Consider the following 57,051-nt stretch of genomic DNA (forward strand, 5'->3'; position numbering starts at 1 on the left):
TCGAAGGCCGCACCAAGGATCGCCATGTGTTGTGCGTCGAGACCAGCGATGCGGGCCTCGTCGGGCTCCTTGGGCCGTGTTCATGGGGTGGCGGTCGGAAGATGACCAAAGACCTCGTCCGGGCCGGCGTGCACCCTCTGGACATCATCATCGGCAGCGAGGCAGACGGCCGGTGGACCTTCAGAACGGCGATCGACTGGATGTTCTGGACCGCCGAAGATCAAGACGCTCTTGAGGACCCTCAAACGGCCTCTTAACGAGCTCCACACGGGCCCGCCGGCGGGGGGCGTTCAAACCGCCCATTAGACCGCTTCAAGCGCTGACATTTGATCCTTCGCGAAATGACATTCGATTTTGCGCGCTACACGTCAGCCCGCCGCCGAGCAGCAGCGCCAGCACCACCGCGCCCGGCAGGCCCGTTCCCTGCACCAGCCGACGCGGATGCCGGGAGTGGACGAGGAGCGTCTGCATCCATCCCTTGTACCAGCGTGTGCGCTGGCGCATCCACGCCGGCAGCCGGCGGGGAGCCTCCTCGTCCGTGGTCGAGGCGATGACGGCGGTCCGCCAGCCGGCGGCGGCGAGCCGCACCCCGAGATCGGCGTCCTCGGTGACGTTGAACGGGTCCCAGGCGCCGACCCCTTCCAGCGCCTCGCGGCGAAAGTGGTTGGAGGTGCCGCCCAGCGGCAGCGGCAGGCCATAGGCGCCGAGCATCGGCAGCATCACGTCGAAATAGGCGGCGTACTCGGCCGCGAACTGCCGGGTGATCCATCCGTCCGCCAGATTGTCGATGGCGAGGCGCGCCTGCACGCAGCCGATCCGCTCGCCGCCGTCGCGCTGGAACACCGCGCAGGCCTCGCGCAACTGCAGCGGCTCGGGCATGTCCTCGGCGTCGTAGATGCCGATGATCGTGCCGCGCGCGAAGGGCAGGGCGGCGTTCATCGCCTTCGGCTTGGTCCGCGGCCCCGCATCGGGCGCGACGATCACCTCGAAGCCCGGCCGGCCCGCATGCGGGGCGAGCGCCGCCGCCGTCGCCGCGTCGTCGGGCTCGATGACCAGCAGCACCTGCAGCTTCTCGCGCGGATAGTCGAGCGCCGCGAGTGCGTCGAGAAGCTGCGGCACGACCCGCGCCTCGCGATAGAGCGGCACGATCAGCGTGTAATAGGGCAGGGCGTGGTCCCGCCGCAGCGGCGCCGTGGGCGCCTGGGGCGCGAGCGTGCAGGCGGTGAGCTGGAGGATCGCGCCGCCGAGCAGCACCAGGCTGAACAGCACCGCCATGACCCATGTGCCGACGATGGACGTCGCGTTGACGATCAGGAACAGCGCGGCGAGCGCGAGGATGCCGAGCGCGAGGCCGCTGCGGGAGGCGCCGAGCGTGCCGGCCGAGAGATCGGGGCGGCGCTCGCGCAGGCGATAGGCCGCCCGCCAGCCGAGCTGCACCTCGAAGCGCCGGCGCACCAGCGCGGCCAGCCGTTCCGGGCTCGTCAGCGCCACCCGCTGCCGTAGCCGGGGATCCCGCGCGAGGTCCGTGGCGAACCGCCGGAGGGCAAGCCCACGCGCGGCGACGACGAGCCGCCCGTCGGCGCGGCGCATCAGCCCCGTGCGCAGCATCGCCGCCATGTCGTCGTCGTGCAGGCGGGAAGGGGAGGTGGCGGGCCCCGCCTCCAGCGGCTCGAAGCCGACGCCCAGCGTGCGGGCGGCGCCGCGGGCGAGTTCATCCGACGAGGCGACCCCGCTGGCGAGCAGCACCTCGTCGACGCCGACATCGAGGCGGCGCGCGCGCCGGCGCGTGTAATGGATATCGGCGGCCGACAGCCGGCCGGCCATTGCCGCCGCCTCCGCCGGCAGCGCGCGCGACGGATCGGCGGTCCGCGGCGCGGATTCCGCCCGGCTCGTCACTGGCGTCATGAGCGGCCCCCTCGCCTAGTCGACACCGAGACGGTAGAAGTTCGCTGCGGCGCGGCCGGAGCCGGACGACGAACGAGGCGAGTGTGCGGTATCTTACTACAGTAAGCAAATCTCCCGGTGCCGGGCGCATTGGCCTTGCCCTTGGCGTCGCGCTCGCCTGTCTGGTCGGGGGCGCGCTGGCCCGGCCTGCGGCCGCCCAGTCTCCGGTCGCCCAGTCGCCCGCCGCCCAGCCTGCAGCCGCCCCGCCGGCAGCGGCCCAGCCCGCTCCCGCGCTACCGGCGCCGCCGGCCGCCGGAACGCCTTCCGTCGTGGTGCCGAGCTTCTGGGATCCCAAGCGCCGGCCGGAGCGGCCGGACGTCACGCGCCTGCCGACGCAGATCCGCTTCGTGGCCACCGAGGACTATCCGCCCTTCAGCTTTCGCGGCGAGGATGGTCGCCCCACCGGCTTCAACGTCGATGTCGCCCGCGCCATCTGCACCGAGCTCGCCATTCGCTGCACGCTGGAGATCGTGCCGTTCGAGGCGCTGGTCGAGGCGCTGGAGAGCGGCAAGGCGGACGCCGCCATCGGCGGCATCGCCGTCACCCCGGCGAGCCGCGAGCAGATCGATTTCACCGACCGCTATTTCCGCTCGCCGGCCCGCTTCGTCGGCTCGCGTGGCGACGCGCTCGCCGAGGTGACGCCGGACGCGCTCGCCTCGAAGAAGGTCGGTGTCGTCGCCGGCACCGCGCATGAGGCCTATCTGCGCGATTTCTTCGGCGAGATCGCCATCCGGCCCTATCCCGACGCCGAGGCGGCGCGCGTAGCGTTGCAGAAGAACGAGGTCGACCTCGTCTTCGGCGATGGCGTCCAGCTCGCCCTCTGGCTCAACGGCACCGGCTCCGGCAATTGCTGCCGCTTCGTCGGAGGGCCCTTCACCGAGAGCCTCTATTTCGGCGAAGGCATGGGCATCGCGGTCAAGCGCGGCAACGATGCGCTGCGCCAGTCGCTGAACTACGCGCTCGCCCAGCTCTGGGAGGAAGGGGCCTATACCGACCTCTATCTGCGCTGGTTCCCCATCAGCGTTTATTGACGCGCATTTATTGACGCCGCCTGCCGCACTACCTAGAGCATGCGTCCGGGCGCCGGTAGGGCGCCCTTTGCCGCTATTTGTGTCGACAAAGCCCAGGAGGGCAGATCATGACGGCGACCGCTCAGGTCGAGGATGTTGCAGCCGAACTGCATGAGCTGGCGGAGAATGCCGGCGCGTGGCCGTTCGAGGAAGCCCGCAAGATCGTCGAGCGTCTGAAGCGGAAACCCAAAGCCGAGGTCCTGTTCGAGACAGGCTACGGCCCTTCGGGACTGCCGCATATCGGCACCTTTGGCGAGGTGGCGCGCACCACCATGGTGCGCCACGCGTTCCGCGTGCTCACGCAGGACAAGATCCCCACGCGGCTGCTCTGCTTCTCCGACGACATGGACGGCATGCGCAAGATCCCGGAGAACGTGCCGGATCCGGTCGCGCTGCGTCCCTATCTCCAGATGCCGCTTACCAAGGTGCCGAACCCGTTCGGCGGCGACTATCCGAGCTTCGGCCACCACAACAACGCCATGCTGCGGCGCTTCCTCGACACGTTCGGCTTCGACTACGAGTTCGCCAGCGCGACCGATTACTATTTTTCCGGCAAGCTCGACGCGGTGCTGCTGAAGGCGGCCGAGAAGTACGAAGCGATCATGGAGGTCATGCTGCCGACGCTCGGCGAGGAGCGGCAGGCGACCTATTCGCCCTTCCTGCCGATCTCGCCGACCTCCGGCCGCGTGCTCTACGTGCCGCTGAAGGAAGTCAACGCGAAGGCGGGCACCGTCACCTTCACCGACGAGGACGGGGTGGAGAAGACCGTTCCCGTCACCGGCGGCAATGTGAAGCTCCAGTGGAAGCCGGATTTCGGCGCCCGCTGGGCGGCGCTCGACGTCGATTTCGAGATGTTCGGCAAGGATCACCAGACCAACGCGCCGATCTACGACCGGATCTGCGAGATCCTCGGCGGCGTGGCGCCCGAGCACTTCGTCTACGAGCTGTTCCTCGACGAGAACGGCCAGAAGATCTCGAAGTCCAAGGGCAACGGCCTGACCATCGACGAGTGGCTGACCTATGCGAGCCCCGAAAGCCTGGCGCTCTACATGTTCCAGTCGCCGCGCTCGGCCAAGAAGCTGCACTTCGACGTCATCCCGAAGGCGGTGGACGAGTATTTCAGCTTCCTCGCGCGCTACCCCTCGCAGGACTGGAAGAACCGGCTCGGGAACCCGGTCTGGCACATCCACTCCGGCAACCCGCCGGTGGAGGAGCTGCCGCTCAGCTTCGGCCTGCTGCTCAAGCTCGCCTCGGCCTCCAATGCCGAGGACAAGGCGGTGCTGTGGCGCTTCATCGAGCGCTACGCGCCGGGCACCTCGCCCGAGACGCATCCGACCATCGACAAGCTGGCCGGCTACGCCGTGCGCTACTTCATCGACCGCGTGAAGCCGCGCCGCGTCTTCCGCGCGCCGGACGAGGTGGAGGCGCAGGCGCTGGCCCGTCTCGACGCGGCGCTGGCCCTGCTCGACGGTCAGGATACGCTCGATCGCCGCGACGCGATCCAGAGCGCCGTGCTCGATGTCGGCCGCGCCGAACCGCGCTATCAGGACCACAAGCGCAAGGGGCCCGAGGGCGGGCCGGGCGTGTCCTTCGCCTGGTTCAGCGCGCTCTACGAGCTGCTGCTCGGCGAGAAGGAAGGCCCGCGTTTCGGCGGCTTCGTCGCCGCCTACGGCATACCGGAGACGCGGGCGCTGATCGCCCGGGCGCTCTCCGGCGAGCTCGCCAAGGGCGCCGCCTGACCCGCAATCCTGAATGCCGGCCGCGCCGGTTCCCCCGACGGAGCCCGGTGCGGCCGGAGACAGCGACATGGCGAAGCGACGCAAGGGACAGATCGATCTCCGGGTGGACGATCCCCAGCAGCTTCTCGACATGCTCGATCCCTTCCCGTTCCGCGAACGCGGGCTCGACGGGGAGGTCGACGAATACATCTGCGAGCATGCCGGCGAGGTGCCGCCGAACACCCATCTGGCCATCGCGGTCCATCTGCCGGCGGCGCAGGCGGCCGGCGCCCTGGCGCAGAGCCTGCCGACCATCGTGCAGCAGCATTTCGCCCATCAGGCGGAGCGCCGCAGCGGGGAGCTGGCCAAGCTGTTCAGCGTCGGTCGCAAGGCGCTCTTTGTCGGGCTCGTCGTGCTGGCGCTCTGCCTTGTCGCCGGCCAGTCGCTGGTGAACCTCTTCCCCAATTCGCGCCTGGCCGAGGTGGTGATGGAAGGGCTCGTCATCCTCGGCTGGGTCGCCAACTGGCGGCCGATGGAGATCTTCCTGTTCGACTGGTGGCCGCTGGTGCAGGAGCGCCGGCTCTATCGCCGCCTCGCCCGTGCCGGCGTCACCGTCGTGCCCTACGAGGCGACCTGACTTTCCTGCTGGCGGCCGTCGTCCTAGGCTGGTCCAAAACCGGAGGACGCCATGGCCGACGACCACCCCCACCACGCTGACGATCACACCCATGACGAGCGCTGGAAGCATGACGGCGTGCGCGTCATCAAGGGCGACCGGCTCGATCCCAACACCGCGCAGACCCCCGGCATGTTCCGCCAGGCGGCGATCAACCATGCGCGCGTCGGCGCGCAGAAGATCTGGGCCGGAACGGTGACGATCGAGCCCAACGCCAAGACCGGCGTGCACCATCACGGGGCGCTGGAAAGCGTGATCTATGTCGTGCGCGGACGGGCCCGCATGCGCTGGGGCGAGCGGCTGGAATATGTCGCCGAGGCCGAGGCGGGCGATTTCATCTTCGTCCCGCCCTACGTCCCGCATCAGGAGATCAACGCCGATCCCGACCAGCCGCTCGACTGCGTGCTGGTGCGCTCCGACAACGAGGCGGTGGTGGTGAACATCACCGATGTCGAGCCGGTGGAGAAGCCCGAGGCGGTCTACTGGGTCGACCCGATCCACCGGCCGCCGGAATAGCGCCCTTTAGCCCGCCGGGCGCGCCGCCAGCGCCTTCTCGCGCAGCGCGCTGAGCGAGGTGGTGGGCGTGATCGCCTCCGGGTCGAGCTTCACATGCACGATGGCCGGCACGCCGGCCGCGAACGCCGCGTCGAGCGCCGGGACGAACTGCGCGTCCGTCTCCACCGTCGCGCCGAAGCCGCCAAAGGCGCGGGCATAGGCGGCGAAATCCGGGTTCCTCAGCGTGGTGCCGAAGACCCGCGCGGGATATTCGCGCTCCTGATGCATGCGGATGGTGCCGTACATGCCGTTGTCCACCACCACGGCGACGATCGCCGCGCCGTACTGGACGGCGGTGGCGAATTCCTGCCCGGTCATCAGGAAGTCGCCGTCGCCGCACACCGCCACGGCGGTCCGTGCCGGATCGGCGATCTTCGCCGCCACGGCGGCCGGCAGGCCGTAGCCCATCGAGCCGGAGGTCGGGGCGAGCTGCGTTCCATAGGCGCGGAAGCGGTGGAAGCGGTGCACCCAGATGGCGAAATTGCCGGCCCCGTTGCAGATCACGGTGTCCTTCGGCAGACCCCGGAGATAGCGCACCAGCGTCGCCATCTGCACCGGGCCGGCATTGGCCGGCGGCTCCTCGGTCCAGGCGAGATAGTCCGCCCGCGCCGCCTCCCGCCACGCGCGCCACGCCAGCTCCTGCGGCGGCTGCACGCCTTCCAGAGCGGCGGCGAAGGCGCCCGACGAGGCGTTGATGGCGAGCGTGGGCTGGTACACCCGGCCCAGCTCGTCCGGGTCGGCGTGCACATGCACGAAGGGCACGCCGGGGTCGGGAATGCCGAACAGGCTGTAGCCCTGCGAGGGCACCTCGCCGAGCCGCCCGCCGGCGAGGATCACCAGGTCGGCCTCCTTCAGCCGGGCGACGAGCTTCGGGTTGACCGAGAAGCCGATGTCGCCGGCGAAGCAGGCATGGTCGGCGGGGAACAGCATCTGCCGGCGGAACGAGACCGCCACCGGCAGGTCGAAGCGCTCGGCGAAGCGCGTCACCGCCGCCACCGCCTTCTCGTTCCAGCGGGTGCCGCCGAGGATCATCACCGGCCGCTTCGCCGCCCACAGCAGGCGCTGCAGGCGCATCATGTCCGCGAGCCCCGGCCAGGTTTCGGCCGGCTCCACCGCCGGCGCGTCCGGCACCGCGGCGATCTCGCTCAGCACGTCCTCCGGCAGGGCGATCACCACCGGCCCGGGCCGCCCCTGCAGGGCGACGCGGAAGGCGCGCGAAACGATCTCGGGGATGCGCGCCGCCTCGTCGATCTCCACCGCCCATTTGGCCAGCGGGCCGAACACGGCGCGGTAATCGACCTCCTGAAACGCCTCGCGCCCGCGCATCGAGCGCGAGATCTGGCCGACGAACAGGATCATCGGCGTCGAATCCTGCTGGGCGATGTGCACGCCCGCGCTCGCATTGGTCGAGCCCGGCCCGCGCGTGACGAAGCAGATGCCCGGCCGGCCGGTCAGCTTGCCCGAGGCTTCCGCCATCATCGCCGCGCCGCTCTCCTGCCGGCAGACGACGAACTCGACCTTCGTGTCGGCGAGCGCGTCGAGCACGTCGAGATAGCTCTCGCCCGGCACCCCGAAGGCGCGGGTCACGCCATTGGCGAGCAGCGTGTCGACGAGGATGCGGGCGCCGGTGCGGGGAGCGGGGGAGGTGGTGGCGTTCATGGCGATGGCACGGGATTCGCGGCGGGAAAGGCCGGCACTCTAGAGCATTTTCGAGCGAAGTGGACACCGGTTCGCATGAAGAAAATGCGTCAAATCAAGGAGCTGGAGCTGGACGCGGGCCAGGGCGAGGGGGCGTTTCGGAGCGGTTCCCGTTCAGGCGAAGCCGATCCATCGTCCCGCGACCAGCGTCGCCAGCCACAGCAGGCCGGACGCCGCCGCCGACAGCGCCACCCCGGCGCTGACCGGTGCGCCGTCGAGCGCCCGGCGATAGGCCGGGTTGGCGTGCTGCACGCCGATATTCGCCAGCGCTGCCGCGAGCAGGGCGAGCTTCGCCTGAAAGGCGGGGTTGGCGACATATTCGGCCGGCCGCACGCTGAACAGCCACAGCCCGGTGACGAGCGCCAGCGCGAGGCCGCTTCCCGCGACCCGTGACAGCAGCGGCCCGACCACCCCCAGCGGCACGCTCCGCAGCCCGCCAATCAGCCGCAGGTCCAGCGTGAGGATGCTGCCCAGCAGCAGCGCGATTCCGAGGATGTGGGCGGCGTTCACGAACAGATAGGCGGTGCCCGAGCCCTGCAGCCAGCGCGCGCCGGGCCATCCGCCGAGAGCCGCGAGAAGGTCCATGGGGGCGCTCAGTTGGTGATGCGCTCCGGGTACATGTCGTAGTTCCTGCCGGCGATGGTGATGCGCACCGCCTTCATGTGCGGCTTGGAGGCATCCCGGTTGCGGTTGCCGAGCACGGTGATGGCGTCGCCGGGCTTGGCGGTGTTGCCGGTGAAGCCGGAATCGGCGGTCTGGCGGGGATTGCCGAGGTCCACCTGCCACACCGTGCCGTCGCTCGCCGTCACTTGCAGCGAGGGGTGGGGCGGGGCCATGGAGATGGTCTTGATGGTGCCCCGGAGCGTCATCTGTTCCGCCTCGGCCCAGCTCCAGCCGTGATGGGCAAACGCGGGGACGGCGAGGGCCGAAAGGATGACAGCACCGCCGAGGCCGGCGGCGAAAAGGCGGGAGGTCGCGGTCATGGGAGCGTCTCCTGTCGCTGGGGAAGCTGCCCCAGACTAGGACGCACCCCCACGCCTGCGCGACCCGCCTCCGTCTCACATCTTCGGCAGCGGCGTCGGCCGCAACGGGAGCGTCGTCGTGCCCGGCCTTGAGCCGGGCATCCATGACGTTGATCGGACAGGCATTCCCTCAACCTCTCCCCGGGGAGAGGTCGCCGCGCAGCGGCGGGTGAGGGGGGCGCACGCTTGCGGAGCATCGACGCCCCTCACCCCAACCCTTTCCCCCCACGCGGAGAGGGAGTGCGCCGCAGACGACCTCGGCTCTTGCCGCAGGAGGGCGACGATCTTTCGGTCAGACGTCCACGCTCGCCCGCAGCGCGTTGTCCTGGATGAACTCGCGGCGGGGCTCCACCACGTCGCCCATCAGGCGGTTGAACAGGTCGTCGGCGTCGGCGACCTCCTTCACCTTCACCTGCAGCAGCGAGCGGGCGTTGACGTCGAGCGTCGTCTCCCACAGCTGCTCGGCGTTCATCTCGCCGAGGCCTTTGTAGCGCTGCAGCGCGATGCCCTTGCGGCCGGCGTCGGTCACCGCGTCGAACAGGTCCATCGGGCCGTAGACCACCGTGTCGGCGCCCTTGCGGCGCAGCGTGGCCGGCTCGGCGTGTACTTCCTGAAGTTCGGCGGCGAGCGTGTCGAGGCGGCGCGCCTCGGCCGAGCCGACGAAGGTGGCGTCGAGCACCGCCACTTCCTTCACGCCGCGCACCGTGCGGGTGAAGGTGAAGCCGGCGCCGTCCGCCGTGCCGGTCCAGCCGCGCTCGGTGTCATCGGCGATGGTGTCGAGCCGCCCGGCGATGACCGTGGCGGTCGCGGCGGCCCGCTCCTCGTCGAGCAGCAGGCCGGGGGCGAAGGCGCCGGCGATGGCGGCCTGCTCGACCACGGCGCGGTTGTAGCGCGGGTGCAGCACGTTCATCACGTGGCGGAAGGTACGGGCGGCCTCCAGCGCGTGGCGCAGGTCGCCGCCGGCGCGCACCTCGCCGGAGGTGAGCAGCAGCGAAGCGTCCTCGAGGCCCTGGTTGATCAGGTAGTCCTCGAGCGAGCGCTCGTCCTTCAGATACTGCTCGGACTTGCCGCGCGAGACCTTGTAGAGCGGCGGCTGGGCGATATAGACGTGCCCGCGATCCAGAAGTTCCGGCATCTGCCGGAAGAAGAAGGTCAGCAGAAGCGTGCGGATATGGGAGCCATCCACGTCCGCGTCCGTCATGATGATGATCTTGTGGTAGCGCAGCTTGTCGACGTTGAAGTCGTCGCGGCCGATGCCGGTGCCGAGCGCGGTGATCAGCGTGCCGATCATCTCGGAGGACAGCATCTTGTCGAAGCGCGCGCGCTCCACGTTCAGGATCTTGCCGCGCAGCGGCAGGATCGCCTGGAAGGCCCGGTTGCGGCCCATCTTGGCCGAGCCGCCGGCCGAGTCGCCCTCGACGATGAACAGCTCGGACTTGGCCGGGTCGCGTTCCTGGCAGTCGGCCAGCTTGCCGGGCAGGGAGGCGACGTCGAGCGGGTTCTTGCGGCGGGTGAGTTCACGCGCCTTGCGCGCGGCCTCGCGGGCGGCGGCGGCTTCCACCACCTTGGTCACCAGCGACTTGCCCTCGGCGGGGTGCTCTTCCAGCCAGGTGCCGAGCGCCTCGTTGACGAGCGCCTCGACCACCGGGCGCACCTCGGAGGAGACCAGCTTGTCCTTGGTCTGCGAGGAGAATTTCGGGTCCGGCACCTTCACCGAGAGCACGGCGGTCAGGCCCTCGCGGCAGTCCTCGCCGGTGGGCTCGACCTTCTCCTTCTTGGCGATGCCCGAGCGCTCGGAATAGCCGATCACCTGCCGCGTCAGTGCGGCGGCGAAGCCGGTGAAGTGGGTGCCGCGGTCGCGCTGCGGGATGTTGTTGGTGAAGCACAGCACGTTCTCGTGGTAGCTGTCGTTCCACGACATCGCGCATTCGACGCTGATGCCGTCCTTCTCGGCGCGGATCACGATCGGCTTGGGCAGCAGCGCCTGCTTGGAGCGGTCGAGATACTGCACGAAGGCCTCGACGCCGCCCTCATACATCATCTCCTCGCGCTTCACTTCGGCATGGCGCGCGTCGGTCAGCACGATGCGCACGCCCGAGTTCAGGAAGGCGAGTTCGCGCAGCCGGTGCTCCAGCGTGGCGTAGTCGAATTCGATATGGGTGAAGGTCGCGGGGCTCGGCACGAAGGTGACCATGGTGCCGCGCCGGCCCTCAGGCGCCGGGCCCTTCACCGCCAGCGGCGCCTCGGCGTCGCCGTGGCGGAAGCGGATGTGGTGCTCCAGCCCATTGCGCCAGATGGTCAGGTCGAGCGTGGTGGACAGCGCGTTCACCACCGAGACGCCGACGCCGTGCAGGCCGCCGGAGACCTTGTAGGAGTTCTGGTTGAACTTACCGCCGGCATGCAGCTGGGTCATGATGACCTCGGCCGCGGACACGCCCTCTTCCGGGTGGATGTCGGTCGGGATGCCGCGGCCGTTGTCGGTCACGGTGACCGAGCCTTCGGCGTTGAGCGTCACCGTCACCTCGTCGGCATAGCCCGCCAGCGCCTCGTCGATGGCGTTGTCGACCACCTCGTAGACCATGTGGTGCAGGCCGGAGCCGTCATCGGTGTCGCCGATATACATGCCCGGGCGCTTGCGCACGGCGTCGAGGCCGCGGAGCACCTGGATCGACTGCGCGCCATAATCCTCTCCGTTCGAGGACGGGGCGGCGGCGTTGTCGGGTTCGGCCATGGATATCAGCTCTACGAATCGTTTGAATTGACAGAGATTTATAGCGCAATCGCGCGGTTATTTCGTGGCCACCAGAACCGCCGCGCCCGCCATGGCGGTGCCGCAGGCCCGGTTCACCAGCCGCACGCCGCGCGCGCTGCCGACGAAGTGCCGGGCCCGGTGCGCCAGCGCCACATAGGTGCTGAACACCAGCGCCAGCACCACGGCGATGATGCCCGAAAGCTCGGCGAAGCCGAGCACGGTCAGGCGGTTGAGGTCGACGATGGTCGGCAGCAAAGCGAGATAGAAGGCCATCGCCTTGGGGTTGCCGAGCGTCATGCCGAGCCCGGTGAGGAACAGGCCGAAGCGGGAATCCGTCTCGCGGATCTGCACGGCCTCGCCGATCTGCGCCTGTGCCGTCCAGAGCTTCCAGGCGAGGTGGACGAGATAGCCGGCCGCCGCCAGACGCACGAGGAAGAACAGCGAGCCCAGCGCCGCCGCCAGCGCCGCCAGGCCCAGTGCCGCGGCCGCCAGCCACACCATGTCGCCCAGCACGATGCCGGCGACCAGCGGCGCCGCGCCCTCGCGCCCGCGCACCAGCGTCCGGGCGATGATCGCGATCACGCTCGGTCCGGGGGAGGCGGCGGCCAGCGCCAGCGCGGCGGCGAAGATGAGGAGGTCGATGACGGCCATGATGCCCTAACGTGCGTGCGCACTTGCGTGCACGACTGTTCACACGCGTACGTACGCGCGCGAGGCCCTTCAGATACGCCTTCGGGGCGCCGAATTCAAGATTCCGCGCCGCATGCAGGGCACGCCGCGCGGCCTATCGCGCGTCCGGCGGCATCGCCTCGACACGCCCCGGCGTCACCGCGAAGCGTTCGGCCCGCGCGTCCAGCGCGGCGAAGGCGGAAGGGTCGGCGCCGGTCATCCACACCTGCCCGCCCAGCGCGTCGAGCGCCTCGAACAGCGCGGCCCGGCGGGCGGGATCGAGATAGGCGACGACGTCGTCGAGCAGCATCACCGGCGCCATGCCGGCCATCTCGCCGACGAGGCGCGCATGGGCGAGGGCGAGGCCGATCAGCAGCGCCTTCTGCTCGCCCGTCGAGCCCTGCGCGGCGGAGATCGCCTTGGGGCCGTGGCCGACGATCAGGTCGGTGAGGTGCGGGCCGTCCAGCGTGCGGCCGGCGGCGCGGTCGCGCGGCCGGCCGGCGCGCAGCGTGGCGCGGTACTGGTCCTCGACCACGGTCGCCGGCTCGCGCCCCAGCGCCCGCTCCACCTCGCCCTCCAGCGCCACCGTCGCCCAGGGAAAGGGGGAGGCGCTGTCGGGGGCGGCCTCGCGCCCCTTCGCGATGCCGGCGGCGAGGCGCCGCACGGTTTCCAGCCGCGCCGCCGCCACCGCCACGGCCAGCGCCGCCAGTTCCTGCTCGACGGCGTCGAGATAGCGCGGATCGGTGGAGGGCTCTTCCAGCAGCCGGTTGCGCGCCCGCAGCGCCCGCTCCAGCGCGTTCACTCGCGCGCCGTGCTCGGCGTCCACCGCCAGCACCAGCCGGTCGAGAAAGCGGCGGCGGTCGGAAGGCGGGCCGAGGAACAGCCCGTCCATGTCCGGCGTCAGCCACGTCACCCGCACATGGTCGGCGAAGGCGGCGGCTGAGCCCACCGGCTCGCCGTCGACGCGGCAGCGGCGCGTGCGGGCCTCGCCGTCGGGCTCGACGCCGGTGCCGAGCGTGACCTCGCCATAGGCGCCCTCGACCACCGCCGAGACCGCCCATCCGGCAGCCTGCGTCCCGTCCGGCCCGCGCGCGGCGAACTGGTCGAGCGAGGCGCGCCGCAGGCCGCGCCCCGGCGCGAGCAGCGAGATGGCTTCGAGGAGGTTGGTCTTGCCGGCGCCGTTGGGGCCGATCAGCACCACCGGCCCGGCACCGGCCCGCAGCTCCGCGACATGGTAGCTGCGGAAATCCGTCAGTCGCAGGCGGGTGATGCGGGCGGGCGGGGTCGTGCGGGGGCTCACACGCGCATCGGCATCAGCACGTAGAGCGCGCCGCGCTTGTCCGGGTCCTGCACCAGGGTGGGGGAGCCCGGATCGGCGAGCTTCAGCTCGGCCGTGCCGCCTTCGATCTGCGAGGTGATGTCGAGCAAATAGCGGCTGTTGAAGCCGATATCGATCGGCTCGGCGGCATACTCGACCTCGATCTCCTCGGTCGCGCTGCCCGAATCCGGGTTGGTGACGGAGAGGGTCAGCTTGCCGTCGGCGATGGAGAGCTTCACCGCCCGGCCGCGCTCGCTCGCCACGGTCGACACGCGGTCGACGGCCGAGGCGAAGTCGGCCTTGTCCACCACCAGCGTCTTGTCGTTGCCGAGCGGGATCACGCGGCCATAATCCGGGAAGGTGCCGTCGATCAGCTTGGAGGTCAGCACCACGCGGTCGAGCGAAATGCGGATCTTGGAGCTGGAAAGCTCCACCGTCACCTCGGCGTCGGCGTCCTCGGCGAGGCGCTGGATCTCGGCGACCGCCTTGCGCGGCACGATCACGCCGGGCATGCCGGTGGCTCCGGCGGGCGCCGTCGTCTGCGCCTGCGCCAGGCGGTGGCCGTCGGTCGCCACCGCGCGCAGCACCGGGCCGCCGGCGTCGGCGACGTGCAGGTAGATGCCGTTCAGATAATAGCGGGTCTCTTCGGTCGAGATGGCGAACTGCGTCTTGTCGACGAGCCGCTTCAGCTCGCCGGCCGGCAGGGTGAAACTGTGCGTCATCTCGCCGGCGGCGAGGTCCGGGAACTCGGTCTCGGGCAGGGTCTGCAGCGCGAAGCGCGAGCGGCCGGCGCGCACGGTCAGCGTGCCGCGGTCGCCGGAGGTCTCGATCTGCACCTGCGAGCCCTCGGGGAGCTTGCGGACGATGTCGTAGATGGTGTGCGCCGGCACGGTGGTGGCGCCTTCCTGGCCCACCTCGGCCGGGATCGTCTCGACGATCTCGATGTCGAGGTCGGTGGCACGCAGCGCGAGGCCGCGCGCATCGGTGCGCATCAGCACGTTGGCGAGGATCGGAATGGTGTTGCGCCGCTCGACGACACGATGAACGTGGGCCAGAGACTTGAGCAACTCGGCCCGCTCGACGGTGACCTTCATGGCCGCGACACCCGTGGCTTTACGAGAAAAGGAACGCGCACGGGGCGCGGCTGGCAGGGCTCGCCCGGCCATGCGCCCCGGACGGACGGCGCGGGCGCGCCGCCGGGGGCGTCGACATTGCCGTCAGCGGCGTGCCAAGGCAAGCGGCGCTTCCTGTGGAAGCGCTGAATTGGTGGGGAAATCTGCGGGAATGACGGGGAAAGCGCCCGGCGGCCCGCAATGGCGGCCTCGCCCGGCGCTCGCTCCGATGGGCGCCGACGCGCGGCGCCCCTTCTCACTCGTCGTTCACCAGCCGCTTCAGCGTCTCGACCTCTTCGGCCAGCACGCGGTCGGTGCCCACCAGCCCGTCGATCTTGCGCACGGCATGCAGCACGGTGGTGTGGTCGCGCCCGCCGAAGCGCCGGCCGATCTCCGGCAGGGAGCGCAGGGTCAGCGTCTTGGCGAGGTACATCGCGATCTGGCGCGGTTTCACCACATTGGCGGTGCGGCGCTGCGAAAGGATGTCGGCGCGGCTGACATTGTAGTGCTTGGCGACGATGCGCAGGATGTCGTCGACGCGCACGCGCTTGGGCTCGCTGGAGCGCACGAGGTCGCGCACGGCGGTCTCGGCCATTTCCAGCGTGATGGCGCGGGAGGTGAGCTGGTTGTGCGCCAGCAGGCGGTTCAGCGCGCCGTCGAGGTCGCGGCCGTTCTGGCCGCAATTGCGGGCGATGAAGTTCAGCACGTCCGGCGGCACGGTGAAGCCAGGATGCTGCTGGGCGAGCATGGCGACGCGGGCCGAGAGGATCTCCAGCTTCAGTTCCTCGTCGAGCGGGGCGATCTCCACCACCAGCCCGCCGGCAAGGCGCGAGCGCACGCGCTCTTCCAGCGCGTCGAGTTCCGCCGGCGGACGGTCGGCGGCGATCACCACCTGACGGCCGGAATCCATCAGCGCGTTGAGCGTATGGCAGAATTCCTGCTGCACGCTCTTGCCCTGCAGGAATTGCAGGTCGTCGATCACCAGCGTGTCGATGCCGCGCAGCTGCTCCTTGAAGGCGAGCGCCGACTGGCTCTTCAGCGCGGCGACGAAGCCGTACATAAAGCGCTCGGCGGTGAGGTAGACGACGCGGCGGCCCTTGTCGGCGCCGGCGGCGGCGATGGCCTGCAGGAGATGCGTCTTGCCGAGGCCGACGGCGGCATGGAGATAGAGCGGGTTGAACACCGGGCCGCTGCCGACCGCCGCATCCGCCACCTTCTGCGCCGCCGCATGGGCGAGGCGGTTGGAGTCGCCCAGCCGATAGGTCGCGAAGGTCAGGCGCGGGTCGAGCGGCGAGCCGTTCGAGACCTCGGCCGAATTGGCGGTGACCGCGGCGGACGCGTTCGCCGGTTCGGCGGCGGGGGCGCGGGTCGCGACGGCCGGCGTCACGGTGCGGATGGTCGCCGGCGCGCTGCCGGGGGCGCGCAGCACGGCGGTGCGCACGATCAGCTCGACGCGGTCGGCCGAGGCCTCTTCCTGCCAGAGCGAGGCGAGGCGCTCGATATAGTGCTGCTGGATCCAGGTCTTCAGGAAGCGCGTGGGCACGGAGAGCCGCACCGTGCCGTCATGGATGCCGTCCAGTTCGAGGCGCGGGAACCAGCTCGAATAGACCTCTTCGCCGATCTCGGCGCGCAGGCGCCGGCGAACGCGGTCCCAGGCCCCACGGGCATCGGCGTCCAAACCTGCCCGGGCTCCGGCTCGTGCGGCCGCGCCGGAAAACGGGCCCTGGCCTGAGGGTTCGATGCCATCGGATTTGAACATGATCGCTCCGCGTTTCTTGTGCGGTTGTTGGGAAAGCACGAAGGGGACGACACCGCAGCGATGGCTTGCGCGGCCATCGGGGTCGGGCACCCTTCAATGCGCATGGAAAGGCTGACGCGCCTTCAGCAGGCCGTCTGTCAATCGCTCGGCGATGTCCTTAGACGACCGGAGTGGAAGCCTCAACCGGGAGGCTTGCCGAAGAAGACCTGGGGCTCGGAACAGACGTCGCCTGACAGAGGGTCCGGTGATTGATCGTGGCAGATCTGCATGTTCGCCGTGGGATCGGCGATGCAATCTGGGCACGCACCCTCGCGCGCGTTCGTTCGCGTCATCATAGCAGCCCCTTTACGGCAAGTTCGTTTGCCGCCCTAAACAGTCTTCGTTTTTATAAGTGCAACTATATAAGCACGCTGTTACGCACTACACGTGTGGGTTCTCCCCGGTTGCCCGAGGAGACGTGTGGTTTCGCAAGAAACATTGCGAAATGCCGAGGAGTACGGGTGATGATTACAGCACACGACGCGCTCCTCACGGTGAAATGAGCAGTTCGAAAACTCAACTTTTCGCTGAGGTGCCCGGCGGAACCGGATGAACTCACCATACACAGGCCCCCCCTCCGGTGCAACGCCGTTGGTGCAGATGAGAGCTGTTCGAGGCGCGCAGGCGGGGTGATTCGGCCGCCCAAAAAAGAACCATCAGTCGGCAAATCTCTGAGTCACTTGCAAGATTCAGCGGGCTCGGATGACGGGTCTTTCCGCAGCTAATTTTCCCTCCCGCAGCGCGGTCGGGGCGTGGGGCGTGCCGATTCGGAAGGTGGGTTCCGGCGTGGGGAATAAGGTATTGAGATATATTGCATATTTTTGCGCGACGGATTGCGGCGAAATCGGCTCCGTATGAGCTGCTGCGCCTGCTTCGTGCGTTCGGAAGAGTCAAGTCTGCGCGGGAGTCATTAACCGGTTCCTTCCGGTTCGTTAACGTCGTGTGACAGTTGGGCAACGGCCTCCACGACGGCTCCATGACATCCCGCCCCGCGCCTCCCGCCGCCCGTCCGGAGGCGCTGGCCTCGGCGGCGGCGAACGCAAAAAGCCCGGCACGACGGCCGGGCTTTCTGCAAACTTGCGGTTGTGTGTCGCTAGGGAAGCGACCGGCCGCCGAAACTCAGGCGCTGAGCTTGGCGAGGCGCTGCGTCAGGCGCGAGACCTTCCGCGAAGCGGTGTTCTTGTGCAGCACGCCCTTCTGGGCGGCGCGCATGATTTCCGGCTCGGCGGCCTTCAGCGCGACGCCGGCGGCGTCCTTGTCGCCGGCGGCGATGGCTTCCTCGACCTTGCGGACGAAGGTGCGCATCCGCGAGCGGCGGTTCTTGTTGATCTCCGTGCGGCGCTCGATCTTGCGAGCCGCCTTCTTGGCGGAGGGCGTATTGGCCATCGGCCGTCCTCTTCGTCGTCGCAGGAAACGGCGATCGCCGCTCGTCCCGGAATTCGGTTGCAAAGGATAAAGCGGAGCCAACCCGGAGGAGCCCCGCGCGAGTGGCGGGCTTATAGTCGGAGGGCGCGGTGCCGTCAATATGAAAGGCGCGCACCAGCCCTGCACGGGAGGGGTTTCGCGCGCCTCGTCCTTACGGCGCAAACCTTACCGGTTCTGAAACGAGGCGCCCCGCTTCTCGGCGAAGGCGGCCATGCCTTCCTTCTGGTCGGCGGTGGCGAACAGCGCCTGGAACAGCCGGCGCTCGAATCGGATGCCCTCGGCGAGGGTCGTCTCGAAGGCGCGGTTGACGCTCTCCTTGGCCATCATCACCGAGGGGAGGGAGAGGCCGGCGATGGTCTCGGCGACCTTCATCGCCTCGGCACGCAGCTCGGCCAGCGGCACCACCCGCGAGACCAGGCCGTAGCGGTCGGCCTCCTCGGCGGTCAGCGTGCGCCCGGTGAGGCACATCTCCATCGCCTTGGCCTTGCCGATGGCGCGGGTGAGGCGCTGCGAGCCGCCGGCCCCCGGCAGGATGCCGAGCTGGATCTCCGGCTGCCCGAAGCGGGCATTGTCGGCGGCGAGGATGATGTCGCACATCATGGCGATCTCGCAGCCGCCGCCGAGCGCATAGCCCGCCACCGCCGCGACCACCGGCTTGCGGCAGCGCGACAGCCGCTCCCAGCTGGTGATGAAGTCGTCCGTGTAGGTCGCCGGGAAGGCCAGCGGCTGCATTTCCTTGATGTCGGCGCCGGCGGCGAAGGCGCGCTCGGAGCCGGTGAGGACGATGCAGCCGATGCCGGCATCGGCCTCGAAGGCGTCGAGCGCCCGGCCGAGTTCGGCGATCAGTTCCCCGTTCAGCGCGTTCAGCGCCTTCGGGCGGTTGAGGGTGATGACGCCGACGCGCCCGTTGGTCTCGACGAGAATGTTGTCATAGGCCATGGCGCGGCGTCTCCTCTCGCGTGGCATGGGGTGTCGGGCGGCAGGCTACCGCAGAGCGGCAGGCTAGCGCTGACAGGCGGCACAATAAAAGGTCGAGCGCCCGCTCTGCACAAGCCGGGCGATGGTGCCCCGGCAGCCGGGGTTCAGGCAGGCCTCGCCCTCGCGGTCATAGGCGCGGAAGGTGTGCTGGAAATAGCCGAGCGTGCCGTCCACCTGCGCGTGATCGCGCAGCGTCGAGCCGCCGGCGGCGATGGCTTCCTCCAGCACCAGCCGGATGGTCTCCACCAGACGGCGCGCGGCGGCGGTTGGCTTGCCGGCGGCGGTGACGAGGCTCGCCGCCGGCCGCTCGGGAGAGAGGCCGGCGCGGTGCAGCGCCTCGCACACATAGATGTTGCCGAGTCCGGCCACGACCTTCTGGTCGAGCAGCGCCGCCTTCAGCGGGGCGCGCCGTCCGGCCAGCTCCCGCGCCAGGCTCTGCGCGTCGAAGCCGCCGCCGAGCGGCTCGGGGCCGATGTCGCGGAACAGCGGATGTTCATCGAGAGCGGCGCGCGGCACCAGCAGCATGGCGCCGAAGCGGCGCGGATCGTTGTAGATCACCTCGACGCCACCCTCGAGGCGGAAGGCGACATGGTCGTGCGCGGCGGCCTTGGAGCGCGCCATGACGAAGTCGCCCGGCGTCTGCGGGATGCCCGCGTCGGGTTCGATGCGGAACGAGCCGGACATGCCCAGATGCATCACCAGCACCTCGGGCGTCCCCTCGGCGCCGGCGTCGAGGTCGGCCAGCAGGTATTTGGCGCGCCGGCCGAGGCGCAGGATGCGCCGGCCGGTCAGCCGCTCGGCGAAGCGCTCGGGCAGCGGCCAGCGCAGGTCCGGGCGGCGGGCGACGGCGGCGAGGATGCGCCGGTCCTCCATGACCGGGGCGAGCCCACGCCGGACGGTCTCGACTTCAGGAAGCTCGGGCATGGCCGGCGGACCTCACGCGGGGAACGGCAATCGGCGGGGACACTTTATTATATGGGGAGCAGCCCCAGCTCCCGCAGGAAGCCGCGCAGCTCGTCCACGTCGCGGAAGCAGTGCGCCCTCAGCCCGGCGGCGATGGCGCCCTCCGCATTGGCGCTCTTGTCGTCGATCATCACCGCGTCGGCCGGGTCGACGCCGTAGAGCGCGGCGAGGCCTTTATATATGGCGGGGTCGGGCTTCTTGCTGCCGAACTCGGCGGCGACGTGCATGGCCGGGCCGAACAGCGCGCGCAGCCCCGGCACCAGCACGTCGAAATGCTCCTTCATGATGTGGCCGTTATTGGTCAGCAGCGCGATGGGCACGCGGGCGCGCACCTGCGCCACCAGCCCCAGCACCTCCATGTCGAGCGTCATGGCGAGGGCGCGCGTGCGCAGCCATTCGGCGCGGCCGAAGGGGATGCCGATCGCCCCGGCGATGGCGGAGAGATAGGCGTCGGGCATCAGCGCCCCGACATCGGAGGCTTCCTCGATCCCGCTGGTCCAGATCAGCCGCTCGACATCGGCGACCGTAAGCCCCGCCATCGCGCCGATGGCAGCGCGCCGCGCATCGACGTCGTAGCGCAGCAGCACGTCGTCCATGTCGAAGATGACGAGGCGCGGCGGAGCGGGAGGGGGTGTGTCGGAGGGGGCGGGGGGCACCTGCGCCTCCTCACGGAAGCGCGTCGAAGCCTTCGCCGAAGCCCTTGAGGCTGAGCGGGATGCCGATGCCTTCCTCCGGCGTCTGGAAGACGATGAAGGTGGCGTTCTGGCCGGTGCGCATCTGGCCGATCAGCTTGTCGTCCATCACCACCTCGGCGACGCAGCCATTGGGCACGCAGCGCACGAAGCCGGCGCGGCCGACATCGACGTTGTCGATCTTCAGCCCGAGGCCGGAGGGCAGCAGCACGCCGAGCGGGGCCAGCACGCGCAGCAGGCGGCTCTTCTGGTCGATGGTCTTCAGCACGATGACGGTGAGGCCGACATTCGGGCGGTCGTCCGCCTGCACGCTCTGCAACAGCACGCACTGTTCGGCCTGCGCTCCGGGCGGCGTGTCGCAGCGTATCTGCCATTCGCCGTGCACCGAGCGCACGACACCCTGGGCCGACGCATGGTCGGCGGTGGCCAGAAGGGCTGCGACGGCAAGCACCGCAAAAAAGGCTGAACGGAGTGCCGCGAGGCCGGGCATGGCTCTCTCCTGAAAATGTCGTCCGGTATGTCTTCTAAAGAATCGCCAGCCGGGGACAAGGCGAATCGTCGCCGTATCCCCGCCGACGCCGTCAGGCAGGAGCGGGTACAACGCCCGAGCGCGATGTCAAGAATGCGGCGCCGGGGCTCGCCTTGCAGGTAGAACAGTTCCAGGCACCCGACGTCATGTCGCAGGAGCAGGGGGGCTCCGGTGCGTTGCTCAGGTGTCCTTTTTGTGTTTGATGAAGATCAAATGCCACTGGCCCGACACGCGATCGCCATCGCCGTTACCGGGTCGCGGGGAGTTGAATGGGAGTGACGTTCGCGATGAAATCGTGGATCCGCAACACGGCGCGTATGGCCGCCGGCTTTGCCGGAGCGGTCTTCGGCCTGCTGGTGCTGCTTGGCACGGGGGCCGCGCTGGCCGGCACGGGACAGCCGTCGCCGTGGCAGATCAATCTTCAGGGGGCCGCCTCTCCGGTGATGGAGAGCATTCACTCCTTCCACTTCTTCCTTCTGGTGATCATCGTCGCCGTCGTCCTGCTGGTGCTGGTGCTGCTGATCGTCGTGATGGTGAAGTTCAACGAGAAGGCCAATCCGGTGCCTTCGCGGACGACGCACAACACCCTCATCGAGGTGGTGTGGACGGTCGTGCCGGTGCTGATCCTCGTGGCGATCGCGATTCCCTCGTTCCGTCTGCTCTTCCTGCAGCTCGACCTGCCGAAGGCGGACCTCACCGTGAAGGTGACGGGCCACCAGTGGTACTGGTCCTACGAGTATCCCGACAACGGCGCCTTCGCCTTCGACAGCATGATGGTGCAGACCGCCGACCTGCAGCCCGGCCAGCCGCGTTTGCTGGCGGTCGACAACGAGGTCGTGGTGCCGGTCAACAAGGTGATCCGCATCCAGGTCACCGCCGCCGACGTCATCCATTCCTTCGCCCTGCCGTCCTTCGGCGTGAAGATCGACGCCCTGCCGGGCCGCCTGAACGAGAGCTGGTTCCAGGCGACGAAGGAGGGGGTGTATTATGGTCAGTGCTCGGAACTCTGCGGCAAGGACCACGCGTTCATGCCGATCGCGATCCGCGTCGTGAGCGAGGCGGATTTCGCCAGCTGGGTCGAGGAGGCCAAGCAGAAGTTCGCGGCGGTTGACGCGCCTGCGCCGCAGGTCGCGCAGATCGAGCCGGCCGCCGGGGTGGCCATCTCGGCGCGCTGAGGCGCGCCGATACCGCGATTTAGAGTTTCGAAGCGCGCGAGAGCGCGCGAATGAGGGACGGTTCTATGGCAAACGCAGCCGGTCACGCGGGCGATCCGACGGGTTGGAAGCGCTGGGTCTACTCGACCAACAACAAGGACATCGGCCTGATGTACCTGATCTTCGCCATCGTGGCGGGGATCGTGGGCGGCATCCTGTCCATCGGCATCCGCATGGAGCTGCAGGAGCCGGGGATGCAGATCTTCGCCGATCCGCAGACCTTCAACGTGTTCACCACCGGCCACGGCCTCATCATGATCTTCTTCATGGTGATGCCGGCGATGATCGGCGGCTACGGCAACTATTTCGTGCCGCTGATGATCGGCGCGCCGGACACCGCCTTCCCGCGCATCAACAACGTGGCCTTCTGGCTGCTGCCGCCCTCCTTCGCGCTGGCGATCATGTCGCTCTTCGTCGAGGGCGCGGCCGGCTCCACCGGCTTCGGCGGCGGCTGGACGATCTATCCGCCGCTCTCCTCCAAGCTCGGCCATCCCGGCCCGGCGATGGACCTGCTGATCCTGGCGCTGCACCTGTCGGGCGCGTCCTCGATCCTCGGCGCGATCAACCTGATCACGACGATCCTGAACATGCGCGCCCCCGGCATGACGCTGCACAAGATGCCGCTCTTCGCCTGGTCCCAGCTCGTGACCGCCTTCCTGCTGCTGCTGTCGCTGCCGGTCCTGGCGGGCGCCATCACCATGCTGCTGACGGACCGCAACTTCGGCACCACCTTCTTCGACCCGGCCGGCGGCGGTGATCCGATCCTGTTCCAGCACCTGTTCTGGTTCTTCGGCCACCCCGAGGTGTACATCCTCATCCTGCCGGGCTTCGGCATCATCTCGCACATCGTGTCGACCTTCTCGCGCAAGCCGATCTTCGGCTATCTCGGCATGGCCTACGCGATGGTCGCGATCGGCGTGGTCGGCTTCGTCGTGTGGGCGCACCACATGTACACGGTCGGCCTGTCCTCCTCGACGCAGGCCTATTTCGTCGCCGCCACGATGATCATCGCGGTGCCCACCGGCATCAAGATCTTCTCCTGGATCGCGACGATGTGGGGCGGCTCGATCTCGATGCGCGTGCCGATGCTGTGGGCGATCGGGTTCATCTTCCTGTTCACCGTCGGCGGCGTCACTGGCGTCGTGCTCTCCAACGCCGGCATCGACCGCTCGCTGCACGACACCTATTACGTGGTGGCGCACTTCCACTACGTGCTGTCGCTGGGCGCCGTGTTCGCGATCTTCGCCGGCTGGTACTACTGGGCGCCGAAGATGTTCGGCTACATGTACAGCGAGACCATCGGCAAGATTCACTTCTGGCTCACCTTCATCGGCGTGAACCTGGTGTTCTTCCCGCAGCACTTCCTCGGCCTCGCCGGCATGCCGCGCCGCTACGCGGACTATCCGGACGCCTTCGCCGGCTGGAACTTCGTCTCCTCGATCGGGTCCTACATCTCCGGCTTCGCGGTGCTGGTGTTCCTGTTCGGCATCTGGCGCATGTTCGCCAACAAGGTGCCGGCCGGCGCCAATCCGTGGGGCGAGGGTGCGACCACGCTGGAGTGGACGCTGAGCTCCCCGCCGCCCTTCCACCACTTCGACGTCCTGCCCAAGATCAAGTGATCGGCCGGACGGCGTGAGGGAAAGATCCGGCGCGATTTCGGTCGCGCCGGTCGCATGAAAAGGGGAGGGCGCGCCGCTTCGGCCCGCCTCCCGCAGGACCGGCGGCCGCCCCGCGCCATGCGCGCCAGCGAGCGCGCCCCGCCGGGAACGGACGCATCGCCAGGGCCGCGGCCCCGGCCCGATGCCGGAGTGAGTTGATGAGCGACGTCGCCTCGCGCGAATACGACCTGAGCCAGACCGAGCCGCGTCCGCTCGACGCGCCGTCCTATGCCTCGGTGTCGGACTACATCACGCTGCTCAAGCCGCGTGTCATGTCGCTGGTGATCTTCACCGCGCTGGTCGGCATCGTGCGCGCGCCGGGCGAGGTGCATCCCGTCATCGCCTTCACCGCGCTGCTGTGCATCGCCATCGGCGCGGGCGCGTCGGGCGCGCTCAACATGTGGTGGGACGCCGACATCGACGCGGTGATGAGCCGCACCAAGCGCCGCCCGATCCCCGCCGGCCACGTCACCCCCGGCGAGGCGCTGGCCTTCGGCCTGACGCTCTCGGTCGGCTCGGTGCTGGTGCTCGGCCTGCTGGTCAACGAGCTCTCGGCCGCGCTGCTTGCCTTCACCATCTTCTTCTACGCTGTCGTCTACACGATGTGGCTGAAGCGCTCGACGCCGCAGAACATCGTCATCGGCGGCGCCGCCGGCGCCTTCCCGCCCATGGTGGGCTGGGCGGCCGCCTCGGGCGGCATCGGGCTGGAGAGCATCCTGCTCTTCCTCATCATCTTCTTCTGGACCCCGCCGCATTTCTGGGCGCTGGCGCTCTACAAGTCCGGCGACTACGAGCGCGCCGGCGTGCCGATGCTGCCCGTCGTGGCCGGCACCGCCGAGACGCGCCGCCAGATCCTGCTCTACACGCTCATCCTGGTGCCGCTCGCCATGTCGCCCTTCTTCCTGGGCATGGCCGGGCTCGCCTATGGCGTGGTGTCGGGCATCGCCGGCGGGCTCATGCTCCTGCTCGCCGTGCAGGTCTATCGCCGCCGTGAGGGCGCGCCGGCCGAGCAGGCCGCGCGCCGGCTCTTCGGCTTCTCGATCCTCTATCTCTTCCTGCTCTTCGCCGTCCTGCTCGTGGAAGCGGTGGCGCCGGCCGGTCTGGGGCTGTGAGCGCATGCTGGCGAGGGTGACCATGGCCGACGAGAACAAGACGCCGCAGACGCCGAAGCTACAGGCGTCGAAGCCGCAGACCCCGGCTCCCGAGATCGAGGGCGTCGTGCTCACCGAGGAGCAGAAGCGCCGCCGCCGCGCCCGCTCCGTCGCGATCGCGCTGACGCTCGCGGCGCTGTGCGTGCTGTTCTATGTCGTCACCATCGTGAAGCTCGGCCCCGCCGTGCTCATCCGGCCGTTGTGAGGGTGTGATGGCGAACGCTCCCGACCCCCGCCCCGAAGCGCCGCTCGCGTCGGCCCCGCGCCCGGCCCGCCGTCATCGCGTGGTGGCGCTCAGCTGCGCCGCCTTCGTCGCGACCATGGTCGGCGCCTCCTATGCCGCCGTGCCGCTCTACCAGATGTTCTGCCAGGTCACCGGCTTCGGCGGGGCGACCAAGGTGGCCGCGGCGGCGCCGGAGAAAGCGCTCGACCGCGAGGTGGAGATCCGCTTCGACGCCAATGTCGCCCCGGGCCTCGCCTGGTCCTTCGAGCCGGAGCAGCGCTCGGTGACGGTGCGCGTGGGCGAGACCAAGCTCGCCTTCTACAAGGCCACCAACCGCAGCAGCGAGCCGGTGACGGCGACCGCGACCTACAACGTGGCGCCGGCCCAGTCCGGCTACCACTTCGCCAAGATGCAGTGCTTCTGCTTCGAGGAGCAGACCCTGCAGCCGGGCGAGACGCTCGACATGCCCGTCGTCTTCTTCGTCGATCCCGCCTTCGTCGAGGATCCGGAGATGAAGGGCGTCAAGACCATCACCCTTTCCTACACCTTCTTCCCCAAGGCGACGCCTGTCGCTGCCGGCAAGGCGAAGGACGGAAAGGCACCCTTGTAGACGGGCGGAACGCCACATTGCGGCCGCGGTGACGGCCCGCTAGAGAAATAGACGGAACGGAGAGCGCGACCCATGGCCCAAGCCCACGCTGAAGCCCACGCCAAGCAGCACGATTACCACCTCGTCGAACCGAGCCCGTGGCCGTTCGTCATTTCGGTTTTCGCCTTCGTCCTCGCGGCGGGCGCCGTGTTCTGGATGCATGGCCAGCTCACCGCCCTGGTGATGGCGGCCGGTTTCATCGGCGTCGTCTACACCATGATCGTGTGGTGGCGGGACATCATCCGCGAGGGTGAGCACGAGCACGCCCACACCCCGGTGGTGCAGCTTCACCTGCGCTACGGCATGATCCTGTTCATCGCCTCCGAGGTGATGTTCTTCGTCGCCTGGTTCTGGGCCTTCTTCGACGCCTCGCTCTATTCCGGCGAAGCGATCAACTACACCCGCGCTGAGTTCACCGGGGGCGTCTGGCCGCCGAAGGGCATCGAGACCTTCAACCCGTGGCATCTGCCGCTGCTGAACACGCTGATCCTGCTGACCTCCGGCACCACGCTGACCTGGGCGCACCACGCGCTGGTCCATGGCGACCGCGAGAGCGCCAAGTGGGGTCTGTGGCTCACCGTGATCCTCGGCGTCCTGTTCTCGATCCTGCAGGGCTTCGAGTACAGCCACGCGGAGTTCGCCTTCTCGGGCAACATCTACGGCGCCACCTTCTTCATGGCGACCGGATTCCACGGCTTCCACGTCATCGTCGGCACCATCTTCCTCGCCGTGTGCCTCGGGCGGCTCTATGCCGGCCACTTCACGCCGACCCATCATTTCGGCTTCGAGGCGGCGGCCTGGTACTGGCACTTCGTCGACGTCGTGTGGCTGTTCCTCTTCACCTTCATCTATGTGTGGGGCAGCGCGGGCGCTCCGCACTGAGGCCGGCACGACAGCAGATCGAAGGGGCGGCTTCCGGCCGCCCCTTTTTCATTCGGCAGCCGCCTTTTTCGTTCAAAGGCGAGCCGGCATCAGATATGCGGCATCGGTCATCCCCCGGATTTCCAGCCGCGGGCGAATGGGAGTAGAAGCCGCTCATGGATCTTCAGCCCTTCCACACCGGTGTCTCGCCTTACGCGGCGGGGCTCACCTGCAGCTGCCCGCGCTGCGGCCGCGGCCGCCTGTTCAACGGCTTCCTCACCGTCGCGCCGTCCTGCGACAAGTGCGGCCTCGACTACAGCTTCGATGATTCCGGCGACGGCCCGGTTGTCTTCATCATCCTGGCGGCGGGCTCTCTGGTCGTCGGCCTTGCGCTCTGGGTGGAACTCACCTGGGCGCCGCCGCTGTGGCTTCACGCGCTGCTGTGGACGCCGCTGGTGCTCATCTCGACGCTCGGCCTGCTGCGGCCGCTCAAGGCCACGATGATTGCCCTGCAATACGCCAAGAAGGCCGAGCCCGGGCGTCTCGACAAGGGCGGCTCGTGACCCCTTCTCCCGCGTCCCCGGTCGCCGGCGCTTCCCGGCAGTCCCGGCCGGCATGGCGCAAGCTGCTGCCGGCGGCGCTGGTCGTGCTCGCCGTCTTCGGCGTGCTGGTCGGCCTCGGCACCTGGCAGATGCAGCGCCTCGCCTGGAAGGAAGATCTCATCGCCAAGGTGCAGGCGCGCGTGCATGAGCCGGCCCAGCCGGTGCCGGTCGAGGCGGAATGGCCGCAGGTCGGCTACGAGCAGGACGAATACCGCCATGTCACCGCGCAGGGGCGCTTCCGGCATGATCTGGAAGTGCAGGTCTATGCACTGGTCGATTCCGCGCCGGACGGCTCCGGCGGGCCGGGCTACTGGGTGGTCACGCCGCTGGTGATGGCGGATGGCTCGACCATCCTCGTCAATCGCGGTTTCGTGCCGCTCGACCGGCGGGCGCCGTCGAGCCGGGCGGAAGGGCAGGTGGACGGTCTCGTCACCGTCACCGGCCTGCTGCGCATGCCCGAGGATGCCGGCCCCTTCACCCCCGGCAACGATCCGGCGAAGGACAGCTGGTTCGTGCGCGATCCGCTGGCCATCGCCGGGGCGAAGGGCCTCCTGCGCACCGCGCCCTTCCTCATCGACGCCGACGCGGCGCCCAATCCCGGCGGCTTGCCGGTCGGCGGGCTGACGCGGGTCAATTTCTCCAACCGCCATCTCGAATACGCGCTGACCTGGTACGGGCTGGCGGCGACGCTGCTTGCCGTCTTCGCCGCTTTCGTGTGGTCGCGCCGGCGCCGCTGAAGCGCTACACGGTGCTACTGCGCGCTACTCCCATGGCGCCCTTGCGCTACGGTTTTTGCTACCCGCTTGCTACCGTTGCGATACGCGCTGCTACCCAAACTGCACGCGGCGCCACCGATTGCTTGCCTCCGGCCGGCCCCGCCACTAGTTTGCCGCCGACTTTTCCAGCGGAGGCGCGTGTGCGCTACATCTCGACCCGCGGCGAGGCTCCCGTGCTCGCCTTCTCCGACGCCCTTCTCGCCGGCCTCGCGCGCGACGGCGGCCTCTACGTGCCCGAGACCTTCCCGGCCCTGGCGCCGCAGGAGATCGCCCGGCTCGCCGGCCATTCCTATGCCGAGGTGGCGGGGCGGGTGATCGCGCCCTTCGTCGACGCGGTGTTCACGCCCGAGGTGCTGCGCCCGATGCTGGAGGAGGCGTATGCCAGCTTCCGCCATCCCGCCACCACGCCGCTGGTGCAGATCGCCCCGAACCGTTTCGTGCTGGAGCTTTTCCACGGCCCGACGCTCGCCTTCAAGGATGTGGCGATGCAGCTTCTCGGCCGCATGATGGACCATGTGCTGGTCGAGCGGGACCAGCGCGCCACGATCGTCGGCGCCACCTCCGGCGACACCGGCAGCGCGGCCATCGAGGCGTTCCGCGGCCGTGCCCGCACCGACGTGTTCATCCTCTATCCCGCCGGCCGCGTCTCCGAGGTGCAGCGCCGCCAGATGACGACGGTGCCGGACGCGAACGTCCACGCCATCGCGGTCGAGGGCACGTTCGACGACTGCCAGGCGCATGTGAAGGCGATGTTCAACAACCACGCCTTCCGCGACCGCCTGCAGCTCGCGGGCGTCAATTCCATCAACTGGGCCCGCATCGTCGCACAGGTCGTCTACTATTTCGTCGCCAGCGCCGCCCTCGGCTCCCCCCATCGCCCGGTTTCCTTCGTGGTGCCGACCGGCAATTTCGGCGACGTGCTCGCCGGCTTCGTCGCCAAGCGCATGGGCCTGCCGGTCTCGAAGCTCACCATCGCCACCAATGTGAACGACATCCTCGTGCGCACGCTGAATTCCGGGCGTTACGAGGTGACGGGCGTGGTGCCGTCCTCCTCGCCGTCCATGGACATCCAGGTCTCCTCGAACTTCGAGCGCGTGCTGTTCGAGGCGCTGGACCGGGATGCCGGGGCGCTGCGCGGGCTGATGGCGTCGCTCAACCAGTCGGGCGCCTTCTCGCCATCGAACCGGGCGCTTGAGGCGATCCGCGCCGATTTCGACGCCGGTCGCACCGACGAGGCGCAGACCGCCGAGACCATCGCACGGGTGCGCCGCGAGGCCGGCTACCTGCTCGACCCGCACACGGCCGTTGCTGTTTCCGTCGCCGAGCGCATCAAGCACGATCCGCATGTGCCGCAGGTGGTGTTGGCGACCGCCCATCCCGCCAAGTTCCCCGACGCGGTGGAGCGGGCCTGCGGCGAGCGCCCGGCGCTGCCGCCCCATCTCGCCGACCTCATGGAGCGCCCGGAGCGCACCCCGACCCTGCCCAACGACATTTCGGCGATCGAGGCCTATATCGCCAGGCATGCCCGCGCGGCGGAGAATGTCGCGTGAGCCGGGACGACGCGCCGGGCCCGCGCATCACGCGGCTCGATAACGGCGTGACCGTCGTCACCGACGCGATGCCCCATCTCGCCACCGCCTCCCTCGGCATCTGGGCCGGGGCCGGGGCGCGCGACGAGGAGCCCGATGAGCACGGAATCTCACACCTGCTCGAACACATGGCATTCAAAGGCACGAAGCGCCGCTCCGCCCGCGCCATCGCCGAGGAGATCGAGGCGGTTGGCGGCGACATCAACGCCGCCACCAGCGTCGAGCACACGACCTACAATGCGCGGGTGCTCGGCGAGGACGTGCCGCTCGCTCTCGACGTGCTGTCGGATATCCTCACCGAGCCGGCCTTCGACCCCGAGGAACTGGCACGCGAGCACAATGTGATCGTGCAGGAGATCGGCGCCGCGCTCGATACGCCGGACGACCTCGTCTTCGACCTCTTTCAGGAGCGGGCCTTTCCCGGCCAGCCGATCGGGCGCTCGATCCTCGGCACGCCCGAGACGGTGCGCTCCTTCGGGCCGGACCGGCTGCGCGCCTATCTCGCGCGCAACTACCGGGCACCGAAGATGATCGTCGCCGCCGCCGGCGCGGTCGAGCATGAGGCGGTGGTGGAGGAAGTGGCCAAGCGCTTCTCCGGCTTTGCTGCCGCGGACAAGCCAGCCCCGGCGCCGGCGCGCTATCAGGGTGGAACGGAAATCGGCGGAGGCCGTGACCTCGAACAGGCGCACATCCTGATCGGTCTGCCGGGCTTGTCCTACCGCGATCCGGCCATTCACGCCCTGCAGGTGTTCACCAACATCCTCGGCGGCGGGATGTCCTCGCGGCTGTTCCAGGAGGTTCGCGAGGCGCGGGGCCTGTGCTACGCAGTCTACTCCTTCCACTGGGGCTATGCCGACACCGGCCTGTTCGGCGTCTATGCCGGCACGGATGGTGGCGACGTGGACGAACTCGTCGACGTGGTGGTGGACCAGATCGAGACGACGATCGAGACGCTGAGCGAGGGCGAACTGGCCCGCGCCAAGGCGCAGGCCAAGGTGGGGCTGCTGGCGGCGCTGGAAAGCTCCGGTGCCCGGGCCGACCAGCTGGCCCGCCAGATGCTGGCCTTTGGCCGGCCGATCCCGCTGGAGGAGATCGTCGCCAAGGTCGAGGCGGTCACCCTCAATGACGCCAAGGCGGCCGGCCGGGCCCTCGTGGGGCGGGGGCTTCCGACCTTTACGGCCCTCGGCCCGGGAAAATCTCTTGAAACGGCGGCGCGCATCGCGGAACGTCTGTCGGCAGCATAATCCGCCTTACGGCATCACGCATGGCCCTGTTCCGCACGGTTTCCTGGCATGAGCCGCCGATGCTCATCGAAGGCGAGCGCGTGCTGCTGCGCATGCCGCAGATGTCGGATTTCGCGGCATGGTCCGCGCTGCGCGAGCAGAGCCGGCCTTTCCTGACGCCGTGGGAGCCGACCTGGCCGCCCTACGATCTCACGCGCGGCTCGTTCCGACGCCGCATGCGCCGCTATGCGCGGGACGTGCGCGAGGACATCGCCTATCCCTTCCTCGTCTTCAGCGCCGCCGACCGGACCCTGCTCGGCGGCGTGTCGCTTTCCAATGTCCGGCGGGGCGTCACCCAGACGGCCAGCCTGGGCTACTGGATGGGTGCGCCCCATGCCGGCAAGGGCTTCATGGGCGCGGCGGTGCGCACGCTCCTGCCTTTCGCCCACACGACGCTCGGCCTGCGCCGCATCGAGGCGGCCTGCCTGCCGCACAACACGCCGTCGATCCGTTTGCTGGAAGGCGCCGGTTTTCGGCGTGAAGGCTATGGGCGGGAGTATTTGTGCATCAACGGCCTGTGGCAGGATCACCTGCTTTATGCCCGTCTGGCGGGCGACCCGATCGGGCCGGCGCAGGGTCTTGAGGTCCCCAGTTTAGTGCCGTTCGAAAGTGGAAAAGAGTTGAGCGGTGACGCCTAATCTGGAACGTCTAAAAATTGGATCGACGAAGACTTGCCAGATCGCATCACGCAATCGATAGATCGGCATTTGCCGATTGACGGCGTCGAGGATTAGCGCGAAAAAAAAGCAGAGAGCCATTTTTAGAATAATTCTAAAAGGCTGATCACTTCGGTTCTGCCTCTCGATGATCGTCTGCTCGTGCAATGTGCTTTCCGACCGTCAGATCCGCAGCGCGGTGACGGAAACGGAGGCGGCTGTCCGGACGGTTGGGCAGGTCTACCGTTGTCTCGGCTGCAGTGCCCAGTGCGGTCGCTGCGCGCGTACCATCCGCAAGCTCATCGACGATGTGAACGCCTCGAACTGCGGCGGCTGCCCGCTGGATTGCCCGGTCTCGACGCATTCCCATGCCGCGCATGACCACGCCCTGCAGGATCATGCAGGCCATACGCACACTGCTCACGCCAACGATCTTTCCGCACTTATTGTCGCGGCGGAGTAAGGGCCGCCGCTTTCCCGGCATGGCGTATGCGGGGGAAGGGTGCACGAGTCGGTTGCCTATTTATTAGAATTTTTCTAAACAGGTAGCGCATGCTCAAGAAAAGAGAGGCGCTGCCATGAAGGGCGATCCCAAAGTCATCGAATATCTCAACCGCGGCGTCCGGTCGGAGCTCACCGCGATCAACCAGTACTGGCTGCATTATCGCATGCTGGACAACTGGGGCTACAAGAAGCTCGCGGCCAAGTGGCGTGCCGAGTCCATCGAGGAGATGCAGCACGCGGATCGTTTCATCGACCGTATCCTCTTCCTCGAAGGCCTGCCGAACCTGCAGGTGCTCGATCCGCTGCGCATCGGCCAGGACGTGAAGGAAGTCATCGAGTGCGACCTTGCGGCCGAGATCGAGGCCCGGGCGCTCTATCAGGAAGCCGCGACCTACTGCGATTCCGTGCAGGACTATCCGAGCCGGGACCTGTTCAAGGAACTGATGGCGGACGAGGAAGGTCACATCGACTTCCTCGAGACCCAGCTCGACCTGATCGCCAATCTCGGTTTGCAGCTCTACGCCCAGCACCACATCGGAGGCCTGGACTGAGCGGCACGCACCCGTGCGGACAAGACGGAGGCCGGTCCCCGCGACCGGCCTTTTTCGTGCGGACCGGGGAAGTGTTTTCGGCGCCTCTCCAATCCCGGTCCACTACATTTGCATTAGACTTATTCTAAGTTATTGATCTAACGTAGCTTTTCATTGACCGTCCCATAGCCCTCGGCTACCGCCTGCGCGCACCTTACGTCAATCCCGCTTCCGGCCGGTCCGGCGGGGCGACTGCACGCAGGAGACGCCAATGACCATCAGAACGCCGAACGCCGTCACTCGCCGCCTCGCGCTTGGCGGTTTTCTTGCCGTCGGTCTTGCCTTCGCGCCGCTCGCGACTTCGGCGGAGGAGGTCGTCAACGTCTACACCACCCGCGAGCCCGGCCTCGCGAAGCCGGTGTTCGACGCCTTCACCGAGAAGACCGGCGTCAAGGTCAACAGCGTGTTCGTGAAGGATGGCCTTGCCGAGCGGGTGAAGGCCGAGGGCGCGGCCTCGCCGGCCGATGTGTTGATGACCGTCGATATCGGCAACCTGCTCGATCTGGTCGATCAGGGAGTGACCCAGCCGCTGAAGTCCGACGTGCTGGAGAAGGCGATCCCCGCCAATCTGCGTGGCCCGACCGGCGACTGGTTCGCCGTCTCCATGCGCGCCCGCGTGGTCTATGCCTCGAAGGACCGGGTGAAGCTTGACGCCATCACCTATGAGGATCTCGCCAAGCCGGAGTGGAAGGGCAAGATCTGCATCCGCTCGGGCAAGCACCCCTACAACACCGCGCTGATCGCCGCCTACATCGCCCATCACGGCGAGGCGAAGGCCGAGGAATGGCTGAAGGGCGTGAAGGCCAATCTCGCGCGCAAGCCGGCCGGCGGCGACCGCGAGAACGCCCGCGACATCCTCGGCGGCATCTGCGATCTCGGCGTCGCCAATTCCTATTATGTGGGCCTGATGCGCTCCGGCAAGGGTGGCCCCGAGCAGGAGAAGTGGGCCGAGGCGATCAACGTCATCCTGCCGACCTTCGAGGGCGGCGGCACCAATGTGAACATCTCCGGCGCCTCGCTCGCCAAGAACGCGCCGAACCGCGACAACGCCGTGAAGCTGCTGGAATTCCTGGTCTCGCACGAGGCGCAGGACGTCTATGCCAAGGCGAATTTCGAATATCCGGTGGTGGCCGGCTCGCCGGTCGATCCGATCATCGCCGCCTTCGGCCCGCTGAAGATCGACAATCTGGATCTCGCCAAGATCGGCCAGTACCGCAAGGTGGCGGCCGACCTCGTCGACAAGGTCGGCTTCGACAACTGATCACAACGAAGGGCGGCGCCTCGCGTGCCGCCCTTTCCGTTGCGCCGGCGGGAAGGCCGGCGTCTTGGTGGTGAACGAGCATCCATGAGTTCGGTGACGACGGATCCGGCGGGGGGCTACCGGCCAAGCAGCGTTTCCGGCATCGTCGGCGCCAGCGGTCGGATCCTGCGCGCCGGTGCGGTCGCCATCGTCGCACTGGTGCTGCTGCCCATCGCCGCCCTCGTCTTCACCGCCGCGCAGAGTTCCGGCGATCTGTGGCCGCACATCCTGCGCAACGTGCTGCCGGTCGCCATCACCGATACCGCGCTGCTCGCCATCGGCGTCGGCCTGATCGCGGGCACCATCGGCACCGGGACCGCCTGGCTGGTGGCGGTGTGCCGTTTTCCCGGACGCGGCATCTTCGAGTGGGCGTTGCTGCTGCCGCTCGCCATCCCGACCTACATCCAGGCCTATGTCTATGTCGACGCGATCCATCCGCTGGGGCCGATCCCCACCGCGATCCGCGCCGCCCTGGGCATGACGAACCCGCGCGATCTGTGGCTGCCGGAGGTCCGTAACCTGCCGGGCTGCATCGTGCTGCTGGGCCTCGTGCTCTACCCCTATGTCTACCTGCCGGCGCGTGCCGCCTTCCTTGTGCAGACGGCCTCCGCCCTGGACGCGGCGCGCACACTCGGCCATGGCGCGACGGGCACCTTCTTCCGCATCGCCCTGCCACTCGCTCGCCCGGCCATCGCGGTGGGGGTGACACTGGCGCTGATGGAAACGGTGAACGATATCGGCGCCTCCGAATTCCTCGGCGTGCAGACGCTGACGCTCTCCATCTATTCCACCTGGCTCAACCGCTCGAGCCTGCCGGGCGCGGCGCAGATCGCGCTGTTCATGCTGCTGGTGATGATCGCGCTCGTGATGCTGGAACGCTGGGGGCGGCGGCATATCAGCCACGCCAATGTCGGCGCCCGCTCGCGCCCGCCCATGCGGCGCCAGCTTGCCGCCGGGCAGGCGACGCTCGCCTTCCTCGCCTGCCTGCTGCCGGTGGCGCTCGGCTTCCTGCTGCCGGCCGGACATCTCGTCCACGCGGCCTATGGCCGGTACATGTTCAACGGTCTGCCCGAGACCGTGTTCGTGGAGACGCTGAACACGGCCTTGTTCGCGGCGATAGGAACGGCTCTGGCGCTTGGCTGCGGGCTGCTCCTTGCCATTGCCGCGCGGACCGGGACGGTGCGTTCGTCCCGGCTGCTGCGCCTGGCGGCGGTCGGCTACGCGGTTCCCGGCACGGTGCTGGCCGTCGGCCTGCTGGTGCCGCTGGCGGGATTCGACAACCTCGTCTCCTCCACCGTCCAGTCGCTCGGCGGCACAGCGACGGGGCTCATCCTCTCCGGCTCCGGCGCAGCGCTGATCATCGCCTATGTGATCCGCTTCCTGGCGATCCCCGTCGGCGCGCTGGAGACCGGCTACGAGAAGGTCGGGATGACGTTCGACATGGCGGCGCGCAGTCTCGGCGAGCGCCCGGGCGGCGTGGTGCGCCTGATCCATCTGCCGCTGCTGCGCCCCGCGCTCGGGACGGCGGCGCTGCTGGTCTTCGTCGACTGCATGAAGGAACTGCCGGCGACGCTGATGCTGCGCCCGCTGAACTTCGAGACGCTCGCGAGCCACGTCTACAGCGAGGCCGCGCGCGGTTCCTACGAGGACGGCGCCTTCGCCGCCCTGCTCATTGTGCTGGTCGGCTTGATTCCGGTGATCCTGCTGGCGCGGCTAAGCCGGCCGCGCCATGATCAGGAACCCAGTTCCGGCAGGTCCCGGTAGAGCTCCAGGGCTTCCGGATTGGCGAGGGCTTCGGTGTTCTTGACCGGGCGGCCATGCACCACGTCGCGCACGGCCAGTTCGGTGATCTTGCCGGAGCGTGTGCGGGGAATGTCGGCCACTGCGATGATCTTGGCCGGAACGTGCCGCGGGCTGGCGCCGGTGCGGATCTGTGTCCTGATGCGCTTCTCCAGATCGGCATCGAGGCCGACGCCCTCCTTCAGCCGCACGAACAGCACCACGCGCACGTCGTTGTCCCAATCCTGGCCGATGGCGATCGCCTCGACGATCTCGGGGATCTGTTCTGCCTGGGCGTAGATCTCCGCCGTGCCGATGCGCACGCCCTGCGGGTTGAGCGTCGCGTCGGAGCGGCCGTGAATGATGATGCCGCCATGCTCCGTCCATTCCGCGAAGTCGCCGTGGCACCACACATTCGGGAAGCGCTCGAAATAGGCGGCGCGGTACCTAGCACCCTCCGGATCGTTCCAGAACATCACGGGCATGCAGGGGAAGGGGCGGGTGCACACCAGCTCGCCGCGCTCGCCGGTCACCGGCTTGCCCTCGTCCGACCACACCTCGACCGCCATGCCGAGGCCGGGAGCCTGGATCTCGCCTTTGTAGACCGGCGAGGTCGGGTCGCCGAGCACGAAGCAGGAGATGATGTCGGTGCCGCCGGAGATGGAGGCGAGATGCAGGTCTGCCTTGATCGCTTCGTAGACGAAGCAAAAGCTCTCCGGCGCCAGTGGCGAGCCGGTCGAGGTCAGTGCCTTGAGGGCGGAGAGGTCATGCGTCTCGCCGGGGCGGACGCCTTCCTTACGCAGCGAGTCGGTGTACTTCGCCGAGGTGCCGAACAGCGCGAAGCGTTCCTTCTCGGCATAGTCGAACAGCACGCCGGGTGTGGGCGCGAAGGGCGAACCGTCGAACAGGCACAGCGTCAGCTCGCTGGCGAGGCCGGTCACCAGCCAGTTCCACATCATCCAGCCGCAGGTGGTGAAATAGAACGCCCGATCCCCCGGCGCGAGGTCGCAGTGCAGCCGGTGCTCCTTGATGTGCTGGAGCAGCGTGCCGCCCGCGCCGTGCACGATGCATTTGGGCACCCCGGTGGTGCCGGAGGAGAACAGGATGAAGGCCGGGTGGTTGAACGGCAGACGCTCGAAGGTGAGCGGGGCCGGCGCGAAGGGGGCGATGAAGGCGTCGAGCGAGGCGCCGTTCGGCAGGCCGGCGGCGACTTCCTCGGCATTGCCCAGATAGGGCACGATCACCGTGCGCACCGCGGTCGGCAGATGCGGCACGACGTTCCTCAGCTTGTCGCCGATGGAGACCCGCTTGCCGTTGTACCAGTAGCCGTCGCAGGCAACGTATACCTTGGGCTCGATCTGGCCGAAGCGGTCGAGAATGCCGCGCTCGCCGAAATCCGGCGAGCAGGAGGAGAAGACGGCACCCAGCGAGGTGGTCGCCAGCATGATGGCGATGGTCTCGGGCAGGTTCGGCAGCGTCGCTGCCACCCGGTCGCCCACGCCTACGCCCGCCGCGCGCAGCGCCTGCTGAAGCCGGGAGACGAGCTCCGTCAGTTCGCCGAAGCTGACATGGCGCTCGACCTTGTCCTCGCCGCGGAAGATCAGCGCCACGCTCGCGGGATCGCGCGGACGCAGCAGGTTTTCGGCGTAGTTCAGCGTCGCCTCGGGAAAGAACCGCGCGCCGGGCATGCGGTCTGCGTCGACCAGCGCGGGCCCCCGGCGGTCACCGATGACGTCGCCGAGTTGCCAGATCTCTTCCCAGAACGTGCTGGGCTGCTCGACCGACCAGCGATGCAGCGAGCGGTAGTCGCTCAACGCTGTACCGTAGCGGGCATTCACCGTTGCGATGAAGGAGGCGATCCCGGTACGTGCGACCCTTTCGGGGCTCGGCCTCCACAGCGGTTCCTGGCCCGTCTCGCCCATTCGTCCCCTCCGTCGCCTCACGCCGCGCCGCTTGCCGGATCGCGGTCCGCCTCTGCGACGACTCATAGCGCCGGGCCCGGCTTCTGTCAGGCCATCAAACAGACACAGACAGCCAACATGTTGCAGCCGCTCAGGAGGGGCTTGTGTCCGCCGGCGCGACCCATCTTTCGGCTTATATCCAGGCCGATGCCGGGTCGCATGCTTGCGCCGCTTCGCCCCAATGCTGTAGCGAGGCTTCGGGGGCAATAACCGACGCTAATAATGAAGAAACTCGTTCCGATCCTTCTTCTGCCCGTTGTGGTGGCGCTGGCCGCCGGCATTCTTGCGCCCAAACTCGCCTCGGAAGCGCGGCTGAGGAGCGAAGTGGAGACGATGGTGCAGGCGGCGATCGGGCAGCGCCCCGTCATCGACGGCGCCGTGAGTTTTTCGGTTTTTCCCTGGCCGGCCATCGACATGGCGGGCGTGTCCATCGACCATCCGCGCGCGCGGCTCGAGGCGGGTTCGGCGCGAATCGTGCTCGACCTCCTGCCTCTGCTTACCGGCCGCGCGAGCGCCGACCATATCGAGCTGACCGATGCCGACCTCACCCTGGCCGATCCGGGCGAGGGGGTGGACGCGCTGGCGGCGCTGGTCGCGGGTCTCGGTACCGCGCAGTCCGAGGCCGATGTCTACGTGACGGATGGCAGCCTCAAGATCGCTCATGCCGATGGCGACGAAGCGGCGATTCCGGAGGCGGACATTCGTCTCGGCTGGCGCGGCGGGCGTGACGCCACGGCGAAGGGGCGCGTGGTCTGGCGCGGCGAGCCGCTGGAGGTGGACGCTACGCTGAGCGGCCTCGCCGCTCTCGCTTCGGGTGGAGCGGGCAGTCTGCGCCTGTCGCTCTCGGGCGCACCGGCCGAGCTGTCCTTCCAGGGCGGGGCGCGTCTTGCCGGCGGGCCGGTGGTCACCGGCGCGCTCACCGTCGCGTCGCGGCAACTTCGCGATGCTTTGGAATGGCTTGGGCTCGACGCTCCCACGGAGCGTGGCTTCGGCGCCTTCAACCTGCGCGCCAATGCCCTGCTGTCGGAACAGGGCGCGGTGCTCAGCGAGGCCCGTATTGATCTCGACGGCAATTCCAGCGTGGGTGCCTTCAACCTGCGCCTCGACGGTGGCCACGCCAATCTGCAAGGCTCGCTCGCCAGCGAGTCCTTCGATCTTTCTCCCTATGGGCAGCTCAGCCTTGCCGGTTCGCAGGGCGGTAGCTGGAGCCGAGAATCGATCGATCTTCGGCGTACGCGCGCGCTCGACGCCGACCTGCGCCTTTCCGCCACGCAGCTGCGCGTCGGTGATGCCGTCTTGCAGCGCATGGCGGCGAGTGCCGCGCTGAAGAGCGGCAAGCTTTCCATCGCCATCGGCGAGGCAGAGGCGTGGGGGGGCATCTTCCGCGCTGCCTTGCATGTGTCGCCGGTGGACACGGGCTCCGGCGCGGATGTGCGTCTCGATCTTTCCGCCGACGACGTGGCGCTGGCCAAGGCGCTGGGTGAACTGTTCCGGCTGCAGCGGCTGGAGGGCACGGGTTCCTTTCGCCTCTCGGCGGGAGGCTCCGGCGCGAGCATGATGGAAATCGTCCAGAAGCTGAGCGGGGCTTTCACACTGACCGGCGAGAACGGCGCGCTGGTCGGCATCGATGTCGGGCGCATCCTGTCCCGTCTGGAAAAACGTCCATTGTCGGGCGCGGGCGATCTGCGCGGCGGGCGCACGCCTTACGACGACATTGTCATCGACGCGAGCATCCGGGACGGCATCGCCAAGCTGGATCGCATCGATCTCACCAGCGCCAAGCTGCGCATCGCCCTTTCCGGCGAAAGCTCGATCGCCCAGCGCGATCTCGATTTCGCGGGCACGGCGCAACTCGTTTCGGAAGCGGGGCAGAAAGCGGAAACGGCGAAGACCGGCGCGGTCGCGGCGGATGCCGCTCGCGCCGCGCCCGTCGCCTTCGAGCTGCCCTTCATCGTGCGGGGCGAGTGGGAGCGGCCGATCGTTCTGCCGGACCCGCAGGCGCTTATCCGCCGTTCCGGCGCCGCGCGCCCGCTCTTCGGAAGTCCTGACGCGATGGGCGTCGCCGGGCCGCTGCCCTGAGGGAGCACTAGGAGCCGGGCGTGCCGCGGGCTCCCCATTCCCCTTCGACGTCTTTCATGTGGCGTTGTGAGACGGGAACGCGCTGACGGTTCCTGAGGTGCAAGGTGCCCGTACGCCCCGCTCGACGGCATCTTCCGCCACCCGCGGGCGCGGGGTTCGCATTCGAAAGCGTCTTGGCCGCGTTGATATGCCGGGCGGCAGCACCTGTGCCTTGCTCCATCGAGCGGCGAGAGGCGAGGCGGCCGACCCATGCTTCCACTCGACGGCCCTCGGCCGCGCGCTACGCGACGCGCTGCTGTTGCCGGTCGCCGAGATCGCCGGCAACGCGAAGGGGCCGGCCTGCTCCCAGCGTTGGCTCCGCTTCTCCGAGCTACTCCGCCAGCACGCGCGTCGAGGGGAAGGTGATCTCGACGATGGTGCCGACATCCACTGCGCTGCGGATGTTGAAGCTGGCGCGGTTGGCTTCGGCCAGCGCCTTGGTCAGCGGCAGGCCGAGGCCGGTGCCGCCCGAGCCGGCTCGTCCGGAGGTCGCGATCTGGCGGAACGGCTCCATGGCGATGGCGACGTCCGCCTCCGACATGCCGATACCGGTGTCGCGCACCCTCAGCACCACCTCGCCGTTTTCGGTCAGCGTGGTCGACAGGATCACCTGGCCGCCCGGCTGGGTGAACTTCACCGAGTTGGAGACGAGGTTCAGCACGATCTGGCGGATCGAGCGCGCATCCGCCACCACCGGGGGAAGGTCGGTCGCCAGCGAGGAGCGCACGACGATGCGCTCGCGGTTCGCCTGCGGCTGCATGATGCCCATGCACTGCTGCACGATCTCGTTGAGCGACACGCTGGTGAAGGCGAGGTCGAGCTTGCCGGCCTCGATCTTGGAGAGGTCCAGCAGGTCGTTGATCAGCGAGATGAGATGCTCGCCGGAGGCGTGGATGTCCCTGAGATAGTCGCGGTAGCGCTGGTTCTCGATGGCGCCGAAGCGCTCCTCCATCATGACCTCGGAGAAGCCGATGATGGCGTTGAGCGGCGTGCGGATCTCGTGGCTGATCTTGGCCAGGAAGTCGGACTTGGCGAGGTTGGCGCGCTCGGCGAGGCGCTTGGCCTCGATGAGTTCCTCCTCCGCCTTCTTCCACTGGGTGATGTCGCGCAGCACAGCGCAGAACTTGGTCGGGTCCTCGCCGACCCGGCCCACGGTCATGAACAGCGGGATCAGCCCGCCCTCGCGCACGCGGCCGATCACCTCGCGTCCGTCGTTCAGCACGCTGGCGACGCCGTTGGAGGCGAGGCCGTCGAGATAGTCGACAGCGGCGCGGTGGCTCTCGGGCGCCAGCAGCAGGGTGAAGGCCTCGCCCTTCACGTCGCCGGCGTTGAAGCCGAACAGGGCTTCCGCCGGATGGTTCATCGACAGGATGGTGCCGGCGGCGTCGATCAGCACCACGCCGTCCGTCGCGGTGTCGAGGATGGCGCGCAGTTCGCGACTGGAGCTTTCCGCCTCGCGCAGGGCCAGTTCGGCCTGGCGCAGGCGCTCGTCCGCCTCGACGGCCGGGCTGACGGGCGCGCCCGCGACGCGGTGAAGAACATAGAGCATCGCCATGCCGCCCTCCCACGGGGCGGACATCAACCGGGCCTCGACAGTTATCGGGAGACCGGCGGCGGTCGTGATGGTCAGTGCGCGTCCATCATCCTCATCGGCTTCCGGTGCATCGCCGAACAGGGCGGCGAGGCCGCCGGCAGCTTCCAGCGCGGCAAGGTCGGCATGGCCGGTCCAGTCGAGCAGAGCGCGGTTGGCATAGAGCAGGCGGTCGCCCCGGAAGGCGATCATGCCGAGCGGCAGGCGGTCGAGGACCGGGCGCTCGCCATCGGCCAGCACCCGCTGCAGCCCGTCCGGCTCCGGCCGTGGAGCCGGCGTGGCCGGAGCGATGACGGAGGGCGGTATCGACACCGGAGGCGAGGGGGCGGCGGCCTCGTCGCGGAAGGTCGGTGCTTCCGGAGTGGTGGCTTCCTGCGCGTTGTCGGGGGCCTGCGCCTCCTCGGCAGGGGTGGGAACTTCCGATGCGGGAAGATCGCCGAAATCGTCGACACCCTCCAGCCGGGCACCGAGCGCGCGGGCGATCTCGCGGAAAGCGTTGCGCTCGCCGTTGGAGAGGCCCTCCCATGAGGCACGCGCGTTCTCGCCACGGCCGTTGTCGGTGCGGGCTCCTTCGCCATTGCCGCGCAGTGGCACGACATTGGGCGCGGAAGGCACGATGCTGAGCGTGACACGAACCGGCGGCTGGCCTTCCGTCGCGGCGGGAGGCATGGGCGCGGCAGGAGGTGCGGGAGCGACCGGCGGCTGAGGCGTCGCCATGCGCGCCGGCGCGGTTGGTGTCACGGGTTCCGGCGCGGCCTCGCGGACGAGCCCGGCGGGGACCGGCTGGCGACCCTTCACGATGCCGAAACCGCGCATACCTTCGCCGCGGATGGGCGCGCCGCCAAGCTCGATGTCGAGCGCATCGCCGTGGGTCGTCGGCAGCAGCACCGGCAGATGATTGAAGCTGAGCCCTTCCAGCACCGCCCGGTGGGCGCCGGGCGCGCCGAGCGCGTGCCAGTCGAGGCCGGCGAGATCCTCGGGCGTGCGGCCCAGCGCGGCGGCAAGGCGGGGGTCGACGGCGCCGAGCCGCGCGTCAAGGCCGGTGCGCCAGGTGAAACGCGCAGGCAGGACAGGGGCGGTGGGCTGCTCGGCCGGCGCCGGCCCCACGCTGGCCGGTGCCGCCGCCTCGATGGCGGGCACCGCATCCAGTCCGACGAGCAGGACGGCCCGGGCGGTGCCCGAGACGAGCAGGCTGCAGGCGAAGGTGGCGGGAGTGAGCCGGCCCGGCAGGCGCAGGCGTTCCATGCGCGCCGGGCGGCCGGGACGCAGGCCGGGGGCGAGCCGGACGGCGAAGGCGGCGGCGCTCGCCTCGTCCAGAACTGCTCGGCCGGCAGCGTTGGCGGCGATGAGCGTGCCATCGGCATGCACGAGAACGGCCGGCGCCGCCGCCGCAAGAGCGGTGGCCGCCTGAGCACGCAGCGCTTCGATCGCCGCGCCGCCGAAACCGTCCATCGGTGTGTTCATCGTCGTCCGAATGATCCCGCCGGCCCAAGCCGGAAGCAGATGGCGGGCCGAGGGACGGTCCACCGCTGAAGCCTAACAATAGTGCGGGCCGGCGTCCGGTGCCATGCGGACCGGCCCTTGTCGCGCCAGCTTCATCGTTTCCGGTTAATCGGTTCCCACCGATCCCGGTTAATCAGTTGCAACCGGCGAGACGATGCGCGGCCGATTTCGATTGCCTTTTGCGACGCATATAATACTTTCGTCGTAGGCATAGGCCCGAATTGATCGGCGGCCGGGAGCGATTACCATAAAAGCACCATTCAGGAGGGAGTTTGCGCGATGGCCGATGACCCGAAACTCGAAATCCCTCCGGAGCTGCGTACCATCGCCGAGCAGGGCGTGGATCAGGCGCGCGCGGCGATCGATGGCTTCCTCAATGCGGCGCACAAGGCGCTCGACGATGCCGGGCGTCAGCTCGACGTGGCGCATGACAGTGCGCGTGATCTTGGCCGGACCACGCTGGAATTCGCGGAAGAGAATATCGCGGCCGGGTTCGACTTCGCCTCTCGCCTTGCCAAGGCCTCCACGGTCGACGAATGGGCGCGCCTGCATGCGGAATATGTGAAGGAGCAGGCCTCGCGCCTCACCGAGCAGGCCAAGACCATCGGCGAGCATGCCGGTGCCGCCACGGGCCTCGCCACCGGGAAGAAGACGGGGAAATAGTCCCTGTCCGGGTCTCCCGAACGGCGCATGGCGACCTATTTCCAGCGCAGTGACGAAAAAATCGCTCAGTCGGGTTGATTGTGCATTGCAATATGATATTGCAGTGCACAATTATGGCGTACGAGACATGGCAGGGCATCGGGAACCGCTCCTGACGCTGCGTCTGCCGGTCACGGCGTGGCCGCCCGCGCGGGAGCGGCTGTCGCCTTTCTGGTTTCGCCGCGTATGCGAGGAGAGAACCCATGGTTGAGGCCACCACCGCCACCCCGAAGAAGGCCGCCAAGGCCGCCACGTCCGCTTTCGAAGCGGCGCTGCCGAAGCTCGACATCCCGGCCAACCTCGAAGTGCCCGCCGTCGTGCGGGAGATGGCCGAGAAGGGCGTGCAGAGCGCGCGCGACGCTTACGAGAAGCTGAAGTCGAGCGCCGAAGAGACCACCGACCTGCTGGAAGATGCCTATTCGACCGCTTCCAAGGGCGTGGCCGAATACAATGCCGTGGCGCTGGAGTCGCTGCGCACCAACGTGAACGCGGCCTTCGACTATGTCGGCGCGCTGCTCGGTGCGAAGTCCGTCTCCGAGGCCGTCGAGCTTTCCACCGGTCATCTGCGCAAGCAGTTCGACGTGCTGTCGGCCCAGGCCAAGGAACTGTCGACCATCGCCCAGAAGGTGGCGACCGACACCGCCGAGCCGATCAAGGCCTCGGTCGAGAAGACCATCAAGAAGTCGGTCTGATCGCCGTCGCGGTGCCGCGCTCGTCGTCGCGGCCTGCTCGGAAAGCTGTTCGGGAAAACCCGGTCCGCCATGCGGGCCGGGTTTTTTCGTGCGTGCCGAAGCGCCGGGAAAGCTGCGCCGAAAAAACGCTCGCGTCCGGCGTTTTTCCCGCGCCGGCGTGCCTTGACACCCCTTCGCGGCCTGCCTATCTCGGCGGCGGTTTGGCACTCGTTTGGGAAGAGTGCTACTAACTGCCCAGCCTATTGCTGCTCACGAGCGCCATGCCGGCGCGAGACAGGAAGACCGAGGATCAACCGATGGCCAAGCTGAAGTTCCGCCCCCTGCATGACCGCATCGTGGTGAAGCGCCTCGATGCCGAGGAAAAGACCGCAGGCGGCATCATCATTCCCGACAGCGCCAAGGAAAAGCCCTCGCAGGGCGAAGTCGTCGCCGTCGGCCCCGGCGGCCGCGACGAGGCCGGCAAGCTCGTGCCGCTCGACGTCAAGGCCGGCGACAAGGTGCTGTTCGGCAAGTGGTCGGGCACCGAGGTCAAGATCGACGGTCAGGACCTGCTGATCATGAAGGAATCCGACGTCATGGGCATCGTCGGCTGACGCTGGCTGAAGACCCTCGACGCAACACCATTCAGGAGTAGGCCACATGGCTGCCAAGGACGTAAAATTCGCCGGCGATGCCCGCGAGCGCATGCTGCGCGGCGTCGACATTCTTGCCAACGCGGTGAAGGTCACGCTCGGCCCGAAGGGTCGCAACGTCGTCATCGAGAAGAGCTTCGGCGCTCCCCGCATCACCAAGGACGGCGTGTCGGTCGCCAAGGAGATCGAGCTCGAGGACAAGTTCGAGAACCTCGGCGCGCAGCTCGTGCGTGAGGTTGCCTCCAAGACCAACGACCTCGCCGGCGACGGCACCACCACCGCCACCGTGCTCGCCCAGGCCATCGTCCGCGAGGGCGCCAAGTCGGTCGCCGCCGGCATGAACCCGATGGACCTGAAGCGCGGCGTCGATCTCGCCGTCGCCGAGGCCATCAAGGACATCTCCAAGCGCGCCAAGAAGGTGAAGAACACCGACGAGGTCGCTCAGGTCGGCACCATCTCCGCCAACGGCGATGCCTCGATCGGCGAGATGATCGCCGGTGCGATGCAGAAGGTCGGCAACGAGGGCGTCATCACCGTCGAGGAAGCCAAGACCGCCGAGACCGAGCTCGAGGTCGTCGAGGGCATGCAGTTCGATCGCGGCTACCTCTCGCCCTACTTCATCACCAATGCCGAGAAGATGACCGTGGATCTGGAAGATCCGTACATGCTCATCTTCGACAAGAAGCTCTCCGGCCTGCAGGCGATCCTGCCGGTCCTCGAGCAGGTCGTGCAGTCCGGCAAGCCGCTGCTGATCATCGCCGAGGACGTCGAGGGCGAGGCCCTGGCCACGCTCGTCGTCAACAAGCTGCGCGGCGGCCTGAAGGTCGCGGCCGTGAAGGCGCCCGGCTTCGGCGACCGCCGCAAGGCCATGCTCGAGGACATCGCCATCCTGACCGGCGGTCAGGTGATCTCCGAAGAGCTCGGCATCAAGCTGGAGAGCGTCGGCCTCGCCATGCTCGGTCGCGCCAAGAAGGTGATCATCGAGAAGGAAAAGACCACCATCGTCGATGGCGTCGGCAAGAAGAAGGACATCGAGGGCCGCGTCGCGCAGATCAAGGCGCAGATCGAGGAGACCACCTCGGACTACGACCGTGAGAAGCTGCAGGAGCGTCTGGCCAAGCTCGCCGGTGGCGTCGCGGTCATCCGCGTCGGCGGCGCGACCGAGGTCGAGGTCAAGGAGAAGAAGGACCGCGTGGACGACGCGCTCAACGCCACCCGCGCGGCGGTCGAGGAAGGCATCGTCCCCGGCGGCGGCATCGCCCTGCTGCGCGCCAAGAAGGCGGTCGAGAAGCTGACCTCCGACAACGCCGACATCGCGGCCGGCATCAAGATCGTGCTGCGCGCGCTCGAGGCGCCGATCCGTCAGATCGCCGAGAACTCCGGCGTCGAGGGTTCGATCGTGGTCGGCAAGGTGCTCGAGTCGAAGGACCAGAACTTCGGCTTCAACGCCCAGACCGAGCAGTTCGTCGACATGATCGCCTCCGGCATCGTCGACCCGGCCAAGGTCGTGCGCACCGCGCTGCAGGACGCCGCTTCGGTCTCCGGCCTGCTCATCACCACCGAGGCGATGATCGCCGACCTGCCGAAGCCGGCGTCGGCTGCCCCGGCGATGCCGGGCGGCGGTATGGGCGGTATGGACTTCTGATCGAAGTCCGACACGCTTCGAATACGGACGGGCGCGGCGTAGGCCGCGCCCTTTTCGTTTGCGCGGGTGCCGGTCGGCGGCGACGTCAGATCGGCGGCAGGTGGAGCCACTCAGCGGCGGCGCTGAGGACGAGGTCGACCGCCAGCGCGGCGAGGATCATGCCCATCACCCGGCTGATGATCGAGGCGCCGCCACGGCCGATGAGGTGCACCAGCCGCCCAGCCGCCAGCATGATCGCCAGCGTCACCAGCAGGACGATGCTGAAGGTGACGATGGTCATGGCCCGCTCCGGGAAATCGTGCCGGGCATTGTCGGTCAGCACCACAGCGGCGAGCATCGCGCCCGGACTGGCGATGGAGGGGATGGCGAGCGGATAGATCGCGATCTCGACCGGGTTCTGCTCGGCCGGTGCCCGCGCGTCCATATGGCTGGTGCCGTGGATCATGCTGAGCGCGAACAGGAACAGCACGATGCCGCCGGCGATCTGGAAGGACTCGATCGAGACGTCCATCGAGCGCAGCAGCCAGTGCCCGGCCATGGCGAAGAACACCAGCACGCCGAAGGAGACGAGTACCGAGAGCAGGGCCGCCTTGTTGCGGTCGGCCGCGTTCAGGCCGGCGGTGACGGCCAGGAAGACGGGGAGGGTGCCGAGAGGATCGATGACCACCCAGAGGGTGACGAATTCCTGTATGCGTTCAGACCAGTTCATCGCCTGCCCGTGTTCAACCTAACGTCACGTCGCCCGATTCCGCCTGCCGGCGCTACTGCGGGATGGTTGCATCCCGTCCTTCCGGGCGCCATCGTGCGTCATCGCATCCGAGTCGTCGACCGGGAGGCGGTACTGACGCCTATCTGAGACCCCTGAACATGGCCGCCGCACGACAGAAGCCGGACTTTTCGTTGGAGCGCGCCGCTCTGAAGGCCGGCGAGGCACCGGTGGCCGGGGCCGACGAGGTAGGGCGGGGCCCCTGGGCGGGGCCGGTGGTTGCCTGCGCCGTGGTCCTCGATCCCAGGCGCGTGCCCAAGGGGCTGGACGATTCCAAGCGGCTCACGGCCGTGCGGCGCGAGGCGCTGTTCGACGAGATCTGCGCCACGGCCGAGGTGTCGCTGGCCTTTGCTCCGCCCTCGCGTATCGACGGCCACAACATCCGGCAGGCGACGCTGTGGGCTCTCGCGCAGGCGGTCGCGGGCCTGCCGTGCAGGCCGCGTCTCGTGCTGGTGGACGGAAACGACCTGCCGCCGCTCGCTTGCGCCGGGCGCACGATCGTCGGCGGGGATGCGCTCGTCGCCTCGATCGCGGCGGCGTCCATCGTCGCCAAGGTAACGCGCGACCGGCTCATGGCTTCGCTCGGCCACGCCCATCCCGGCTATGGCTTCGAGCGGCACATGGGCTACGGCACACCCGAGCATCAGGCGGCGCTGGCCCAGCTCGGCGTCTGCCGTCACCACCGCACGTCCTTCGCGCCGGTGCGCGCGCGCCTTGCCGGCAAGACTGTCGTCGAGACGGCGGAGCTTGCCGAGCTCGACGAGGCTTAGTGATAGCCCTCGCCTTCGCGCACCTTGCCGCGGAACAGCCAGTACACGAAGGCGATGTAGCCCAGGATGATCGGCAGCATGAAGATGGTGCCGATGAGCATGAAGACCTGGCTCGCCGGCGTGGCGGCGGTTTCCCACACGGTCAGGCTCGGCGGCACGAGATAGGGGAAGATCGAGATGCCGATGCCGATATAGCCGAGCAGGAACAGGCCGATGACGCCGAAGAAGGGCAGGTGCTCATGCCCCTTGTCCAGCCAACGCCAAACGGCATAGGCGAGCAACAAGGTGAGCAGCGGCACCGGTGCCAGATAGAACAGGTTCGGCGTGGTGAACCACCGCTCGGCGATGCGCGGGAAGGCGACGGGGGTCCACAGGCTGACGATGCCCATGAAGACCAGCACCGCAACCAGCAGCACCTTGGCATGGGCGCGGGCGCGGATCGCGGTGGCGCCATCTGTCTTCATCACCAGCCAGACGCTGCCGATCAGCGCGTAGCCCGCGACGACGCCGAGGCCGCATAGCGCGGCGAAGGGCGTTGCCCAGTCCAGCGGGCCACCGGCGAACGCGTTGTTCTCCACCTTGATGCCCTGCACGAAGCCGCCGAGCAGCACGCCCTGGAAGAAAGAGGCAAGGGTTGAGCCGCCGGTGAAGGCGATGTTCCAGAGATACCGGCTGGTGTCGGCGACATGGCGGAACTCGAAGGCGACCCCGCGGAACACCAGCGCCAGCAGCATGAAGATGACCGGCAGGTAGAGCGCCGGCATAACGATGGAGTAGGCGAGGGGAAAGGCGACGAGCAGGCCGCCGCCGCCGAGGATGAGCCAGGTCTCGTTGCCGTCCCAGAACGGGGCGACCGAGTTCATCATCTGGTCTCGCTCCCGGTCGCTGCCGGCGAAGGGGAAGAGGATGCCCATGCCGAGGTCGAAACCGTCCAGCACCACATACATCGCGATCGCCACCGCCAGCAGCAGCGACCAGATCACGGGCAGGTACCATTCCATGCCGAGGCTGATGTCCATGACTCATTCTCCCGCGGCGTTGATGGCGGCGCGCGTCGCCTCGTGAGCGGAGGTGAGCGGCCGGTTCGGCAAGCCCTCGGGCGGCTCCAGCGCCGGACCTTCGGGACCCTTCACGATCAGGCGGTTGATGTAATAGATGCCGCCCGAGAAGACGCAGGCATAGACCAGGACGAACAGGGCGAGCGTCGTCGCCACGGCCCAGCCGGCAACCGGCGAGACGGCATCCACCGTCCGCAGGATGCCGTAGGCCACCCAGGGCTGGCGGCCGACCTCGGTGACGAACCAGCCGGACAGGACGGTGATGAAGCCGATGGGCCAGATGTGGCGGATCGGCGCGAGATACCAGTCGCTCTCGAACAGCCGGCGGCGCCACAGCAGGAAGGCGCCCAGCCAGCCGACCGCGATCATCAGCAGCCCCATGCCGACCATGACGCGGAAGGCGAAGAACGGAATGGCGACCGGCGGCCGGTCCTCCGGCGGGAAGGCCTTCAGTCCCTTGAAGGTGCCGTCCCAGCTATGGGTGAGGATGAGGCTGCCGAGATGCGGAATGGCGATCTGGAAGTCGTTGCGCTCCTCGGCCTCGTTCGGGATGGCGAAGAGCACCAGCGGCACGCCGCCCGCCACACCGTCCGTCTCGCCCCAATGGGCCTCGATGGCGGCGATCTTCTCGGGCTGGTGCTCCAGCGTATTGAGGCCGTGCGCGTCGCCGATGAAGGCCTGGACCGGGGCGAGGATGGCGATGAGGCCGATGGCCATGCGCATCATGGTGCGCCCGTCCTCGGGATGGCGCCCGGCATAGACATAACGGGCGCCGACGGCGAGCACGACGAAGGCGGTGGTGAGGTAGCAGGCCGTCACCATGTGGGCGAAGCGGTAGGGGAAGCTGGGGTTGAAGATCGCCGCCAGCCAGTCCACCGGATGGGCGACACCGTTGACGAGCTCGTAGCCGGCCGGCGTCTGCATCCAGCTGTTGGCGGCGAGGATCCAGAAGGCTGACAGCGAGGTACCAAGCGCCACCATGATCGACGAGAGCACGTGGAGGCCGCGCGGCACCCGGTTCCAGCCGAACAGCATGATGCCGAGGAAAGTGGCCTCGAGGAAGAAGGCGGTCAGCACCTCGTAGCCGATCAGCGGCCCGATCACGTTGCCGGCGACGTGGGAGAAGCGGCTCCAGTTCGTGCCGAACTGGTAGGAGAGCACGATGCCCGACACCACGCCCATGCCGAAGGACACGGCGAAGATCTTGGTGAAGAAGCGGGCGATGCGATGGTAGCGCTCGGCACCCGTGGTGATCCACAGCACTTCCAGCGTCGCGATATAGGCCGCGAGGCCTATGGTGAAGCTCGGGAAGATGATGTGGAAGGAGATGGTGAAGGCGAACTGGATGCGCGCCAGAAAGACGGGATCGAATTCCATCGGGCTCCCCCTGTACCATCACCGCTTACGAACGGTGATGGCGGTAGATTAAGCCGGCTGTTGTTACCATGGAATAACTCAAATCAACTGTCCGCTAAGATATTCCCGTCGTGCGGGAGCGGGCGTCAGTCGTTCGAGCGCGCCGGCAGCGCGGCGAGGCGGCTCTCTATGGCCAGCATGTCGCGCCAGGCCATGCGCTTGCCGAGCGGCGTGCGCAGCAGATAGGCCGGGTGGAAGGTGGCGAGCGCGGGAATGACGCGCGTGCCAGTGTCGTAATCCATCCAGCGGCCGCGTGCCTTGGTGATGCCGTCACGGATGCCGAGCAGCGTCTGGGCCGAGGGGCCGCCGAGACAGACCAGTACGTCGGGATTCGCCAGTTCAATCTGCCGCCGGATGAAGGGCAGGCAGATAGCGGTCTCCTGTGGCGTCGGGGTGCGGTTGCCGGGCGGACGCCACGGCACGATGTTGGCGATGTAGGCGGCCGTGCGGTCGATGCCGATGGCGGCCAGCATGCGGTCGAGCAGCTTGCCGGAGCGGCCGACGAAGGGCTTGCCCTCGATATCTTCGTCGCGACCGGGTGCCTCGCCGACCAGCATGAGCCGCGCCTTCGGGTTGCCGTCGGCGAAGACGAGCCGCGTGGCGGTGTGCTTGAGCGGGCAGCCGTCGAAGCGCTCCAGCAGTTCGCGCAGGGCCTCGAGGGTTGGTGCGCTCGCGGCGGCCTCGCGGGCCTCGACGGCGGCGAGGTCGGGCGGCGGTGGTGCCTCGCCCGGCAGGGCCGGACTGGGCTGCGGTCCCGAGGGCGCGCGGTGCGGAGCGGAGGCGGGGCGCGGGGAGGTGAAGGCGGGAGGAGCGGTCGCAGTGCGCGGGCCGGCCCCTTCCGCCGGCCGTGTGGCGAGGCGGGCGGCAGCGACGCTGCGTTCGGCGGCGCTTTCGGCGAAGCGGTCGACCGGCTCGTCACCCAACGCGACATCGACGCCCGCCTCCACGTGGAAGGCGAGGTTGTCGGCAATCGTGTCGTGGCGGCTAAGTGTCGAACTCATAAGGGGCATTCTTCGCGTCGGTTCGCTCATCCTATCCGTCGGACGGACGGTTGTCAGGCCGGGACAAGCGTGGAAGAAGTCCAATCAGCAGGTTGCGTCGGCGGAGGCAGGAAATGGACGCGGCAGAAATGCCGGCTCGCGAGGCCATGGAATTTGATGTCGTGATCGTCGGCGCGGGCCCGGCCGGCCTCGCCGCGGCGATCCGGCTGAAGCAACTCGCCGAGGATCTCGCCGTCGTGGTGGTTGAGAAAGGTTCGGAGGTCGGCGCGCACATCCTTTCTGGCGCGGTGATCGACCCCGTGGGTCTCGACCGGCTGTTCCCCGACTGGCGTGAGGATCCCGACGCGCCGCTGAAGACGCCGGTGACGGACGACCGCTTCTATTTCCTCGGCCCTGCCGGTGCGCTGCGGCTGCCCAACGCGCTGATGCCGCCGCTGATGAACAATCACGGCGCCTATATCGGCTCGCTCGGCAATGTCTGTCGCTGGCTGGCAGCGAAGGCCGAGGCGCTGGGCGTGGAGATCTATCCCGGCTTCGCCGCCGCCGAGGTGCTCTATGACGAGGCCGACCCGTCCAAGGTCGTTGGCATCGCCACCGGCGACATGGGGATCGGCCGCGACAGCGAGATCACCGACCGCTTCACCCGCGGGATGGAGCTGCGCGCCAAATATACGCTGTTCGCGGAAGGCGCGCGCGGCCAGCTCTCCAAGCAGCTCATCGCCCGCTACGATCTCGGTGCGGGGCGCGAGCCGCAGAAGTTCGGCATCGGGCTGAAGGAGCTGTGGACCGTGCCGCCGGAGAAGCACCGGCCCGGGCTGGTGCAGCATTCCTTCGGCTGGCCGCTCGACAGAGCGACCGGCGGCGGTTCGTTCCTCTACCATATGGAGGACAATCAAGTGATGGTGGGCTTCGTCGTTCACCTCAACTACGCCAATCCCTGGATCGCGCCGTTCGAGGAATTCCAGCGCTTCAAGACGCATCCGCTGGTGCGCGGGACGCTGGAGGGCGGCAAGCGCATCTCCTACGGCGCGCGGGCGATCACCGAGGGAGGCTTCCAGTCGGTGCCGAAGCTGGTCTTCCCCGGCGGGGCGCTCGTCGGCTGTGCGGCCGGCTTCGTCAACGTGCCGCGCATCAAGGGCAGCCACAACGCGGTGCTCTCGGGCATGCTCGCCGCCGAGGATGCGGCGAAGGCGCTCGCCGCCGGCCGCGCGCACGACGTGCTGGAGGGTTACGAGGCCGGATGGCGCGGCTCCGATATTGGCCGCGACCTGTGGAAGGTGCGCAACGCCAAGCCGCTCTGGTCGAAATTCGGTACCTATGTCGGCATCGCGTTGGGCGGGCTCGACATGTGGACCAACACACTTTTCGGTTTTTCGCTCTTCGGCACGCTCGGTCACGGCAAGCCGGACCACGCGACGCTGGCGCCGGCCGACAAGGCGAAGAGGATCGATTATCCCCGGCCCGACGGCGTCGTCTCGTTCGACCGGCTCTCTTCCGTGTTCCTGTCGAACACCAATCACGAGGAGGATCAGCCGATCCACCTCAAGGTCGCCGACCCGGCGCTGCAGAAGGCGTCGGAGCACGACGTCTATGGCGGCCCCTCGGCCCGCTATTGCCCGGCAGGGGTCTATGAATGGGTCGAGGAGGGGGGGGCGTCCGGCGGCGCGCGCTACGTGATCAACGCGCAGAATTGCGTTCACTGCAAGACGTGCGACATCAAGGACCCCAACCAGAACATCACCTGGGTGGCGCCCGAAGGCGGCGGTGGCCCGAACTACCCGAACATGTGAGACAGGCATGCCGGCACGGCTTCTCGCAGCGCTTCTCGTCGCCGGCCTTGCTTCCTCCGCCGTGGCGCAGGAGGCGCCCGACTACGGCCGCTACCGTGAAGGATTGTTCCTGCGCTACCTGAATGCCGAGCCGGGCGCGCTCGACGCCGTACCGCGCATCGGCCTCTCCTTCGGCGGCGAGCCGTTGCGGGCGGAGCTCGATTCCGGCTCGACGGGGATCGTGGTCGCGGCGGAATTCCTGCCCGGCTTCGAACAATTGCCGTCGCAGGGACCGGCCCGGCTCACCTATACGAGCTCCGGCCGCGTGATGCTCGGGCAGTGGGTCGTGACGCCTGTGTCGCTGGTCGGCCGCGAGGGGGCGAGCGTGCAGACCGAGCCGATGCCGGTGCTGGTGGTGACCGAGGTGCAGTGCCTCGACCATGCGCGCGACTGCACGCCGACGACCAGCCCGCGCAACGTCGCCATGGTGGGCGTCGGTTTCGCCCGCGAGGGCGACCAGCAGAACCAGAGCACGCCGGACAAGAACCCGCTGCTGCGCATCGCGGGCGGCGCGGGGCCCCGCCGGCAGGGCTATATCCTCGCCTCCGAGGGCGTGCATGTCGGCCTCACCCCCGCCAACACGCGCGGGGCCTTCCGCTACCTCAAGCTCGACCGCCGGCCGGACGGGACGGACTGGCAGGCGACGCCGGCCTGCGTCTCGCTCCGTGGAGCAACGCCGCCGGCGTGCGGCACGGCGCTCGTCGATACCGGCGTGTCGGTCATGTACATGACCGTGCCGGCCGCGCAGGCCGCCGGTGCCGAAGGCACGCTGCCGCCGGGCACGCAGGTGGCGATCAGCGTCGGCCGGGGCGAGGCGGCCTTCCCGCTCTACGGCTTCGCGGTGGGAGACGGCTCACCGCTCGCCCCGAGCGCCATCCACCTGCGGGTGGCGGAGGACCGGACCTTCGTCAACACCAGTTTCCACCTGCTGAACGGCTATGACGTGCTGTTCGACGGGGAGGGCGGCTATGTGGGCTTCCGCCAGCGCTAGAACAGGCTGAGCACGAAGGCGGCGAGCAGGACGATGGCGCCCCAGAAATCGGTGATCATCGCCACATTCTCGCGCATGTTCCGGTGCGGGCGCAGGAGGTGGTTGACGCCGGCGAGGCCGAGGAACAGCCCGCCGATGAAGGCGACGGGTAGCGCCCAGATCGAGAAGACGATCGACAGCACGCCGGCGAGGCCCGTCGACACGTTGGCGAAGCCGAGTTCCTGCGCCAGCACGTGCACGCGCGGCTCGTCGATGCCGAGGATCGTCTTCGCCGTGTAGCCGGGCCGGAAGATCTGCGAGAGGCCGGCGACGAGCAGGCGCACGCCGACCGCCCAGAAGACGAACCATTTGGTGGCCACGGCGAGGAAGCCGCCAATGCCCGTGGTCGTGGCCATCTCCGTGCCGATGCTGATCAGCGGCGCGACCACCATCGTCAGCAAGACGATCACATAATACATCGAATCCCCCACCGTTCCGACCACGCGGACCCCGCGCGAATGTGCGAATGCACGCGAGGCAGAGTCAACGACGGCGAGGGCGTCGTCCCCGCCGTTTCCGTCAGGGCGTAAGAGTCTTCGCGAAAAAAAAGGCGAGGCCACACCTGCCTCCGGCGGGACGCTCGCCCGCGACGCGCAAGGGCACGCCGGGTTTGGGCGCGCCGCGTCTGGGCGGTGGCTCGTCACGGAACTGTAATACCAGCTTCATCCACCCGTCACGACGCGCCGCTACCCCAAGCCGGACTTCAACAGGCCGGCGGGAGATCCGATGGCGGCAGCGCTGCAACTCGATCGTGTGAGCAAGACCTATGGCGCGATGTGCGCCGTGGACGACGTCTCGCTCACGATACGGGAAGGCGAACGCGTGGCGCTGATCGGCGCTTCGGGTTCGGGCAAGTCGACGCTGATCCGGCTCGCTTCCGGGCTGATCCTCGCCGACTCGCAAGGGCGGGGCACCGGCGCCGTGCATGCCTTCGGCGTCAAGGTGCAGGAAGCCGGCCGACTGTCTGCCGAGGTACGTTCGGCGCGCCGCAACATCGGCCTCGTCTTCCAGCAGTTCGCTCTCGCCGGGCGCCTGTCGGTGATGACCAATGTGATGGTGGGCGCGCTGGGGCGGATGAACGCACTGCGCGGCACACTCGGCCTCTTCAATTCCGACGAGCGTCGCACCGCCTATGCGGCCCTTGCCGAGGTCGGCATCGCCCAGCACGCCGCTAAGCGCGCGCGCGAGCTTTCCGGTGGCCAGCAGCAGCGCGTCGCCATCGCCCGCGCCCTGGTGCAGGGCGCCCGGCTCGTTCTGGCGGACGAGCCCATCGCCTCGCTCGACCCGAAGTCGGCCAAGCGCGTGATGGACACGCTGGTGACGATGAGCCGCGACCACGGCATCGCGCTGGTCGTCTCGCTGCATCAGGTGGACTACGCGACGACCTATTTCGACCGCGTGATCGCGATGAATGCCGGCCGCGTCGTGTTCGACGGCCCGGCTTCCCGCATCAACGCCGGCTTCCTTACCGAACTCTATGGCGCCAGCGCCGAGGAACTGATCCTGCCGAGCCAGTTCGCGGTGACGCCGCCGCCGGCCGAGGCCGTCCTTTCCCAGACCGTATCCTGACAGGAGCTACGTCCATGAAACGCCTGATCGTCGCCGGCCTTGCGCTGGCTGCCCTCGCCAGCGCTCCGGCGCGTGCCGAGGAAGTGAAGGAGCTGAACTTCGGCTTCATCTCCACCGAGTCCTCCGCCAACCTCGCCAAGAGCTTCGAGCCCCTTCTGAAGGACCTCGAGAAGGCGATCGGCGTGCCGGTGAAGCCCTTCTTCGTCGGCGACTATGCCGGCGTGATCGAGGGTATGCGCTTCAAGAAGGTCGATATCGGCTGGTTCGGCAACAAGTCGGCCATGGAAGCGGTGGACCGCGCCAACGGCGAAGTCTTCGTGAAGACCGCCAAGCCGGACGGTTCCTCGGGTTACTATTCGCTGATCGTCACCAATGTCGACCGCAACGACATCAACGATCTCAAGGACGTGCTCGACTGCTCGAAGGGCTACAACTTCGGCAACGGCGATCCGAACTCCACCTCGGGCTTCCTCGTCCCGAGCTACTATGTGTTCGCGCTGAACAATGTCGACCCGAACAAGTGCTACAAGCGTGTCGTGACCTCGAACCACGAGGGTAACCTGCTGGCGGTCGCCAACAAGCAGGTCGATTTCGCCACCAACAACACCGAGAACGTCTCGCGCCTCCAGGCGACCCGTCCGGAAGAGGCGAAGAAGATCAAGGAAGTGTGGCGCTCGCCGATGATCGCCGGCGATCCGATCGTGTGGCGCAAGGACCTGCCGGCCGACCTGAAGGCCAAGATCTACACCTTCTTCATGACCTATGGCCGCAACGGCACGCCGGAAGAAGTCGCGCATGCGCGTGAAGTCCTGGCCAAGACCTCGGACGGCTGGGGTCCCTTCCTCGCCTCCTCCGACGCCCAGCTTCTCCCGATCCGCCAGCTCGAGCTCTTCAAGACCCGCGTGAAGGTCGAGAAGGACGAGAAGATCTCGGCCGACGACAAGGCCGCGCAGCTCAAGAAGATCGACGCCCAGCTCGCCGATCTCGAGGCCCAGCAGAAGAAGCTGCCGGCCA

General features: G+C 68.3%; 51 protein-coding genes (1 of these 51 running past the window's edge). 30 read left to right on the plus strand and 21 right to left on the minus strand.

Going from position 1 to position 57,051, the window contains the following annotated elements; all coding sequences use genetic code 11:
- The coding region (locus tag STARVERO_RS23410; RefSeq protein ID WP_210253535.1) for a hypothetical protein at positions 1-257 on the plus strand (257 nt) is incomplete at its 5' end.
- Between the two features lie 55 nt (positions 258-312).
- Here STARVERO_RS23410 and STARVERO_RS02595 read toward each other — a convergent pair.
- Positions 313-1,905, minus strand: a complete 1,593-nt coding sequence (locus STARVERO_RS02595) for a glycosyltransferase (RefSeq protein ID WP_159597812.1) — start codon at positions 1,903-1,905, stop codon at positions 313-315.
- An 83-nt stretch (positions 1,906-1,988) separates the two neighbouring features.
- Between STARVERO_RS02595 and STARVERO_RS02600 the strand changes: the two genes are divergently transcribed.
- The 4 genes from STARVERO_RS02600 to STARVERO_RS02615 all read left to right on the plus strand — a co-directional run bounded on the left by STARVERO_RS02600 (position 1,989) and on the right by STARVERO_RS02615 (position 5,924).
- A complete protein-coding gene (locus STARVERO_RS02600) occupies positions 1,989-2,975 on the plus strand; it encodes a transporter substrate-binding domain-containing protein (protein ID WP_244616511.1) in 987 nt (328 codons plus the stop codon).
- Positions 2,976-3,082: 107 nt separating this feature from the next.
- Complete coding sequence (locus STARVERO_RS02605) at positions 3,083-4,753, plus strand: lysine--tRNA ligase (RefSeq protein ID WP_159597813.1); 1,671 nt, start codon at positions 3,083-3,085, stop codon at positions 4,751-4,753.
- 67 nt (positions 4,754-4,820) lie between these two features.
- A complete protein-coding gene (locus STARVERO_RS02610) occupies positions 4,821-5,369 on the plus strand; it encodes a hypothetical protein (protein WP_159597814.1) in 549 nt (182 codons plus the stop codon).
- Positions 5,370-5,420: 51 nt separating this feature from the next.
- Positions 5,421-5,924, plus strand: a complete 504-nt coding sequence (locus STARVERO_RS02615; protein ID WP_159597815.1) for a cupin domain-containing protein — start codon at positions 5,421-5,423, stop codon at positions 5,922-5,924.
- A gap of 6 nt (positions 5,925-5,930) precedes the next feature.
- Here the strand turns inward: STARVERO_RS02615 and STARVERO_RS02620 are convergent, their stop codons facing one another.
- From STARVERO_RS02620 to STARVERO_RS02680, 13 genes are all read right to left on the minus strand, one after another.
- Complete coding sequence (locus STARVERO_RS02620; RefSeq protein ID WP_159597816.1) at positions 5,931-7,622, minus strand: thiamine pyrophosphate-binding protein; 1,692 nt, start codon at positions 7,620-7,622, stop codon at positions 5,931-5,933.
- Between the two features lie 153 nt (positions 7,623-7,775).
- Positions 7,776-8,246, minus strand: coding sequence for a DUF6644 family protein (locus STARVERO_RS02625; protein ID WP_159597817.1), 471 nt, complete (start codon positions 8,244-8,246; stop codon positions 7,776-7,778).
- 8 nt (positions 8,247-8,254) lie between these two features.
- The gene (locus STARVERO_RS02630) at positions 8,255-8,644 is read right to left on the minus strand and encodes a DUF6152 family protein (protein WP_200837640.1); all 390 of its coding nucleotides are present in this window, start codon (positions 8,642-8,644) and stop codon (positions 8,255-8,257) included.
- 331 nt (positions 8,645-8,975) lie between these two features.
- Entirely contained in the window at positions 8,976-11,414 is a 2,439-nt protein-coding gene (gene gyrB / locus STARVERO_RS02635) for a DNA topoisomerase (ATP-hydrolyzing) subunit B (protein ID WP_159597818.1), read from the minus strand.
- A gap of 57 nt (positions 11,415-11,471) precedes the next feature.
- Positions 11,472-12,086 carry a LysE family translocator gene (locus STARVERO_RS02640; protein WP_144343247.1) on the minus strand — a complete coding sequence of 205 codons (615 nt, stop codon included), beginning with the start codon at positions 12,084-12,086 and terminating at the stop codon, positions 11,472-11,474.
- 133 nt (positions 12,087-12,219) lie between these two features.
- Entirely contained in the window at positions 12,220-13,404 is a 1,185-nt protein-coding gene (gene recF / locus STARVERO_RS02645) for a DNA replication/repair protein RecF (RefSeq protein WP_159597819.1), read from the minus strand.
- Positions 13,401-14,516, minus strand: a complete 1,116-nt coding sequence (gene dnaN / locus STARVERO_RS02650) for a DNA polymerase III subunit beta (protein WP_144343245.1) — start codon at positions 14,514-14,516, stop codon at positions 13,401-13,403. The genes recF and dnaN overlap by 4 nt, the downstream gene beginning before the upstream one ends.
- 274 nt (positions 14,517-14,790) lie before the next feature.
- Complete coding sequence (dnaA, locus tag STARVERO_RS02655) at positions 14,791-16,212, minus strand: chromosomal replication initiator protein DnaA (protein WP_144343244.1); 1,422 nt, start codon at positions 16,210-16,212, stop codon at positions 14,791-14,793.
- 1,239 nt (positions 16,213-17,451) lie between these two features.
- Positions 17,452-17,718 (minus strand): 30S ribosomal protein S20, encoded by a 267-nt coding sequence (rpsT, locus tag STARVERO_RS02660; RefSeq protein ID WP_144343243.1) that lies wholly within the window; start codon positions 17,716-17,718, stop codon positions 17,452-17,454.
- Between the two features lie 204 nt (positions 17,719-17,922).
- Positions 17,923-18,696 (minus strand): enoyl-CoA hydratase, encoded by a 774-nt coding sequence (locus STARVERO_RS02665; RefSeq protein WP_159597820.1) that lies wholly within the window; start codon positions 18,694-18,696, stop codon positions 17,923-17,925.
- A 63-nt stretch (positions 18,697-18,759) separates the two neighbouring features.
- Positions 18,760-19,659 (minus strand): bifunctional DNA-formamidopyrimidine glycosylase/DNA-(apurinic or apyrimidinic site) lyase, encoded by a 900-nt coding sequence (mutM, locus tag STARVERO_RS02670; RefSeq protein WP_159597821.1) that lies wholly within the window; start codon positions 19,657-19,659, stop codon positions 18,760-18,762.
- 47 nt (positions 19,660-19,706) lie between these two features.
- On the minus strand, positions 19,707-20,354 hold the full coding sequence (locus STARVERO_RS02675) for an HAD-IA family hydrolase (protein ID WP_244616515.1): 648 nt from the start codon (positions 20,352-20,354) through the stop codon (positions 19,707-19,709).
- Positions 20,355-20,364: 10 nt separating this feature from the next.
- Positions 20,365-20,880, minus strand: coding sequence for an invasion associated locus B family protein (locus STARVERO_RS02680; RefSeq protein ID WP_144343240.1), 516 nt, complete (start codon positions 20,878-20,880; stop codon positions 20,365-20,367).
- A 308-nt stretch (positions 20,881-21,188) separates the two neighbouring features.
- On the opposite strand from STARVERO_RS02680, the gene coxB reads away from it, so the two are divergent.
- The 15 genes from coxB to STARVERO_RS02755 all read left to right on the plus strand — a co-directional run bounded on the left by coxB (position 21,189) and on the right by STARVERO_RS02755 (position 35,739).
- The gene (coxB, locus tag STARVERO_RS02685) at positions 21,189-22,094 is read left to right on the plus strand and encodes a cytochrome c oxidase subunit II (protein WP_144343239.1); all 906 of its coding nucleotides are present in this window, start codon (positions 21,189-21,191) and stop codon (positions 22,092-22,094) included.
- A 65-nt stretch (positions 22,095-22,159) separates the two neighbouring features.
- Entirely contained in the window at positions 22,160-23,752 is a 1,593-nt protein-coding gene (gene ctaD, locus STARVERO_RS02690) for a cytochrome c oxidase subunit I (protein WP_144343238.1), read from the plus strand.
- A gap of 197 nt (positions 23,753-23,949) precedes the next feature.
- Positions 23,950-24,903: a heme o synthase gene (locus tag STARVERO_RS02695; protein WP_159597822.1), complete on the plus strand. Its 954-nt coding sequence runs from the start codon at positions 23,950-23,952 to the stop codon at positions 24,901-24,903.
- A gap of 22 nt (positions 24,904-24,925) precedes the next feature.
- A complete protein-coding gene (locus STARVERO_RS02700; RefSeq protein ID WP_159597823.1) occupies positions 24,926-25,147 on the plus strand; it encodes a hypothetical protein in 222 nt (73 codons plus the stop codon).
- A 7-nt stretch (positions 25,148-25,154) separates the two neighbouring features.
- Positions 25,155-25,775, plus strand: coding sequence for a cytochrome c oxidase assembly protein (locus STARVERO_RS02705; protein WP_159597824.1), 621 nt, complete (start codon positions 25,155-25,157; stop codon positions 25,773-25,775).
- A 72-nt stretch (positions 25,776-25,847) separates the two neighbouring features.
- Positions 25,848-26,696, plus strand: a complete 849-nt coding sequence (locus STARVERO_RS02710; protein ID WP_144343234.1) for a cytochrome c oxidase subunit 3 — start codon at positions 25,848-25,850, stop codon at positions 26,694-26,696.
- A 155-nt stretch (positions 26,697-26,851) separates the two neighbouring features.
- Positions 26,852-27,238, plus strand: coding sequence for a DUF983 domain-containing protein (locus STARVERO_RS02715; protein ID WP_144343233.1), 387 nt, complete (start codon positions 26,852-26,854; stop codon positions 27,236-27,238).
- Positions 27,235-28,014: an SURF1 family protein gene (locus STARVERO_RS02720; RefSeq protein ID WP_244616521.1), complete on the plus strand. Its 780-nt coding sequence runs from the start codon at positions 27,235-27,237 to the stop codon at positions 28,012-28,014. Before STARVERO_RS02715 ends, STARVERO_RS02720 begins: the two co-directional genes overlap by 4 nt.
- A gap of 179 nt (positions 28,015-28,193) precedes the next feature.
- On the plus strand, positions 28,194-29,603 hold the full coding sequence (gene thrC / locus STARVERO_RS02725) for a threonine synthase (protein WP_159597825.1): 1,410 nt from the start codon (positions 28,194-28,196) through the stop codon (positions 29,601-29,603).
- Positions 29,600-30,886: a M16 family metallopeptidase gene (locus tag STARVERO_RS02730; protein ID WP_159597826.1), complete on the plus strand. Its 1,287-nt coding sequence runs from the start codon at positions 29,600-29,602 to the stop codon at positions 30,884-30,886. Before thrC ends, STARVERO_RS02730 begins: the two co-directional genes overlap by 4 nt.
- Before the next feature lie 20 nt (positions 30,887-30,906).
- The gene (locus tag STARVERO_RS02735) at positions 30,907-31,563 is read left to right on the plus strand and encodes a GNAT family N-acetyltransferase (RefSeq protein WP_159597827.1); all 657 of its coding nucleotides are present in this window, start codon (positions 30,907-30,909) and stop codon (positions 31,561-31,563) included.
- Between the two features lie 166 nt (positions 31,564-31,729).
- Positions 31,730-32,044 (plus strand): (2Fe-2S)-binding protein, encoded by a 315-nt coding sequence (locus tag STARVERO_RS02740; protein ID WP_159597828.1) that lies wholly within the window; start codon positions 31,730-31,732, stop codon positions 32,042-32,044.
- 115 nt (positions 32,045-32,159) lie between these two features.
- Complete coding sequence (bfr, locus tag STARVERO_RS02745) at positions 32,160-32,636, plus strand: bacterioferritin (RefSeq protein ID WP_144343227.1); 477 nt, start codon at positions 32,160-32,162, stop codon at positions 32,634-32,636.
- 250 nt (positions 32,637-32,886) lie between these two features.
- Complete coding sequence (locus STARVERO_RS02750; protein WP_159597829.1) at positions 32,887-33,936, plus strand: Fe(3+) ABC transporter substrate-binding protein; 1,050 nt, start codon at positions 32,887-32,889, stop codon at positions 33,934-33,936.
- Between the two features lie 84 nt (positions 33,937-34,020).
- Entirely contained in the window at positions 34,021-35,739 is a 1,719-nt protein-coding gene (locus STARVERO_RS02755; RefSeq protein ID WP_159597830.1) for an ABC transporter permease, read from the plus strand.
- On the opposite strand, the gene STARVERO_RS02760 is transcribed toward STARVERO_RS02755, so the two are convergent.
- On the minus strand, positions 35,709-37,676 hold the full coding sequence (locus STARVERO_RS02760) for an acetoacetate--CoA ligase (RefSeq protein WP_159597831.1): 1,968 nt from the start codon (positions 37,674-37,676) through the stop codon (positions 35,709-35,711). The two genes, STARVERO_RS02755 and STARVERO_RS02760, sit on opposite strands and share 31 nt — an antisense overlap.
- A gap of 261 nt (positions 37,677-37,937) precedes the next feature.
- On the opposite strand from STARVERO_RS02760, the gene STARVERO_RS02765 reads away from it, so the two are divergent.
- The gene (locus STARVERO_RS02765) at positions 37,938-39,794 is read left to right on the plus strand and encodes an AsmA family protein (RefSeq protein ID WP_159597832.1); all 1,857 of its coding nucleotides are present in this window, start codon (positions 37,938-37,940) and stop codon (positions 39,792-39,794) included.
- 370 nt (positions 39,795-40,164) lie between these two features.
- Here the strand turns inward: STARVERO_RS02765 and STARVERO_RS02770 are convergent, their stop codons facing one another.
- Complete coding sequence (locus tag STARVERO_RS02770) at positions 40,165-42,888, minus strand: PAS domain-containing sensor histidine kinase (protein ID WP_159597833.1); 2,724 nt, start codon at positions 42,886-42,888, stop codon at positions 40,165-40,167.
- A 318-nt stretch (positions 42,889-43,206) separates the two neighbouring features.
- Here STARVERO_RS02770 and STARVERO_RS02775 point away from each other — a divergent pair, with 318 nt between their 5' ends.
- The 4 genes from STARVERO_RS02775 (at position 43,207) to groL (ending at position 46,598) form a co-directional block, all read left to right on the plus strand.
- Positions 43,207-43,590: a phasin family protein gene (locus tag STARVERO_RS02775; protein ID WP_144343219.1), complete on the plus strand. Its 384-nt coding sequence runs from the start codon at positions 43,207-43,209 to the stop codon at positions 43,588-43,590.
- A 242-nt stretch (positions 43,591-43,832) separates the two neighbouring features.
- A complete protein-coding gene (locus STARVERO_RS02780) occupies positions 43,833-44,321 on the plus strand; it encodes a phasin (protein WP_144343218.1) in 489 nt (162 codons plus the stop codon).
- 296 nt (positions 44,322-44,617) lie between these two features.
- On the plus strand, positions 44,618-44,914 hold the full coding sequence (gene groES / locus STARVERO_RS02785; RefSeq protein ID WP_013165451.1) for a co-chaperone GroES: 297 nt from the start codon (positions 44,618-44,620) through the stop codon (positions 44,912-44,914).
- A gap of 46 nt (positions 44,915-44,960) precedes the next feature.
- The gene (groL, locus tag STARVERO_RS02790; protein WP_144343217.1) at positions 44,961-46,598 is read left to right on the plus strand and encodes a chaperonin GroEL; all 1,638 of its coding nucleotides are present in this window, start codon (positions 44,961-44,963) and stop codon (positions 46,596-46,598) included.
- A gap of 85 nt (positions 46,599-46,683) precedes the next feature.
- On the opposite strand, the gene STARVERO_RS02795 is transcribed toward groL, so the two are convergent.
- Positions 46,684-47,307: a MarC family protein gene (locus STARVERO_RS02795; protein ID WP_159597834.1), complete on the minus strand. Its 624-nt coding sequence runs from the start codon at positions 47,305-47,307 to the stop codon at positions 46,684-46,686.
- Between the two features lie 158 nt (positions 47,308-47,465).
- On the opposite strand from STARVERO_RS02795, the gene STARVERO_RS02800 reads away from it, so the two are divergent.
- A complete protein-coding gene (locus tag STARVERO_RS02800; protein WP_159597835.1) occupies positions 47,466-48,134 on the plus strand; it encodes a ribonuclease HII in 669 nt (222 codons plus the stop codon).
- On the opposite strand, the gene cydB is transcribed toward STARVERO_RS02800, so the two are convergent.
- From cydB to STARVERO_RS02815, 3 genes are all read right to left on the minus strand, one after another.
- Positions 48,131-49,153 carry a cytochrome d ubiquinol oxidase subunit II gene (cydB, locus tag STARVERO_RS02805; protein WP_159597836.1) on the minus strand — a complete coding sequence of 341 codons (1,023 nt, stop codon included), beginning with the start codon at positions 49,151-49,153 and terminating at the stop codon, positions 48,131-48,133. The genes STARVERO_RS02800 and cydB overlap by 4 nt on opposite strands.
- Before the next feature lie 3 nt (positions 49,154-49,156).
- Entirely contained in the window at positions 49,157-50,569 is a 1,413-nt protein-coding gene (locus STARVERO_RS02810) for a cytochrome ubiquinol oxidase subunit I (RefSeq protein ID WP_159597837.1), read from the minus strand.
- 125 nt (positions 50,570-50,694) lie between these two features.
- On the minus strand, positions 50,695-51,609 hold the full coding sequence (locus STARVERO_RS02815; protein WP_422802119.1) for a uracil-DNA glycosylase: 915 nt from the start codon (positions 51,607-51,609) through the stop codon (positions 50,695-50,697).
- A gap of 113 nt (positions 51,610-51,722) precedes the next feature.
- Between STARVERO_RS02815 and STARVERO_RS02820 the strand changes: the two genes are divergently transcribed.
- Together STARVERO_RS02820 and STARVERO_RS23445 are read left to right on the plus strand one after the other, a co-directional pair.
- Positions 51,723-53,399, plus strand: a complete 1,677-nt coding sequence (locus STARVERO_RS02820) for an electron transfer flavoprotein-ubiquinone oxidoreductase (RefSeq protein ID WP_159597839.1) — start codon at positions 51,723-51,725, stop codon at positions 53,397-53,399.
- 7 nt (positions 53,400-53,406) lie between these two features.
- Positions 53,407-54,429 (plus strand): hypothetical protein, encoded by a 1,023-nt coding sequence (locus tag STARVERO_RS23445; RefSeq protein WP_244616523.1) that lies wholly within the window; start codon positions 53,407-53,409, stop codon positions 54,427-54,429.
- Here STARVERO_RS23445 and STARVERO_RS02830 read toward each other — a convergent pair.
- Positions 54,426-54,887 carry a DUF6790 family protein gene (locus tag STARVERO_RS02830; RefSeq protein WP_159597840.1) on the minus strand — a complete coding sequence of 154 codons (462 nt, stop codon included), beginning with the start codon at positions 54,885-54,887 and terminating at the stop codon, positions 54,426-54,428. The two genes, STARVERO_RS23445 and STARVERO_RS02830, sit on opposite strands and share 4 nt — an antisense overlap.
- Before the next feature lie 307 nt (positions 54,888-55,194).
- On the opposite strand from STARVERO_RS02830, the gene phnC reads away from it, so the two are divergent.
- Both phnC and phnD read left to right on the plus strand, forming a co-directional pair.
- On the plus strand, positions 55,195-56,037 hold the full coding sequence (gene phnC, locus STARVERO_RS02835) for a phosphonate ABC transporter ATP-binding protein (protein WP_159597841.1): 843 nt from the start codon (positions 55,195-55,197) through the stop codon (positions 56,035-56,037).
- A gap of 14 nt (positions 56,038-56,051) precedes the next feature.
- A protein-coding gene (gene phnD, locus STARVERO_RS02840) for a phosphonate ABC transporter substrate-binding protein (RefSeq protein ID WP_159597842.1) crosses the window boundary here: on the plus strand, positions 56,052-57,051 show its 5' portion. It continues 5 nt past the right edge of the window; 1,000 of the gene's 1,005 nt are visible here — the first part of the coding sequence; it begins with the start codon at positions 56,052-56,054; its stop codon lies off the right edge, out of view.

Origin of the sequence: Starkeya nomas, assembly GCF_902703545.1 — a bacterium.
Taxonomy (GTDB): Bacteria; Pseudomonadota; Alphaproteobacteria; order Rhizobiales; family Xanthobacteraceae; genus Ancylobacter; species Ancylobacter moscoviensis.

Coding starts and splice junctions, on each gene's coding strand:
- STARVERO_RS02795 (WP_159597834.1), bottom strand. CDS start 47,307: ATGAACTGGTCTGAACGCATACAGGAATTCGTCACCCTCTGGGTGGTC.
- STARVERO_RS02775 (WP_144343219.1), top strand. CDS start 43,207: ATGGCCGATGACCCGAAACTCGAAATCCCTCCGGAGCTGCGTACCATC.
- bfr (WP_144343227.1), top strand. CDS start 32,160: ATGAAGGGCGATCCCAAAGTCATCGAATATCTCAACCGCGGCGTCCGG.
- STARVERO_RS02695 (WP_159597822.1), top strand. CDS start 23,950: ATGAGCGACGTCGCCTCGCGCGAATACGACCTGAGCCAGACCGAGCCG.
- phnC (WP_159597841.1), top strand. CDS start 55,195: ATGGCGGCAGCGCTGCAACTCGATCGTGTGAGCAAGACCTATGGCGCG.
- STARVERO_RS02815 (WP_422802119.1), bottom strand. CDS start 51,609: ATGAGTTCGACACTTAGCCGCCACGACACGATTGCCGACAACCTCGCC.
- STARVERO_RS02705 (WP_159597824.1), top strand. CDS start 25,155: ATGGCGAACGCTCCCGACCCCCGCCCCGAAGCGCCGCTCGCGTCGGCC.
- gyrB (WP_159597818.1), bottom strand. CDS start 11,414: ATGGCCGAACCCGACAACGCCGCCGCCCCGTCCTCGAACGGAGAGGAT.
- STARVERO_RS02760 (WP_159597831.1), bottom strand. CDS start 37,676: ATGGGCGAGACGGGCCAGGAACCGCTGTGGAGGCCGAGCCCCGAAAGG.
- STARVERO_RS02620 (WP_159597816.1), bottom strand. CDS start 7,622: ATGAACGCCACCACCTCCCCCGCTCCCCGCACCGGCGCCCGCATCCTC.
- STARVERO_RS02830 (WP_159597840.1), bottom strand. CDS start 54,887: ATGTATTATGTGATCGTCTTGCTGACGATGGTGGTCGCGCCGCTGATC.
- mutM (WP_159597821.1), bottom strand. CDS start 19,659: ATGCCCGAGCTTCCTGAAGTCGAGACCGTCCGGCGTGGGCTCGCCCCG.
- STARVERO_RS02755 (WP_159597830.1), top strand. CDS start 34,021: ATGAGTTCGGTGACGACGGATCCGGCGGGGGGCTACCGGCCAAGCAGC.
- STARVERO_RS02680 (WP_144343240.1), bottom strand. CDS start 20,880: ATGCCCGGCCTCGCGGCACTCCGTTCAGCCTTTTTTGCGGTGCTTGCC.
- STARVERO_RS02820 (WP_159597839.1), top strand. CDS start 51,723: ATGGACGCGGCAGAAATGCCGGCTCGCGAGGCCATGGAATTTGATGTC.
- STARVERO_RS02710 (WP_144343234.1), top strand. CDS start 25,848: ATGGCCCAAGCCCACGCTGAAGCCCACGCCAAGCAGCACGATTACCAC.
- coxB (WP_144343239.1), top strand. CDS start 21,189: ATGGGAGTGACGTTCGCGATGAAATCGTGGATCCGCAACACGGCGCGT.
- STARVERO_RS02630 (WP_200837640.1), bottom strand. CDS start 8,644: ATGACCGCGACCTCCCGCCTTTTCGCCGCCGGCCTCGGCGGTGCTGTC.
- STARVERO_RS02640 (WP_144343247.1), bottom strand. CDS start 12,086: ATGGCCGTCATCGACCTCCTCATCTTCGCCGCCGCGCTGGCGCTGGCC.
- STARVERO_RS02765 (WP_159597832.1), top strand. CDS start 37,938: ATGAAGAAACTCGTTCCGATCCTTCTTCTGCCCGTTGTGGTGGCGCTG.
- STARVERO_RS02810 (WP_159597837.1), bottom strand. CDS start 50,569: ATGGAATTCGATCCCGTCTTTCTGGCGCGCATCCAGTTCGCCTTCACC.
- STARVERO_RS02800 (WP_159597835.1), top strand. CDS start 47,466: ATGGCCGCCGCACGACAGAAGCCGGACTTTTCGTTGGAGCGCGCCGCT.
- STARVERO_RS02735 (WP_159597827.1), top strand. CDS start 30,907: ATGGCCCTGTTCCGCACGGTTTCCTGGCATGAGCCGCCGATGCTCATC.
- STARVERO_RS02665 (WP_159597820.1), bottom strand. CDS start 18,696: ATGGCCTATGACAACATTCTCGTCGAGACCAACGGGCGCGTCGGCGTC.
- STARVERO_RS02715 (WP_144343233.1), top strand. CDS start 26,852: ATGGATCTTCAGCCCTTCCACACCGGTGTCTCGCCTTACGCGGCGGGG.
- STARVERO_RS02740 (WP_159597828.1), top strand. CDS start 31,730: ATGATCGTCTGCTCGTGCAATGTGCTTTCCGACCGTCAGATCCGCAGC.
- STARVERO_RS02750 (WP_159597829.1), top strand. CDS start 32,887: ATGACCATCAGAACGCCGAACGCCGTCACTCGCCGCCTCGCGCTTGGC.
- STARVERO_RS02615 (WP_159597815.1), top strand. CDS start 5,421: ATGGCCGACGACCACCCCCACCACGCTGACGATCACACCCATGACGAG.
- ctaD (WP_144343238.1), top strand. CDS start 22,160: ATGGCAAACGCAGCCGGTCACGCGGGCGATCCGACGGGTTGGAAGCGC.
- STARVERO_RS02770 (WP_159597833.1), bottom strand. CDS start 42,888: ATGAACACACCGATGGACGGTTTCGGCGGCGCGGCGATCGAAGCGCTG.
- cydB (WP_159597836.1), bottom strand. CDS start 49,153: ATGGACATCAGCCTCGGCATGGAATGGTACCTGCCCGTGATCTGGTCG.
- STARVERO_RS02595 (WP_159597812.1), bottom strand. CDS start 1,905: ATGACGCCAGTGACGAGCCGGGCGGAATCCGCGCCGCGGACCGCCGAT.
- rpsT (WP_144343243.1), bottom strand. CDS start 17,718: ATGGCCAATACGCCCTCCGCCAAGAAGGCGGCTCGCAAGATCGAGCGC.
- STARVERO_RS02625 (WP_159597817.1), bottom strand. CDS start 8,246: ATGGACCTTCTCGCGGCTCTCGGCGGATGGCCCGGCGCGCGCTGGCTG.
- STARVERO_RS02700 (WP_159597823.1), top strand. CDS start 24,926: ATGGCCGACGAGAACAAGACGCCGCAGACGCCGAAGCTACAGGCGTCG.
- STARVERO_RS23445 (WP_244616523.1), top strand. CDS start 53,407: ATGCCGGCACGGCTTCTCGCAGCGCTTCTCGTCGCCGGCCTTGCTTCC.
- STARVERO_RS02605 (WP_159597813.1), top strand. CDS start 3,083: ATGACGGCGACCGCTCAGGTCGAGGATGTTGCAGCCGAACTGCATGAG.
- groES (WP_013165451.1), top strand. CDS start 44,618: ATGGCCAAGCTGAAGTTCCGCCCCCTGCATGACCGCATCGTGGTGAAG.
- groL (WP_144343217.1), top strand. CDS start 44,961: ATGGCTGCCAAGGACGTAAAATTCGCCGGCGATGCCCGCGAGCGCATG.
- dnaN (WP_144343245.1), bottom strand. CDS start 14,516: ATGAAGGTCACCGTCGAGCGGGCCGAGTTGCTCAAGTCTCTGGCCCAC.
- STARVERO_RS02780 (WP_144343218.1), top strand. CDS start 43,833: ATGGTTGAGGCCACCACCGCCACCCCGAAGAAGGCCGCCAAGGCCGCC.
- STARVERO_RS02610 (WP_159597814.1), top strand. CDS start 4,821: ATGGCGAAGCGACGCAAGGGACAGATCGATCTCCGGGTGGACGATCCC.